Source organism: Kitasatospora sp. NPDC088779 (genome assembly GCF_040685395.1).
Taxonomy (GTDB): Bacteria; Actinomycetota; Actinomycetes; order Streptomycetales; family Streptomycetaceae; genus Kitasatospora.
In genome coordinates this window covers 1-57,671 of the sequence record NZ_JBFBHW010000039.1, presented here as the reverse complement: position 1 = coordinate 57,671, position 57,671 = coordinate 1, and the positions used below count along the sequence as shown (strand labels likewise).

General features: G+C 73.9%; 47 protein-coding genes (1 of these 47 running past the window's edge). 30 read left to right on the top strand and 17 right to left on the bottom strand.

What is annotated here, in order from left to right:
* From AB0P03_RS29520 to AB0P03_RS29510, 3 genes are all read right to left on the bottom strand, one after another.
* Positions 1-1,103, bottom strand: partial view of an Ig domain-containing protein gene (locus AB0P03_RS29520; protein WP_363631714.1) — the 5' portion only. Its footprint begins 724 nt before the window's first position; only the first 1,103 of its 1,827 coding nucleotides appear in the window; it begins with the start codon at positions 1,101-1,103; the stop codon falls past the left edge of the window.
* 489 nt (positions 1,104-1,592) lie between these two features.
* Positions 1,593-2,198: a hypothetical protein gene (locus tag AB0P03_RS29515; RefSeq protein WP_363585804.1), complete on the bottom strand. Its 606-nt coding sequence runs from the start codon at positions 2,196-2,198 to the stop codon at positions 1,593-1,595.
* Positions 2,195-2,575 carry a PadR family transcriptional regulator gene (locus AB0P03_RS29510; RefSeq protein ID WP_363585803.1) on the bottom strand — a complete coding sequence of 127 codons (381 nt, stop codon included), beginning with the start codon at positions 2,573-2,575 and terminating at the stop codon, positions 2,195-2,197. The genes AB0P03_RS29515 and AB0P03_RS29510 overlap by 4 nt, the downstream gene beginning before the upstream one ends.
* Before the next feature lie 262 nt (positions 2,576-2,837).
* Here AB0P03_RS29510 and AB0P03_RS29505 point away from each other — a divergent pair, with 262 nt between their 5' ends.
* From AB0P03_RS29505 to AB0P03_RS29485, 5 genes are all read left to right on the top strand, one after another.
* On the top strand, positions 2,838-4,433 hold the full coding sequence (locus AB0P03_RS29505; RefSeq protein ID WP_363631712.1) for an alpha/beta fold hydrolase: 1,596 nt from the start codon (positions 2,838-2,840) through the stop codon (positions 4,431-4,433).
* Between the two features lie 70 nt (positions 4,434-4,503).
* On the top strand, positions 4,504-5,109 hold the full coding sequence (locus tag AB0P03_RS29500; protein ID WP_363585801.1) for a DsbA family protein: 606 nt from the start codon (positions 4,504-4,506) through the stop codon (positions 5,107-5,109).
* A gap of 115 nt (positions 5,110-5,224) precedes the next feature.
* A complete protein-coding gene (ftsH, locus tag AB0P03_RS29495) occupies positions 5,225-7,141 on the top strand; it encodes an ATP-dependent zinc metalloprotease FtsH (RefSeq protein ID WP_363631710.1) in 1,917 nt (638 codons plus the stop codon).
* 110 nt (positions 7,142-7,251) lie between these two features.
* A complete protein-coding gene (gene nadE, locus AB0P03_RS29490) occupies positions 7,252-8,085 on the top strand; it encodes an ammonia-dependent NAD(+) synthetase (protein ID WP_363585799.1) in 834 nt (277 codons plus the stop codon).
* A 119-nt stretch (positions 8,086-8,204) separates the two neighbouring features.
* A complete protein-coding gene (locus AB0P03_RS29485) occupies positions 8,205-8,675 on the top strand; it encodes an SAM-dependent methyltransferase (RefSeq protein ID WP_363585847.1) in 471 nt (156 codons plus the stop codon).
* A gap of 121 nt (positions 8,676-8,796) precedes the next feature.
* Here the strand turns inward: AB0P03_RS29485 and AB0P03_RS29480 are convergent, their stop codons facing one another.
* Positions 8,797-9,540 carry a hypothetical protein gene (locus AB0P03_RS29480; RefSeq protein WP_363585798.1) on the bottom strand — a complete coding sequence of 248 codons (744 nt, stop codon included), beginning with the start codon at positions 9,538-9,540 and terminating at the stop codon, positions 8,797-8,799.
* A 168-nt stretch (positions 9,541-9,708) separates the two neighbouring features.
* On the opposite strand from AB0P03_RS29480, the gene AB0P03_RS29475 reads away from it, so the two are divergent.
* Positions 9,709-9,864 (top strand): hypothetical protein, encoded by a 156-nt coding sequence (locus AB0P03_RS29475; RefSeq protein ID WP_363631708.1) that lies wholly within the window; start codon positions 9,709-9,711, stop codon positions 9,862-9,864.
* Positions 9,865-9,928: 64 nt separating this feature from the next.
* Here AB0P03_RS29475 and AB0P03_RS29470 read toward each other — a convergent pair whose 3' ends face one another.
* From AB0P03_RS29470 to AB0P03_RS29460, 3 genes are all read right to left on the bottom strand, one after another.
* Positions 9,929-11,629, bottom strand: coding sequence for a DUF885 domain-containing protein (locus AB0P03_RS29470; RefSeq protein ID WP_363585796.1), 1,701 nt, complete (start codon positions 11,627-11,629; stop codon positions 9,929-9,931).
* Positions 11,630-11,782: 153 nt separating this feature from the next.
* Entirely contained in the window at positions 11,783-12,724 is a 942-nt protein-coding gene (locus tag AB0P03_RS29465; protein ID WP_363585795.1) for an SDR family oxidoreductase, read from the bottom strand.
* 121 nt (positions 12,725-12,845) lie between these two features.
* Positions 12,846-13,274 (bottom strand): DUF5997 family protein, encoded by a 429-nt coding sequence (locus AB0P03_RS29460; RefSeq protein ID WP_363631706.1) that lies wholly within the window; start codon positions 13,272-13,274, stop codon positions 12,846-12,848.
* A gap of 58 nt (positions 13,275-13,332) precedes the next feature.
* Here AB0P03_RS29460 and AB0P03_RS29455 point away from each other — a divergent pair, with 58 nt between their 5' ends.
* The 3 genes from AB0P03_RS29455 (at position 13,333) to AB0P03_RS29445 (ending at position 15,389) form a co-directional block, all read left to right on the top strand.
* Positions 13,333-14,127 (top strand): LysR family substrate-binding domain-containing protein, encoded by a 795-nt coding sequence (locus AB0P03_RS29455; RefSeq protein WP_363585793.1) that lies wholly within the window; start codon positions 13,333-13,335, stop codon positions 14,125-14,127.
* A gap of 108 nt (positions 14,128-14,235) precedes the next feature.
* Positions 14,236-14,817: a YetF domain-containing protein gene (locus AB0P03_RS29450; RefSeq protein ID WP_363585792.1), complete on the top strand. Its 582-nt coding sequence runs from the start codon at positions 14,236-14,238 to the stop codon at positions 14,815-14,817.
* A gap of 113 nt (positions 14,818-14,930) precedes the next feature.
* A complete protein-coding gene (locus AB0P03_RS29445; protein ID WP_363585791.1) occupies positions 14,931-15,389 on the top strand; it encodes a hypothetical protein in 459 nt (152 codons plus the stop codon).
* Positions 15,390-15,442: 53 nt separating this feature from the next.
* Here AB0P03_RS29445 and AB0P03_RS29440 read toward each other — a convergent pair whose 3' ends face one another.
* Positions 15,443-16,774: a cytochrome P450 gene (locus AB0P03_RS29440; RefSeq protein WP_363631704.1), complete on the bottom strand. Its 1,332-nt coding sequence runs from the start codon at positions 16,772-16,774 to the stop codon at positions 15,443-15,445.
* Positions 16,775-17,014: 240 nt separating this feature from the next.
* On the opposite strand from AB0P03_RS29440, the gene AB0P03_RS29435 reads away from it, so the two are divergent.
* Positions 17,015-18,418, top strand: a complete 1,404-nt coding sequence (locus AB0P03_RS29435; protein WP_363585789.1) for an amidase — start codon at positions 17,015-17,017, stop codon at positions 18,416-18,418.
* 70 nt (positions 18,419-18,488) lie between these two features.
* On the opposite strand, the gene AB0P03_RS29430 is transcribed toward AB0P03_RS29435, so the two are convergent.
* Entirely contained in the window at positions 18,489-20,438 is a 1,950-nt protein-coding gene (locus AB0P03_RS29430; protein WP_363585788.1) for an FUSC family protein, read from the bottom strand.
* 453 nt (positions 20,439-20,891) lie between these two features.
* Between AB0P03_RS29430 and AB0P03_RS29425 the strand changes: the two genes are divergently transcribed.
* From AB0P03_RS29425 to AB0P03_RS29405, 5 genes are all read left to right on the top strand, one after another.
* Positions 20,892-21,986: a YbiU family protein gene (locus tag AB0P03_RS29425; protein WP_363585787.1), complete on the top strand. Its 1,095-nt coding sequence runs from the start codon at positions 20,892-20,894 to the stop codon at positions 21,984-21,986.
* Positions 21,968-23,332: a DUF6271 family protein gene (locus tag AB0P03_RS29420; protein WP_363631702.1), complete on the top strand. Its 1,365-nt coding sequence runs from the start codon at positions 21,968-21,970 to the stop codon at positions 23,330-23,332. The genes AB0P03_RS29425 and AB0P03_RS29420 overlap by 19 nt, the downstream gene beginning before the upstream one ends.
* A 114-nt stretch (positions 23,333-23,446) precedes the next feature.
* Positions 23,447-24,625, top strand: a complete 1,179-nt coding sequence (locus AB0P03_RS29415) for a type III PLP-dependent enzyme (protein ID WP_363585846.1) — start codon at positions 23,447-23,449, stop codon at positions 24,623-24,625.
* Complete coding sequence (locus AB0P03_RS29410; protein ID WP_363585785.1) at positions 24,622-25,230, top strand: GNAT family N-acetyltransferase; 609 nt, start codon at positions 24,622-24,624, stop codon at positions 25,228-25,230. Before AB0P03_RS29415 ends, AB0P03_RS29410 begins: the two co-directional genes overlap by 4 nt.
* A 5-nt stretch (positions 25,231-25,235) precedes the next feature.
* A complete protein-coding gene (locus AB0P03_RS29405; protein ID WP_363631700.1) occupies positions 25,236-26,477 on the top strand; it encodes an MFS transporter in 1,242 nt (413 codons plus the stop codon).
* An 84-nt stretch (positions 26,478-26,561) separates the two neighbouring features.
* Here AB0P03_RS29405 and AB0P03_RS29400 read toward each other — a convergent pair whose 3' ends face one another.
* Together AB0P03_RS29400 and AB0P03_RS29395 are read right to left on the bottom strand one after the other, a co-directional pair.
* Entirely contained in the window at positions 26,562-26,948 is a 387-nt protein-coding gene (locus AB0P03_RS29400; RefSeq protein WP_363631698.1) for a MerR family transcriptional regulator, read from the bottom strand.
* A gap of 18 nt (positions 26,949-26,966) precedes the next feature.
* Entirely contained in the window at positions 26,967-27,989 is a 1,023-nt protein-coding gene (locus AB0P03_RS29395; protein WP_363585782.1) for an NADP-dependent oxidoreductase, read from the bottom strand.
* 200 nt (positions 27,990-28,189) lie between these two features.
* Here AB0P03_RS29395 and AB0P03_RS29390 point away from each other — a divergent pair, with 200 nt between their 5' ends.
* On the top strand, positions 28,190-28,939 hold the full coding sequence (locus AB0P03_RS29390; protein ID WP_363624503.1) for a PIG-L family deacetylase: 750 nt from the start codon (positions 28,190-28,192) through the stop codon (positions 28,937-28,939).
* 121 nt (positions 28,940-29,060) lie between these two features.
* Here the strand turns inward: AB0P03_RS29390 and AB0P03_RS29385 are convergent, their stop codons facing one another.
* The gene (locus tag AB0P03_RS29385; protein ID WP_363585780.1) at positions 29,061-29,255 is read right to left on the bottom strand and encodes a DUF1918 domain-containing protein; all 195 of its coding nucleotides are present in this window, start codon (positions 29,253-29,255) and stop codon (positions 29,061-29,063) included.
* Between the two features lie 140 nt (positions 29,256-29,395).
* Positions 29,396-30,073: a TetR/AcrR family transcriptional regulator gene (locus AB0P03_RS29380; RefSeq protein WP_363631696.1), complete on the bottom strand. Its 678-nt coding sequence runs from the start codon at positions 30,071-30,073 to the stop codon at positions 29,396-29,398.
* Between the two features lie 363 nt (positions 30,074-30,436).
* Here AB0P03_RS29380 and AB0P03_RS29375 point away from each other — a divergent pair, with 363 nt between their 5' ends.
* From AB0P03_RS29375 to AB0P03_RS29345, 7 genes are all read left to right on the top strand, one after another.
* Positions 30,437-31,234 carry a phytanoyl-CoA dioxygenase family protein gene (locus AB0P03_RS29375; protein ID WP_363631694.1) on the top strand — a complete coding sequence of 266 codons (798 nt, stop codon included), beginning with the start codon at positions 30,437-30,439 and terminating at the stop codon, positions 31,232-31,234.
* A gap of 79 nt (positions 31,235-31,313) precedes the next feature.
* On the top strand, positions 31,314-31,904 hold the full coding sequence (locus AB0P03_RS29370; protein ID WP_363585777.1) for a DUF6309 family protein: 591 nt from the start codon (positions 31,314-31,316) through the stop codon (positions 31,902-31,904).
* Complete coding sequence (locus AB0P03_RS29365; RefSeq protein ID WP_363631692.1) at positions 31,901-36,202, top strand: amino acid adenylation domain-containing protein; 4,302 nt, start codon at positions 31,901-31,903, stop codon at positions 36,200-36,202. Before AB0P03_RS29370 ends, AB0P03_RS29365 begins: the two co-directional genes overlap by 4 nt.
* 133 nt (positions 36,203-36,335) lie before the next feature.
* Complete coding sequence (locus AB0P03_RS29360; protein ID WP_363585775.1) at positions 36,336-37,610, top strand: aminotransferase class III-fold pyridoxal phosphate-dependent enzyme; 1,275 nt, start codon at positions 36,336-36,338, stop codon at positions 37,608-37,610.
* A gap of 18 nt (positions 37,611-37,628) precedes the next feature.
* Positions 37,629-38,489 (top strand): TauD/TfdA family dioxygenase, encoded by an 861-nt coding sequence (locus AB0P03_RS29355; protein WP_363585774.1) that lies wholly within the window; start codon positions 37,629-37,631, stop codon positions 38,487-38,489.
* Entirely contained in the window at positions 38,486-39,256 is a 771-nt protein-coding gene (locus AB0P03_RS29350) for an SDR family oxidoreductase (RefSeq protein ID WP_363585773.1), read from the top strand. Before AB0P03_RS29355 ends, AB0P03_RS29350 begins: the two co-directional genes overlap by 4 nt.
* A 3-nt stretch (positions 39,257-39,259) precedes the next feature.
* Positions 39,260-40,030 carry a methyltransferase domain-containing protein gene (locus tag AB0P03_RS29345; RefSeq protein ID WP_363585772.1) on the top strand — a complete coding sequence of 257 codons (771 nt, stop codon included), beginning with the start codon at positions 39,260-39,262 and terminating at the stop codon, positions 40,028-40,030.
* Between the two features lie 100 nt (positions 40,031-40,130).
* Here the strand turns inward: AB0P03_RS29345 and cpt are convergent, their stop codons facing one another.
* Positions 40,131-40,697 (bottom strand): chloramphenicol phosphotransferase CPT, encoded by a 567-nt coding sequence (cpt, locus tag AB0P03_RS29340; protein ID WP_363585771.1) that lies wholly within the window; start codon positions 40,695-40,697, stop codon positions 40,131-40,133.
* A 250-nt stretch (positions 40,698-40,947) separates the two neighbouring features.
* On the opposite strand from cpt, the gene AB0P03_RS29335 reads away from it, so the two are divergent.
* Genes AB0P03_RS29335 through AB0P03_RS29325 form a run of 3 tightly spaced genes read left to right on the top strand, consistent with a single transcriptional unit; the run spans position 40,948 to position 44,920 of the window.
* On the top strand, positions 40,948-42,114 hold the full coding sequence (locus AB0P03_RS29335) for a terpene synthase family protein (protein ID WP_363585770.1): 1,167 nt from the start codon (positions 40,948-40,950) through the stop codon (positions 42,112-42,114).
* On the top strand, positions 42,111-43,526 hold the full coding sequence (locus tag AB0P03_RS29330) for a cytochrome P450 (RefSeq protein WP_363585769.1): 1,416 nt from the start codon (positions 42,111-42,113) through the stop codon (positions 43,524-43,526). Before AB0P03_RS29335 ends, AB0P03_RS29330 begins: the two co-directional genes overlap by 4 nt.
* Entirely contained in the window at positions 43,523-44,920 is a 1,398-nt protein-coding gene (locus AB0P03_RS29325; RefSeq protein WP_363585768.1) for an FAD-binding protein, read from the top strand. The genes AB0P03_RS29330 and AB0P03_RS29325 overlap by 4 nt, the downstream gene beginning before the upstream one ends.
* Positions 44,921-45,064: 144 nt before the next feature.
* On the opposite strand, the gene AB0P03_RS29320 is transcribed toward AB0P03_RS29325, so the two are convergent.
* Entirely contained in the window at positions 45,065-45,289 is a 225-nt protein-coding gene (locus AB0P03_RS29320; protein WP_363585767.1) for a hypothetical protein, read from the bottom strand.
* Positions 45,290-45,532: 243 nt separating this feature from the next.
* Between AB0P03_RS29320 and AB0P03_RS29315 the strand changes: the two genes are divergently transcribed.
* Both AB0P03_RS29315 and AB0P03_RS29310 read left to right on the top strand, forming a co-directional pair.
* A complete protein-coding gene (locus tag AB0P03_RS29315) occupies positions 45,533-46,876 on the top strand; it encodes a GH1 family beta-glucosidase (protein WP_363631690.1) in 1,344 nt (447 codons plus the stop codon).
* 504 nt (positions 46,877-47,380) lie between these two features.
* Positions 47,381-50,038 (top strand): SpoIIE family protein phosphatase, encoded by a 2,658-nt coding sequence (locus AB0P03_RS29310; RefSeq protein WP_363631688.1) that lies wholly within the window; start codon positions 47,381-47,383, stop codon positions 50,036-50,038.
* An 81-nt stretch (positions 50,039-50,119) separates the two neighbouring features.
* Here the strand turns inward: AB0P03_RS29310 and AB0P03_RS29305 are convergent, their stop codons facing one another.
* Both AB0P03_RS29305 and AB0P03_RS29300 read right to left on the bottom strand, forming a co-directional pair.
* A complete protein-coding gene (locus AB0P03_RS29305; RefSeq protein ID WP_363588518.1) occupies positions 50,120-51,145 on the bottom strand; it encodes an alcohol dehydrogenase catalytic domain-containing protein in 1,026 nt (341 codons plus the stop codon).
* 397 nt (positions 51,146-51,542) lie between these two features.
* Positions 51,543-52,670 (bottom strand): NADH:flavin oxidoreductase, encoded by a 1,128-nt coding sequence (locus AB0P03_RS29300; protein ID WP_363588516.1) that lies wholly within the window; start codon positions 52,668-52,670, stop codon positions 51,543-51,545.
* Positions 52,671-53,113: 443 nt separating this feature from the next.
* Between AB0P03_RS29300 and AB0P03_RS29295 the strand changes: the two genes are divergently transcribed.
* Positions 53,114-54,793 (top strand): DUF885 domain-containing protein, encoded by a 1,680-nt coding sequence (locus tag AB0P03_RS29295; protein ID WP_363631686.1) that lies wholly within the window; start codon positions 53,114-53,116, stop codon positions 54,791-54,793.
* Positions 54,794-54,992: 199 nt separating this feature from the next.
* The gene (locus tag AB0P03_RS29290) at positions 54,993-57,173 is read left to right on the top strand and encodes a DEAD/DEAH box helicase (protein WP_363631684.1); all 2,181 of its coding nucleotides are present in this window, start codon (positions 54,993-54,995) and stop codon (positions 57,171-57,173) included.
* The last annotated feature ends 498 nt before the right edge of the window (positions 57,174-57,671 follow it).

Below are 57,671 nucleotides of genomic sequence, written 5' to 3'. Positions count from 1 at the left end.
ATCGGGTGGGACATCTCGCAGCCGCCCGCACCGCTGTTGAAGTCGTTCGCCCAGGTCGACTGCATGGCGAAGCTGCCGGTGGTGAAGCCGACGTTCGCCGACGCGCCCTGGCCGCTGCTGACCCAGGCGCACTTGTCGCCGTTCTCGGCGCCGCTGCTGTCGGTCCAGCCGCCGGCCGGGTTCTGGTCGGTGATGGTCTCGGCGTACTCGTGGCCCTCGACGATGGTGACGCCGTCCAGGGTGCCGGCCGTCCCCGCGTTGACGAAGCCCTGGCCGCAGCCGGAGCCCGCGTCGGTCACGTACGGCAGGTTGGTGAAGGCCAGTTCGCCGTACGGGGAGGAGACGGCGCCGCCGGTGAGCGTGGTGTCGCCGGTGTAGTCGTGCCAGGCGCAGAAGTTGCCGGACGCGGTGTTGAAGCCGTCGGGGGTGGTGCCGGTGGGGGAGACGACGACGTACTGGTCGTTCCGGTTGGCCGCGGCGGTGGTGTTGCCGAAGTGGCCGGACGCCTTGACCGCCTCGGCGCCGATCTGGTTGCCGGTCGCGGAGGCGGGCGCCGCGGCGGAGGTGTCCACCCAGACGCCGGCGAGCGCGCCGCCGGTGGGGTAGGCGACGTGCGCGGAGCTGCCCGGGCAGGTCTGGGAGCCGGTGGCGACGCCCTCGCAGTACTGCGTCATGACGCCGGACCAGAGTTCGCTGCCCGCGCCGATGCCCTTGAACAGCTGCTGGAGGCGCGGGGCCATGCCCTTGGCGTCGCCGCTGAGCGTGGTGTTGCCGTTGGCGTCGGTGCCGGAGCTGCCCCACTGGGAGCCCCAGAACACCAGGTAGACGTGCTCCGGTCCGGTGGTCACGCCGATGCTCGGACTGCCCGCCCCGCCACCGTAGTTGAGGTTGTTGGCGGAGGTGGCGTTCGGTGCGGCCTGGTGGCCGCGCAGCGGGACGGCGCCGTGCCGGTACGGGTGGTTCGCCGACGCCGTGGGGTGCGCGGCGTCGTCGGGCTGCGCCTGGGCGGGTGCCGCGGTGAAGCCGGCCGCCGCGAGGGCGAGCGCGGCGACGCCGGTGAGCGCCGTCCGTCCGGCGTGACGGAACGTGGGGGTTCGGCCCATGTGAGGGTTGCCTCTCTCATGCCGACCACCCGGGCACCGGTGGGTGGCGGGTGGTCGCGAAGGACAGGGAGAGGCCGGAGGCGGTGGAAATGCCTGGATGACCCGCCGCACAACGGATCACCGGGGGGAAACAGGCCCGCCTCGGCCGCCGAGAAGCAAAGCAGCCGCCGGAGAACTGGGTCAACGAGCCTGACGGTAAAGTGAGTTGCCTTGATTCCCGCGTAATGGAAAAGCCCCCAGATGGAGGGGGCGGCGGTTCGGATTCTCCGAGCCCGCACACTGTATGCGGGTTTCCGTTAACCGTATGAACGGCCTTGGCCAAAAACGGATTTGATGGTGAGAAACAGGTAAGACGTTAGTCGCCGGGCAGGCACGCGCGCAAGCGCGAGCCTCCGACGTGTGGAGACCGCCTCCCTTGTATGTGGGGGGCGGTCTCCAACATCACCAGGGGGGGCTGGCGAAACGTCGGTGTTGATTGATGAAGCCGGTTCAGGCCATGAGCGCGGCGTTGCGCAGCCGGGCGGCGGACCGGGCCAGGAAGAACGCCGCGAGCAGGGCGGGGCAGAAGCCCACCGCGCAGGCGGCGAGGACGGCTGCCACGGTCAGGCCGACCGGGGACACGACGGCGGCGGCGATGCCGGCCAGCGGAGTGACCAGGACGGGGGAGAGCAGCAGCAGGGCCGCCAGCCGCTTCTCCCGGCGGCTCCACTGCGTGGACCGCCAGACCCTGCTCGCGGCGATGACGGCGGCGGCCAGCGCGAGCGGGGGCCCGACGACCGGGACGAACGACAGCGGAACCGGCAGCACCGCGAAGACCAGGGTGCGGACGGTGCGGCCGCGGCTCTCCGGCTCCGGTCGGGCGCCGCCCTCCTCGTCGAGCGCGGCGTCGGCGATCTGCCGGGGGCTGCCCAGCTGCTCCAGGACCCGCCGGACGGCGGCCTCGTCGGCGGGGTCGCACTCGGCGAGCGAGACCTCGACGTGCTCGCGCAGGTCCGCGAGCAGTTCGCGGCGGCGCTCCTCGGGCAGCGGGGCGGTGTACCGGGCGACCGCGTCCAGGTGGGCGCGGACCAGGGGGTGCTCGATGGGGTTGTTCACGGGTTCTCTCCCGGGGCCAGGACGTGGTCGACGGTTTCGCGGAAGGCGGGCCACAGCGTGGTGAACTCCTCCAGTGCGCTGCGGCCGGTGTCGGTGAGGGTGTAGTACCGGCGGGACGGGCCGCTGGCCGAGTCGCGCAGGAAGGTGTCGGCGAGGCCGGCCCGGCGCAGCCGGGACAGCAGGGGGTAGATGGTGCCCTGGCTGGTCGCCAGCATCGGGAACCGGCCGAGCTCCTGCAGCAGCTCCACCCCGTACCGGGGGCCGTCCCGCAGCAGCGCCAGGACGCAGTACTCCAGTACGCCCTTGCGCAGTTGCGTCGCCACCGGTCCGTCGGCCGTACCGGCGTCGCCGTCGTGGTGTGTGATGCCAGGTACCATGCGATGCAAGATAGCATGCGACGCCAGGTAGTGGGCGATCCGGACGCTGCTCGCCGCCGAGGGCCGCGGGAGCGGGGGTCACCTCACCCGGACGGCGGGTGGCGGCCGGACCGGCGCACGCCCCTCCACCGGGCCTTCCGACGGGCGCGACCGCCCCACCGCCCCTAGGGTCTGTGGTGCGTTGACCGTGCCGAGCGCCGGGGCGCACGCCGCCCCGCCGTCCGCCGGGGCGCGCCCGGTAACCCGAGAGGTGGACCGCTCCATGCACACCGTCGTCCGCGGCGCCGGCGCTTTCGGCCTGGCCGCGCTGCTGCTCGCCTCCGCCGCCGGCTGCCAGGGCGACGCCCGCTCCGCCGTCGAGCCCGCGCCGACCTCCCCGGCCTCCCCGGCCGGTTCGCCCGGTTCGCCCGCCGCGTCCGCGACCGGACTCGCGGCCCAGCGGCTCGACTGGCAGGCCTGCCCGGCCCCCAGCCCCGCGCAGGGCAGCGGCACCGCGCCCGCCGGTGACTGGCAGTGCGCCACCCTCAAGGCGCCGCTCGACCACGGCAAGCCGGACGGCCCGACCATCGACCTGGCCATGATCCGGAGCCGGGCGAAGGACGAGAAGCACCGGATCGGCTCGCTGCTGTTCAACTTCGGCGGCCCCGGTGCCTCCGGCGTCGCCACGTTGCCCGCCCTCGCCGCCGACTACGCCTCCCTCAACGCCCGTTACGACCTGGTGAGCTTCGACCCCCGTGGGGTCGGTGCCAGCGCCGGGGTGAGCTGCCTGGACGACAAAGCGATGGACACCACCCTGGAAATCGACAACACCCCCGGGACCCCCGACGCGGTGAAGGCGCTGGACGCCAGCAACGCGCAGTTCACCGCCGCCTGCGAGCACAACTCCGGTCCGGTGCTGCCCTACGTGGACACCGAGAGCGCCGCCCGCGACCTCGACCTGATGCGGCAGGTGCTCGGCGACCAGAAGCTCTTCTACTTCGGCATCAGCTACGGCACCCAGCTCGGCGGCGTCTACGCGCACCTGTTCCCGCAGGAGGTCGGCCGGATCGTCCTGGACTCAGTCGTCGACCCGACGAAGGACCCGCAGCAGGCCGCGCTCGGCCAGGCCCAGGGCTTCCAGCTCGCGTTCGACAACTTCATGAAGGCCTGCGCCGCCGAGGAGGCCGCCGCCTGCCCGACGGGTGCCGGCGGCGTCGAGGGCACGGCGGCGGTCACGGCGCTGCTGCAGAAGCTGGAGCAGTCCCCGCTGCCCACCACCAGCGGGCGGCAGCTCACCGAGACCCTGGCCGTCACCGGGATCGCCGCGGCCCTGTACAGCGAGGAGACCTGGCCCGTCCTGGCCGCCGGGCTCACCGAGGCGATGCAGCAGGGCGCCGGCAACACACTGCTCCAGCTCTCCGACGCGATGTTCGGGCGCGACCCGCAGGGGCGCTACACCAACCTGAGCGCTGCCAACCGGGCGATCAACTGCGTGGACGCCCGGCAGCGCTACTCCGACCAGGACGTCGAACAGCAGCTGCCGCAGTTCCGCACCGCCTCCCCGGTGTTCGGTCCCTACTCCGCCTGGGGCCTGACGAGCTGCACCGGCTGGCCGGTGCCGGGCAAGGCCGACCACCCGGACGTCTCCGCCGCCGGCGCGGCCCCGATCCTGGTGGTCGGCACCACCGGCGACCCGGCCACCCCGGTCGAGGGCGCCCACGCGATGGCGCAGCAGCTCGGCCCGGGCGTCGGCGTCAACGTCACCCTCCAGGGCGAGGGCCACGGCGGCTACAACACCGGCGACCCGTGCCTGAAGCAGGCCGTGGACGCCTACCTGCTGGACGGCACCGTGCCGGCCGACGGGAAGACCTGCAGCTGAGAAGTGGCCCACCACGATGGTGATCGATTGGCCCTGGAAAGCGGTCCACTCGGCGCCTAGGCTTTTCACCGTGACCACCAAAGTCGATTTCTACTTCGATCCGATCTGCCCGTTCGCCTGGATCACCTCCCGGTGGATCCTGGAGGTCGAGCGCCACCGCGAGCTCGACCTCACGTTCCGGGTGATGAGCCTGTCCGTCCTCAACGAGGGCCGCACCGACCTGCCCGAGCGCTACCAGCGCCTGATGACCACCGGCTGGGGCCCCGTCCGGGTCTGCATCGCCGCCGCCGAACAGCACGGCGAGCACGTGCTGCGCGACCTGTACACCGAACTCGGCACCCGCCTGCACGACCAGGACCGGCCCGCCGACGACGCCGTCATCCGGGAGGCCCTGGTCGCGGCCGGACTGCCGGAGGAACTCGCCGCCGCGGCCGACAGCACGGCGTACGACCTCGCGCTGCGCAAGAGCCACCACGAGGGCATGGACCCGGTCGGCGAGGAGGTCGGCACGCCGACCATCCACGTCGACGGCGTCGCCTTCTTCGGCCCGGTGCTGAGCGCCATCCCGCGCGGCGAGGACGCCGTCCGGGTCTTCGAAGGGGTGCGGCTGCTGGCCGGCTACCCGAACTTCTTCGAGCTCAAGCGGACCCGGACCGGCTCGCTCGACTTCTCCTGACGGCGCCGCCGGCCCCCGCGCCGGGGCCGACCGGTTCGTCCTGAACCTCCCGTCCGGGCCCTTCTCCCCCCACCATGGAGAGGAGGGCCCGGCGGCGGAGAGGCGGTGAGCGTGGATGATCACCCGAATCCGGCTGCGCGCCGCCCGCCACCCCGCGACCCCGCCGCCCCCGGGCAGGGGCCCCGAGCGGCCCCGCACCCCCGGCGGCCCTCCGCCGCCCAAGCCGCCCGCGCCCGCGATGCGCCGCTGGCTGCTGCCCGTCGCCGTCCTGGTGACCCTGCTGCTGCTCATCCTGTTCTCGCGCTCCGGCTCGACCGGCGCCAGCTACGGCTACACCGACTTCCTCAACCGGGTCGGCGCCGGGCAGGTGAAGACCGTGGACATCACCGACACCGGCGGGGTCACCGGCACCCTCAAGGACGGCACGCACTTCACCAGCCAGATCCCGACCGCCCTGGACACCTCCCAGCTCAGCGGCGAGCTGGCCGGTCAGCACGTCGACGTCACCGCCAGCCGCAGCGGCGGCAGCTCGATCTGGTCCACGCTGCTGCTGTTCCTGCCGCTGCTGCTCTTCGGCGGGCTGTTCCTGTGGTCCGGCCGGATGGCCGCCCGCTCGCTCGGCGGCGGCCTGAGCGCCATCGGGCGCTCCCGCGCCAAGATCATCGAGGCCGAGCGGCCCGCCACCCGCTTCGCCGACGTCGCCGGGTACGAGGGCGTCAAGCAGGAGGTCAGCGAGGTGGTCGACTTCCTGCGCAGCCCCGAACGCTACGCCGCCGCCGGCGCCAAGGGACCGCGCGGGGTGATCATGGTCGGCCCGCCCGGCACCGGAAAGACCCTGCTCGCCCGGGCCGTCGCCGGAGAGGCCGAGGTGCCCTTCCTCTCCGTGACCGGCTCCGGCTTCGTCGAGATGTTCGTCGGCGTCGGCGCCTCCCGCGTCCGCGACCTCTTCGACGAGGCCCGCAAACGCGCGCCGTCCATCATCTTCATCGACGAGATCGACGCCGTCGGCGGGCGCCGCGCGGGCGGCACCCGGCTCGGCGGCAACGACGAGCGCGAACAGACCCTCAACCAGCTGCTCTCCGAGATGGACGGCTTCGACCCGACCACCGGCATCGTCGTCATCGCCGCCACCAACCGCCCGGACGCCCTCGACCCGGCCCTGCTGCGCCCCGGCCGGTTCGACCGCCAGGTCACCGTCCCGCTGCCCAACCAGGCGGAACGGGCCGCGATCCTCGCCGTCCACGTCCGCGGCAAGACCCTCGCCCCCGATGCCGACCTGAACCGCATCGCCCGCGGCACACCCGGCTTCTCCGGCGCCGACCTCGCCAACCTGGTCAACGAGGCCGCCATCAACGCCGTCCGCGCCGACCGCGCCACCCTCACCGCCGACGACCTCGACACCGCCCGCGACCGCGTCCTGCTCGGCCGCCGGGACTCCTCCAACGCGCTGCTGCCCGAGGAGCGCCACGCCGTCGCCGTCCACGAGTCCGGGCACGCCCTGACCGCCGCGCTGTGCGAACACGCCGACCCCGTCGCCAAGGTGACCATCCTCCCGGCCGGCGTCTCCCTCGGCGCGACCGAACAACTCCCCGAAGCGGAACGCCACCTGTACACCGAGGGCTACCTGATCGACCTGATCACCGTCCAGCTCGGCGGGCGGGCAGCCGAGCTGGTGGTCTTCGGCGAGGGCTCCACCGGCGCCGCCAACGACCTCGCCCACGCCACCGGCGTCGCCACCCGGATGGTCCGCGAATTCGGCCTCTCCCCGGAGCTCGGCCCGGTCGGCTACTCCAGCGGCTCCCCGAACTACCTCGGCGACGGCCCCGAGGACCTGTTCCGCCGCCCGTACTCCGAGCAGACCCAGCGCGCCGTCGACGAGGCGGTGGCCCGCCTGCTGCGCCGCGCCGAATGCCGCGCCGTCGACCTGCTCCGCGAACACCGCCACCACCTCGACGAACTGGCCGCCCTGCTGGTCGCCCAGGAGACCGTCGACGGCGCCGTCGTCCTCGACATCCTGCGGCACCCCGCGTAGGCGCTCGCCCCGGCCCGCCGCAGCACCGCCACCACCTCGTCGAATGCGTCGAACCCGCTGGTAGCGTCCAGGGCGGGCACCCACCGTGTCACCTTCACCCGGGAGTCGATATGACCGAAACCCTGTCCGCCGACCTCCAGCGGGAGATCGCCCGCACCCTACGGGTGGCCCCCGTCCCGAGCCCCGAGCAGGAGGCCGAGCGCCGGGCCGACTTCCTCGCCGACCAGCTCCGGGCGGCCGGCGCCCGCACGCTGGTGCTCGGCATCAGCGGCGGCGTCGACTCCACCACCGCCGGGCGGCTCTGCCAGCTCGCCGTCGACCGGCTGCGCGCCGCCGGACACCAGGCCGAGTTCTGCGCCATGCGGCTGCCCTACGGCACCCAGGCGGACGAGGCGGACGCCCGCCGCGCACTCGACTTCATCCAGCCGGACCGGACCCTGACCGTCGACATCAGGCCCGCGACCGACGCCGCCCTCGACGCGCTGGCGTCCGCCGGCCTCACCTTCGCCGACCGCTCCCACGAGGACTTCGTCCGCGGCAACGTCAAGGCCCGCCAGCGGATGGTGGCCCAGTACGCCGTCGCGGGCGCCACCGGCGGCCTGGTCGTCGGCACCGACCACGCCGCCGAGGCGGCCGTCGGCTTCTTCACCAAGTACGGTGACGGCGCCGCCGACGTGATGCCCCTGGATGGACTGACGAAGCGTCAGGTCCGCTCCCTGGCCGAGGCCTTGGGGGCTCCGGCGGACCTCGTCCACAAGACTCCCACCGCCGACCTGGAGACCCTCGCCCCCGGCCGCCCAGACGAGGACGCCCTCGGCGTCCCCTACGAGGCCCTGGACGACTTCCTGGAGGAGCGGCCGGTGAGCGAGGAGGTCTTCCGCACCGTCCTCGGCCACTACCGCCGCACCGAGCACAAGCGCCGCCCGCCCGCCACCCCGGCGTAGGGCGTGTCTTCAGGCCGGGTGGGGACACCACCGTCGGCAGCCCCGGTGACGACCCGGGCGGGGGCGTGGTTACGTACGGGGAACAGGCTTCGACATCGAAGGGGGACGGCGTGGACGAGGTGACATCGCGTCCGGTGGCATGGGTGGTCGGCGGTCGGGAGGAAGTCCGGGACGACGGCTGGGGGAGCGTCGGGGCGGTGATCCGGGTGGACGGCGCGCAGTTCGGTGAGGAGGCGCTGTACGGGCTGGCGGACTTCTCGCACCTGGAGATCGTGTACCACTTCGACCGGGTGCCGGCCGACAGGGTGGAGACCGGTGCCCGGCGCCCGCGCGGCAACCCGGACTGGCCGCTGGTCGGCATCTTCGCCCAGCGCGGCAAGAACCGCCCCAACCGGCTCGGCGTCTCGCGCTGCCGACTGGTCCGGGTGCAGGGCCTGGACCTGCACGTGACCGGGCTGGACGCGGTGGCCGGCACGCCGGTGCTCGACATCAAGCCCTACCTGGCCGAGTTCGGCCCGCGCGGAGAGGTCCGTCAGCCCGCCTGGTCGGCCGAGCTGATGCGCGCCTACTACGTCGCCGAGACGGACTGACGCACGGACGGGTCGGCGCCGGTTGGGGTGAGGAGTTCACGCCGGGGAGGTCGCGGACACCCTGGTGGGCCGTGCCGGCACCCCCGCCGACGTCGCCGAGACGGGCCCCAGGGGCGGGCGGTCAGTCCCCGTCGGTGTCGGCGGCCGCGGTGGGGGAGCCGCCGGACTTGATGCCGAGCTTGGCCTCGGCTGTGGTCCAGTCGGTGGCGATGGCCTGCTGGGCGGCGGCGAGGGTGGCCTGGCCCTTGCAGATCGCGGTGTGCAGGTGCGTCTCCACCGAGTCCTTGGGGTTGTTGGGGCCCTTGCCCGGGACATGGCCGGGGGAGGGCGGCTGCACCCACAGGTTGCGCGGGTCGTTGGGGTCGCCGCCGAGTTGCAGGCTGATCAGGTGGTCGTACTCGGCGTCGCCCATCGGGCCGGTGTAGCCGTAGGACTTGGCGTTCTCGGCCTTCTCCTTGCCGGTGATGTTCGCCGGCGGGCGGATCGTCGAGGTGTAGCCGCCCGGCTTGCAGATGGTGTCGTTGATGTTGCCCTGGTTGACCGCCGGGCTGATCGCGCCCGGGGTGCACTTCGGGTCGGGCAGCGGCTGCTTGTCCGCGGTGTAGCGGTACGTGCAGCTGCCCGGCGCGGGCTGCGGCTGGACGTCGTAGGAGCTCTTCGGGCCGGCGCCGGTGACGATCGCCGCCGGGGCGGGCGGCGCTCCGGCGGCTGCGGCGTCGGCTGCGGGCGGGGCGTCGGTGGCGGAAGAGGCCGGGCCGTGTCCGGCCGGCCGGGCAGTGTGGCCGCCGCCGGACGAGCAGCCTGAGGCTGCGGCGAGCAGGGCGGCCACGGCTATGGCCAGGGCGGCGCGGGCGGGAGCCGGCACGGGTTCCTCCAGATCGGGGCGGTGGGGCGCGGGGCGGGCCGACGGACCTGCCGGTTGCCGCGCCAGCGGACACTACCGCCTGGAGGGGCCGAAGGGGTGACGGCACGTCCGGGCGCGGGAGGACCGCTCAGGGCGTGCGGAATCGTTGACCAGTACGGTCCCTGGGCCGTGCGCCTGGGCAGCCGAGGCGGCGGGGTTCTCGGCTACGACGCCGTCCAGCGGAAGTTCGCCGGTGCGGTGACCCTGACCGGCTACGAGGTGGCCGAGGTGTACCTGGTCGGGCCCAAGGGCGACGGCTCGTCCCTCCGGGTGGTCGGCTTCTGACCGCGGTGCCGCTGCGGGGCTGAACCCGGCCCCGCAGCGGTGGGCCCCACTGCGTCGACGGGCCCTACTGCGTCGCGATCCAGTCCGTGACCAGCGTGTCCAGCACTCCCAGCGGCAGGCTGCCGTGCCCGATCAGCTGGTGGTGGAACTCCCGGATGTCGAACCGGGCGCCCAGCGACGCCTGCGCGCGCTCGCGGTGCCGGACGATCTCCCGGCGGCCGATCAGGTACGCGGTCGCCTGGCCCGGCCAGGCGAGGTAGCGGTCGATCTCGTTGCGGACGTTGGCCTCGGTGGTGGCCGTGTTGTCCCGCATGAAGGCGATCGCCCGCTCCCGGGACCAGCCGTAGTGGTGCAGTCCGGTGTCCACGACCAGGCGCACGGCCCGCAGCGCGTCGAGCGACAGCATGCCGAAGCGGGAGAGGTCCGAGCTGTACAGCCCCATCTCGTCCGCGAGCCGCTCGGTGTACAGGCCCCAGCCCTCGACGTGGGCGGTCAGCTGGCCGCTCGGCCGGCGCCGGAACTCCGGCAGGTGGTGCAGCGTCTGGGCGACGGCGATCTGCAGGTGGTGCCCGGGCACGCTCTCGTGGAAGGCGATCGCCTCGTACTCGTACCTGAACCTGGTCTGCGGGCGCAGCGTGTTGATCCAGTGGGTGCCGGGCAGGCCGCCCGGGCCCGGCGGCTGGTAGTAGGCCAGTGGCCCGGTCTCCGCCTCGATCGGGTCGATCTCCCGGGTCACGCAGTCGGCGATCGGGTAGGCCCGGAAGTAGTCGGCCGAGGCGCGGCGGGCGCGCTCCAGCGCCTCGTCGACCAGGGTGATGATCTCCTCGGCGCTGTCGAAGCGCAGCGCGCGGTCCTCCCGCAGCGCGGCCAGCACGGCGTCGGGGCCGGTGATGCCGAGCACCTTGCCGCCCAGCTCGGCGAACTCCGCGCGCAGCTGCGCCAGGGTGTCCAGGCCGATCCGGTGGACCTCCTCCGGGGTGAGCCCGGGCCGGGTGTAGCGCGTGACGGCGTCGGCGTAGCCCTCGGTGCCGCCGGGCACGTGGCAGACCCCGGCCCGGTCGTCCGGCCGGGCGTCCGCGGCCAGCCGCTGGGCCAGGCCGGCCCGGTAGCGGGCCACGGCCGGGCGCACGCCGTCGCGGACGATCACCTGGCCCCGGTCGAACTCCGGGCGGCCGTGCAGCGCGCGCAGCAGCTGGTCGTCGTCCGGGCCGGTGACCAGGTACGCGTCGAGCTGGTCGAGGGCGGCGTCGACGCCGCTGCGCAGTGGCGTGCGGCCCTCGGCCGCGGCGTCCAGGTGGAGCTGCAGGGCGGCGTCGAAGTAGCCCGGCAGGCCGGCCAGCCGCTCCAGGTACGCGTCGGCGCCCTCCTGGTCGACGGAGGTCATGGCGAGCGAGGTGAAGGCCTCGTTCTGCGGCGCGGTGATGGTCGCCGAGATGCTGAAGTCGCCCAGCCCGTGGGTGATCCGGCCGGTGCCGTTGTCGATCAGCCGCCCGAGCACGCGGTGGGTGACCAGGTCCTCGCCGGCCAGCGCGTCCACCGGGATCGCGGCCAGTCGCGCCCCGAAGCCCGCCAGCGCGTCCCGGTGGCGCAGCGCGGACGCGCGGGACGGGTCGGGCACCTCGTGGGCGTAGCCCTCGACCCCGCTCAGCGTCGCGTCGAACGGGGCGTGGGCGTTCTCGGCGGCGAAGTACTCCTCGGCCAGGGCGGCGAGTGCGGTGGGGGCGGTGAGCGCGGCGGGTCGGTCGTGGTGCGGTTGGTCGGTCATGCGCGCTCCCCGGTCCGGTGTGGTCAGAGTGACGAGGGTTGCCTGGGCGCCCCGGTGGCGCCGATTATTCGGAGTCGGCGGCGGCGCGGTCAATACGCGGCGCGGAGAAAGGGGTTCTCCCCGGCGCCCGGTGGCGCCGCCGCCGACGCCCCGTCAGCGGTAGCCCTCCGGCGCGGCCGGCTTGCCCGCGTCCTGCACCTCGACCAGGTAGCGCCAGCAGTCCGGCCGGCTGCCGTCGCGGTCGGTGAAGCCGTACTCCAGGGCCAGCTGCCCGCTGGACACCGACCCGCCGTTCCAGCGGGAGACCTCGGGGTCGGCGGCGAGGGCGGCGACCGCCCGGCCGACGAAGTACGGGCTCTCGGAGATGCCGAAGTGCGGCTCCCGGGCCACGGCGTCGCGCCAGTTCTCCTCGGTGACGCCGAAGTGGCCCAGCATGATCTCCGAGCGCATCCAGCCGGGCGTGAGCGCCAGGGCGGTGGCGCCGCGCGGACCCAGCTCGTGGCCGAGAGCGAAGGCCATCCGCAGCACGGAGGCCTTGGCGAGGTCGTAGAAGAACGAGTTGCGGTAGGTGTCGCGGTTGTACTCGGCGGTGCCGTCGGTCATCTCGACGACCAGGCCGCCCGGGCGGCGCAGCAGCAGCGGGAGGGCGTGGTGGCTGGTGACGGCGTGCGTCTCCACCGCGAGGCGGAGCAGCCGCAGGCCGTCGTCCAGGTCGTGCTCCCAGACCGGGACGTTCCAGCCGAACAGGTTCTCGCCGCCCCAGATGTCGTTCACCAGGACGTCCAGCCGGCCCTGCTCGGCGTCGATCCGCTGCACCAGGGCGGCCACCTGGGACGGGACCAGGTGGTCGGTCGGCACCGCGATGCCCCGGCCGCCGGCAGCGGTGACCAGGTCCGCGGTGTCCTCGATGGTCTCCGGCCGGTCGTACTCCGAGCGCTTCTCGCGGGTGCTGCGCCCGGTCACGTACACCGTCGCCCCGGCGGCGCCCAGCTCCACCGCGATGCCCCGCCCGGCTCCTCGGGTCGCCCCCGCGACCAGGGCGATCCGACCGTCCAGCACTCCCGCCGCCCCTGTTGCCCCTGCTGTCTGTGCCATCCGCAAGCTCCCTGTCCGCATGTCCGCCGACGACTGTGCCGACGCCCGTGGAACGGACGTCGGCACCAGCCTTGCGCAGGGGTCTGACAATCGGGCCCGGCCGGCGGCCGGAGCGCGCGGGTCAGCCGGCCTTGGCGGCCTTGGCAGCCTTGACGGCAAGCGCCGCGGCGTCCTTCTCCTGCTTCTCCTTGATTCGGGCGGCCTCCTTGCGGACGTCCACCTGGTTGGCGCGCTCGTGCTGCAGCCAGAGCGGGTTCTCGGCCTTGACGGCCTCGATCTGCTCGGTGGTGAGCGCCTCGGTCACGCCGCCGCGGGCCAGGCCGGCGATGGAGACGCCGAGCTTGGCGGCGACCACCGGGCGAGGGTGCGGGCCGTTCTGGCGCAGCTCCTGGAGCCACTGCGGCGGGTCGGCCTGAAGCGCGTTGAGCTCCTCGCGGGAGACCACACCCTCCTGGAAGCCGGTCGGCGCCGCGTCGAGGTAGATCCCCAGCTTCTTGGCGGCGGTGGCCGGCTTCATGGTCTGGCTGGTCTTCTGCTTGAGCGATGTCATGGTGACAAGGGTAAGGGAGTGCGCGGGCGCTCCCGGTCACGGTCGGTAGCCTTGCCCTGTGACAGACATGCAGGTGAACCCGTCCTTCCGGCTCGCGTACGTCCCGGGCGTGACCCCCGGCAAATGGGTCCGGGTGTGGTCCGAGCGGCTCCCGGACGTGCCGCTCGACCTCCTCGCCGTCCCGGCCGGGGACGGCGAGGCGACCCTGCGCGAGGGCACCGCGGACGCCGGGCTCGTCCGGCTGCCCGTCGACCGGGACGTGCTCAGCGCGATCCCGCTCTACGCCGAGACCACCGTCGTGGTCTTCCCCAAGGACCACTGGCTCGCGGCCGCCGAGGAGGTCGCGCTCGGCGACCTCGCGGAGGAGGTGGTGTTCCACCCGCTCGACGACACCCTCGGCTGGCCGGGCGGGCTGCCCGGCCGCCCGGCGATCGAGCGCCCGGCGAGCACCGCCGACGCCGTCGAGCTGGTCGCGGCCAACGTCGGCGTGCTGCTGGTGCCGCAGTCGCTGGCCCGGCTGCACCACCGCAAGGACCTCACCTTCCGGCCGGTCGCCGAGGCGCCGCAGTCCCAGGTGGCGCTCGCCTGGCTGGAGGAGCGCACGACGGACCTGGTCGAGGAGTTCATCGGCATCGTCCGGGGCCGCACGGTCAACAGCTCGCGCGGGCGCGGCGCCCAGCCGGCGGCCGAGCCCCAGAAGGCCGCGGCGCCGCGCAAGTCCCAGCCGCAGAAGTCCGGCCAGCAGAAGGCGGGTCAGCACAAGGGCGGCCAGCAGAAGGGCCGGCCGAAGCCCGCGGCGGGCGGCCGGGGTGCGGCCGCCGCCAAGCGCGGCAAGCCGAAGCGCCGCTCCTAGTCGGAAGCCCGGGTTCGTCCGGGTGCTGGCCGGGGCCCGGCGGGGCGCGTACCGTCGGGCCCGGGCGCTGCCCGCCCCGTCCGGCCGAGGGGTTGAAGGAGCGGGGCCATGTGGCACGACCTGGTGATCGTCCAGATTCCGATCGTGGAGAAGATCCTCCGCACGATCGCGGTCTACGCCCTGATCCTGATCCTGTTCCGGATCGCGGGAAAGCGCGGGCTGGCGGGCCTGAACACCTTCGACATGGTGGTCATCTTCCTGCTGTCCAACGTGGTGCAGAACGCGATCATCGGCAATGACAACAGCCTGCTCGGCGGCGCCATCGGCGCGGTCACCCTGATCGCGGTGAACGCCGCCGTCACCCGCTGGCTGGCCCACGACCCGCGTGCCGCCCGGCTGTTGGAGGGCACCCCGACCACCGTGGTGCGCGACGGCAAGCTCGTCCCGGGCGCGCTGCGCGGGCTGGCGCTGCGCGCGTCCGAGATCGAGCACGCCGTCCGCGTCCAGAACGGCGACACCATCCGCGACGTCGCGGTCGGGCGGCTGGAGCCCGACGGCCAGCTGGTGATCAGCCTCAAGCCCGCCGAGCAGAGCGCCACCCGCGGCGACGTCGAGGACCTGCACCGACGGTTGGAGGCCATCGAGCGGCTGCTCACCACCCTGGCGGCCGACCGGCGCAGCGAAGACTGACCCGGCGGCCACCCCAGAGGTCTGGGATGGGAACGGCCGCACCCGGCCCGGCAAAATTGGCGTAGACCACTTCCGTCCACGCTCGCCGGACCGCCGTCCGGCCGGAGGAACGCATGCTGCGCAGACTCTCCTGGATCCCGGCCCTGACGGCCGTCCTGCTCGCCCTGGTGGCCGGGCCGACGGCCGGTACGGCATCCGCCGCGACCGAACGTGAATTCCTCCAGGGCTACGGGCAGTTGGTGCCGCTGCCGGCCCCGGTGACGCCGGCGCAGCAATGCGTCGAGCGGCGGCTGTTCCTGGACGCCGGCACGTACGCCTGGAGCTTCGGCACGCCGGGCGGCAACGTGCCGTCCCAGGACGTCCAGCTCTCCTCGGGCTGGTTCCGCTGGACGATCTGCGTGTACCCGCGGGCGTCCGTCTACGGCGCGACCACCTGGCTCGACCCGGAGACCCCCGGCCAGCCGCACCTGGAGCGGACCACCAGCTTCGACGTCACCTTCGCCTACACCTACACGTGGGACTCCATGCTCTACCGCTGGCAGGGCGTCCCCCGCCCGCCGCGCACCATGTGACGCATCGTCGGGCAAGGCTCCCGTCCGCCGCCCGCGCGGGGCGGGAGCCCCGGTCACCACGGCCGGCGGGCGAGGGTGGCCGTGAAGGGGCGGGGGGACAGCGAGGAGCTGCGGGTCGGGCGGACCGGGCGGCCGGGGGTGGGGGTGACGGTCCAGCGGGCCGCGATGGTGGCGATGGCGAGGGCGGCCTCGGTGGTGCCGAACACGTCGCCGATGCAGCGGCGGGGGCCGAGGCCGAAGGGGGCGTAGGTGCCGGGGGAGGGGCGGGTGTTGGTGAGCCAGCGGTCGGGGTCGAAGCGGGCGGGGCAGGCGAAGACGTCGGCGCGGCGGTGCAGCAGGTACGGGCTGAACAGGATGGTCGCGCCGGCCGGGACGCGGTGGCCGCCGAGTTCGGCGTCGGCGGCGACGACGCGGCTGAGGATCCACACCGGCGGGTAGAGCCGCAGCGTCTCGGTGACCACCCGGGCGGTGAGCGGCAGGGCGGGCAGGTCCTCGTGGCGGGCGGGGCGGCCGTCGAGCACGGTGTCCAGCTCGGCGTGCAGGCGGTCGCGGATGGCCGGGTGGGCGGCGAGCAGGGTCCAGGCCCAGGAGAGGGTGGCGGCGGTGGTCTCCATGCCGGCGAGCAGGAAGGTGACCACCTGGTCGTGGATCTCGGCGTCGGTGAGCCCCCGCCCGTCCTCGTCGCGGGCGCTGAGCAGCATGGACAGCAGGTCGTCGTGGTCGGTGCCGGCGGCGCGGTAGTCGGCGATCAGCCGCCGGGTGACCTCCTTCAGGTCCTGCCGGGCGCGGCGGAAGCGGCGGTTGCCCGGGGTGGGGATGCGGTCGGCGCCGGGCAGCGGCATCATGACGCGCCGGCCGACGCCGCGGGTGATGACGTCCATGCTGTCGTGGACGGGCAGCGCGCCGGCCCGCTCGTGGGCGGCGAACAGGCAGCGGGCGGTCACCGCGGTGGTGAGGCGGTACATCGCGGCGGGGACGTCGACCACGTCGCCGTCGCTCCAGGAGGCGGTGGTGCCGGCGATCTCCTCGGCCATCATCGCGGCGTAGCCGGGCAGTCGGTCGCGGTGGAACGCGGGTTGCAGCATGCGGCGTTGGCGCCGGTGCGCCGCGGCCGGGCAGGTGGCCAGGCCGTCACCGAAGACCTCGCGGGCCTTGTCGAGGACGAGCCCGCCCTTGTCGTAGGTGCGGTCCTCGGTGAGCAGTTGGCGGACCAGCTCGGGGTGGCAGGCGACGTACGCGTCCAGCGGGCCGAGCCGCAGCCGGACGAGGTCGCCGTGGGTGGGCAGGCCGGCGACGAACTCCAGCGGCCGGCGGACGAAGGCGGGGGCGTGGCCGAGCAGGGGGAGGGCGCCAGGAGCGGTGGCCGAGGTGTACTGGGTGGGCACGGGCGTCACCTTGGGGTGGGGGGTGGACCGGATCGGTTCGTGATCCGGCCTTTCCCCGGGGCCGTCGGCGAAACGATCTCCGACCGGCGGGTGGGGTGAACACGGGGGCGCATGCCGAACGCCCGTGCGCCGTCAGGGTTCGGCGGCGGGAGCCGGGGGTGGGGTATCCCTCGGCGCGGCCCCGCGCCTACACTGCGAACTCTTGCGCGACTACCGGTCAGTAGGGATTGGGGAGTTCGGATGACCGACGAGCGGGCCCACGGGTTCACCGACGACGCCCTCGGCGCGCACGACGCCGTGGCCCTGGCCGCCCTCGTCCGCGCCGGCGAGGTGGCCCCCGCCGAACTGGCCGCGGCCGCCGCCGCCCGCGCCGCCCGGGTCGACCGGACGCTCACCCCCGTCGCCCACCCGTCCTACGACCGGCCCCGGCTCGGCCCGGACGGCACCGACGGCCCGCTGTACGGCGTCCCCACCTTCCTCAAGGACAACGTCGACCTGCGCGGCCTGCCGACCGGTATGGGCAGCGAGGCCTTCCAGGCCCGCCCGGCCCGGCGCAACTCCCGCTTCACCGACCAGTTCCTCGCCACCGGCCTGGCCGTCCTCGGCAAGACCCGGCTGCCCGAGTTCGGCCTCAACGCCTCCACCGAGTTCGCCACCGCCCAGCCGGTGCGCAACCCGTGGAAGCCCTCGCACTCGGCCGGCGCCTCCTCCGGCGGCTCGGCCGCGCTGGTCGCCGCCGGAGTGGTGCCGATCGCGCACGCCAACGACGGCGGCGGATCGATCCGGATCCCGGCCGCCTGCTGCGGACTGGTCGGACTCAAGCCCACCCGGGGCCGCCTGGTCACCAACGCCCAGGGCGGCAAGCTGCCGATCGACCTCGTCACCGACGGCGTGCTCACCCGCTCCGTCCGCGACACCGCCGCCTTCTACGCCGCCGCCGAGCGCCACCACCGCAACCCCGCGCTGCCCCTGCTCGGCCTGGTCGAAGGCCCGGGGCAGCGCCGGCTGCGGATCGGACTGGTCGTGGACTCGCCGCTCGCCACCACCGACGGACCCACCCGCACCGCCGTCGAGCAGACCGCCGCCCGGCTGGAGGCACTGGGCCACCACGTCGAGGAGACCACCCTGCCGTTCGGCGAGGAGTTCTCCCGCGACTTCGTCCTCTACTGGGGCTACATCGCCTTCGCCATCGCGGTCAGCGGCCGGCTGATGCTGGACCGCAGCTTCCGGATCAACCGGCTCGACGGCCTGACCACCGGGCTGCGCAGGCTCTACCAGCGGGAGTTCCTGCACACCCCGGCCGTGCTGCGCCGACTGCGCGGCGCCGAAGCCGCGTACGCGGGCCTCTTCCGCACCCACGACGTGATCCTCTCGCCGGTCCTCGCGCACGCCGCCCCGCCGATCGGCCACCTCAGCCCGAACGTGGCCTTCGACGAGCTGATCGAGCGCCTCCAGCGCTACGTGGCCTTCACCCCGGTCAACAACGTGACCGGCGGCCCCGGCATCGCCCTGCCCACCGGCGCCGCGCCGAGCGGCCTGCCGATCGGTGTGCACATCTCGGCCGCGCACGGGCAGGAGCGGCTGCTGCTGGAGCTGGCCTTCGAACTGGAGGCGGACCGGCCCTGGCGGCGGATCCAGGACTGACCGGGCCTTCGCGGGGCGGACGCCAGGGCGGGCGCTCCAGGACTGACCCGGCCCCCGGCCGGCCCGGCCCTCAGACGGGCACCACCGCCCGCGCCGCCTGCACCTCGCGGTGCAGCCGGCCCAGCGCGCAGTCGGGCGGGAGGGCGTCCGGCCCGGCCTCGGGCAGCGGCCCGCCGCCGCGCAGCGCCCCGGCCAGGTCGCCCAGCTCCCGGACGACGGCGCCGACCTCGGCCGGGGACGGCGCCGGAGCGCCGTGCTCGACCCGGACCCGGGTGGCGGTCGTGGTGTCCACGATCCGCTCGACCGCGATCACCAGCGGCCACCAGGCCTCGGCCCGGGCCCCGACCGGTGGCGGTTCGGTGAGCGCCCGCTGGAACTCGCTGCGCACGGCGGACAGGTCCCGGTAGAGCCGCCGCCGGTACCGGGCGCGGGCCGGCTGGTCGGCCCCGGGCGCGGTGGTGAAGGCCAGCGAGACGTACGCGGCGGTGTCCGCGACGGCGTCGGCCAGCCGCTCCCCGATCCGGGTGTGCCAGGAATCCGGCCACAGCAGGTAGCCGGTCAGCAGCGCGATGCCGCAGCCGATCAGCGAGTCGTACAGCCGGGGCAGCACCAGGTGGAAGCCCCGGTGGTTGAGCAGGTCGGAGAGCAGCAGGATCACCGGGGTGATCGCCGCGGTCTGGAACGCGTACCCCTTCGCCGACAGCACCGGGATCAGGGTTGCCAGCGCCGCCATCACCGGCACGTCCCACCAGCCGTGCGGCACCTCGGCCAGCACCGGAATGGCGATCAGCAGCCCGGCGGCGGTGCCGAGCGCGCGCAGCACCGCCCGGGAGAACACCGAGCCGAAGTCGGGCTTCAGCACGAAGGTGACGGTCAGCGACACCCAGTACGAGCGGGGCACCGCGATCACCGACACCAGGATCTGGGCGAGGCCGATGCACAGCGCCAGCCGCAGCCCGTACCGCCAGGACGCCCGGGACAGCAGCAGCGCGTGGGCGGCCCGGCGGGCGCGGACCTGCAGTGCGGCGGGCCGGCCGAGCGGGTCGTCGCCGGCGTACGGGTCGGGTGCGGGCTCGTGCGCGACGGCCCGGGCGTGGCCGATCGCGGCAACCAGGGCGCGGGTGGACGGTCCGGCCGGATCGGGCAGTCCGGGCGGCGGGGTCGACCCGACGCGGCCCCGCTCGACGGCCGCGGCCAGCTCGCGCACCGCCGCCGGGTAGGCGGGTGGCAGCGGACCGTACTCGCGCGGGCGCAGCTGTGCCGCCGAGGCGGCCTCCACCACCGGGATGGCAGCGTTGAGCTGGGCGAGCAGCCGGACCAGGGTGGGGGAGCGGCCGTGCCGGCGGGCCCGCCGGGCGAGCAGCAGATCGTAGGACTGGTTCAGCGACTGGGTGAGCGCCTGCCGCGCGTCGTCGGCTCCGGGGGTGCCGGCGGCCTCCAGGAAGTCGGCGACCGACCGGTAGGTGCCGGCCACGGCGAAGCGCTCCGGCGCGCCGCCGCGCAGCGGCCAGGCGAGCAGGGTGAGGCCGAGCACCAACAGGCCGCCGAGCAGCAGCAGTCCGGGCGGCAGCCACCAGGGGGAGGGCAGCGGCAGCCCGGCACCGACCACCGCGTTGAGCAGCAGGAGCAGTCCGGACACCGAGGCGACCGCGCCGATCGAGGAGATCATGCCGGAGACCAGGGCGACGGTGGTCAGTACGGCGACGGCCGTCCAGCCCGCACCGTACACCAGGGTGCCGAGCAGGATCCCGAGGGCGCCGAAGAGCTGCGGCACGGCGATGTTGAACACCCGCATCCGGTAGGCGTCCGCGGTGTCCCCGATGACCCCGGACAGCGCACCCATCGACACCAGCGCGCCGTACCCGGGCCGGTCGGTGGCCGTGCCGACCGCGAGCGGCGCGGCCAGCGCCACCGAGGCCCGGGCGGCGGCGGCCCAGGGGACCGGCGCGGCCTTGGGGCGCAGGCTCGCGGTCAGCCAGCCGGGCGGGGTGAGCCGGGTGGCGGCGGGGCGGTGTGCCATAGGCCCAACGTACGGCGCGAAGGGCGGGGCGCAACGCTGGGGAACTCGTTTCGGTTCACGTCCGGGTATGTCAATTCCCGAAACATACTCCGGCTTATGTCACTCTCCGAAACATAAAGCGAACCCCGAGGGGTCATCTGAACTGCGCGGATTTCCCTATTGGTAACCAGCCGTCGAGGGTTGACACCATTAGTTGGTCTAGTCCAACGTATGAGGGGCGCGGTTCGGCCGGGGCTGAGGCAGGGTGAGAGGCCGTGCCGGACGGACGAGTTGGCCCCCTGACGTGGCGGAACCTTGCACGGTCGGGGCCCGGGCGAGGCGGAGCGTATGCGGACGGCATGCGGTCCACGGGCTGAATTCCACGCACGGCCGGTGACGGGCCGTCGGCTCGCCGTGCCCGCACTGTGCGTCCAGGAAGCGCTGCGTTGACTACGAACCATGGAGTGACTGCCCATGCCGAGCCCTGACGGATATCTGCACCGAGCCGCCTCGGCGCGCCCCTACTTCAGCGAGGACGGGGAGAGCTACCTCGCGCGCACGGCGCTGCGCGAGGTCCGCAAGGAGCGCCCACTGCGGGTGCTCTCCGAGGAGGACTTCGCGTTCTGGCAGACCTACGGCTACATCGTGGTCAAGGAGGCCATCCCGGCCGAGGCCGCACGGCGCCTGCTCGACTTCGCCTGGGACTTCCAGGGCCTCTCGCCCGACCGCCCCGAGGACTGGTACCGCGAACGCGACTACCGCGACGAACTCGACCGGGAACTGCACATCTACGGCTTCGTCGAGGCCTACCACCACCAGCTGATCTGGGACAGCAGACAGGCCCGGAGGGTCTACGACGCCTTCGTCGACGTCTGGGACTGCGAGGAGCTCTGGGTCACCCTCGACCGGCTCAACCTCAACCCACCGAACATCCGCAACCGCGACCGCGCGCTGATCGAGCCCACCGACCGGGGCTTCGACATCGAACTGCACTGGGACGTCGACACCACCCAGGGCATGCTGCCCCAGCGCGTCCAGGGCATCATCGCGCTCGACGACACCCGGCCCGACCACGGCGGCTTCCAGTGCGACCCGGAGCTGTTCCGCCGCTTCAACGAGTGGCAGGCCGCCCAGGCCGCCGACCGCGACCCGATCCGCCCGGACGTCGACCGCACCGAGTTCCCGGTGGTGCGGCCCGAGTTGAAGGCCGGTGACCTGCTGATCTGGAACGGCCTGCTCGCCCACGGCGTCGCCCGCAACACCTCCGAGAACGGCGTCCGCGCCGTGCAGTACCTGTCGATGATGCCCGCGCTGGAGGAGGCCGCGCAGATGCGCCGCTCCCGGGTGGAATCCTGGCGCACCCTCGCCACCCCGGACTGGAACCGCACCCTGGTCGGCGACGCAACCCGCCATGAGTCGCTGCGCTACGGGCCCGCCGAACTCACCGAACTCGGTGAGCGGCTGCTCGGACTGCGCTCCTGGCACGACCCGGATTCCACGGGCGACCGGCCCGCCCCGCAGCAGCCCGCCGAGTCCGCGGGGGAGCCGGCATGCGCGCCGTCTGCCTGACCCTGCCCACCAACCGCGAGTGCGCGGCCACCATCGCCGCGATCGGCGCCGAAGCCGCCTACGCCGCACGGCGGTTCGGCGTCCGGGTGCACCTGCTGATCCTGGACTCCGCCGACCCGGCCACCTACCGGCGGCACGCCGAGGCCGTCGCCGCGCTGCCCGCCGTCGGGTCCGGTGCCGCTTCCGGCACCGCGTTCGGGGCCGGGGAGGTGGTCGTCCACCACCTCGACGAGGCCGCCCAACGCGGCTTCCTGCGCGACGTGATCGAGCGCTCCGGCGCCGCCGGCCCGGACGGGCCGCTCGGCGACCAGCTGCTCGACCTGATGCTCCCCGACGCCGTCTCCTACGGCGCCTGCACCAACCGGGCGTTCCTGCTCGCCGGCGCGCTCGGCTGCGCCTCCGTGCACCGCCGCGACTCCGACAGCGCGTACCAACTGCTCGACGGCGAACCGGTGTTCCCGATCGAGCACGAGCTCGCCACGCTCGGCCTCAAGGCGGCCGACGCGGCCGCCGCCGTCACCGAGGTCACCCTCGACCCGGTGCACACCGACAAGCCCGTCGCCCTGGTCGGCGGCTCCTTCGTCGGTGAACTCTCCGTCGACATCGGCGAGATCCGCGAACTCGACCCGGACGCCTACCACCAGGTCGTCGCGCTCTGGGCGCCCACCGGCGCGAGCGAGCAGGAACGCCGCGAACTCGTCGCCGACTCCTTCACCGGCGGCGGCACCGACCCGTTCCGCCACGACCGCGCCGTGCTCGACCTGCCCGACATCTGGCGGATCGACATGTGCAACGTCGCCCTCGACCACGAGGTCTACGACCGCGTCCCGTTGCCGCCCGCCACCGCCACCATCGGCAGCGACTACTTCCTGCTGCACCTCGTCCGCGATGCCACCCTGCCCGGCGTCGTCCACAACCGGCACATCGTCAACTACTACACCCCGGAACGGCGTACCGGCGCGGGCTTCACCGCCTACCAGCTGCGCTACGCCAAGTTCCTGCTCTCCATGCTCTACCTGTACCCGGTCTACTCCGAGATGGAGGCGGCCGGCGGGGCCCTCCTCGACGAGGCGAACCACATCCGCGCCGACGTCATCGCCGACTCCGCCCGCCGCAGCGCCGCGACGGACCGCGCGGAGAACCACCGACGGCTCGATGCGCTGGACCACTGCTACCGGCGACTCGGCGGGAAGTACGCCGAGTTCGCCGACCACCTGGCGCCCCAGCGGGCGCGTCTGCTCGACGAAGCGCAGGCGGACATCGAGGACTTCGCGCTGCTGATCGACGCGTGGGGCCCGCTCATGCGGGCGAGCAAGGCCACGCCCGCCGACCGGCTGCCGCGGTAGCCGCACCGGGAGCCATTCGTGATACGTCAGACCATCGCCCACCGCGCCCCGGCGCACCACACCACCGCCCACACCGGCGTCGCGCCCGACCCGGCCGCGCACGACCGGACGGCGATCCGCGCCGCCCTCGCCGCCGCCACCGACGACCGGATCATCTACGACCTCGACGGCATCGAGCGCCAGTACACCGACCTGATCGGCGAACTGCCCGACGTCGCCGTCCGGTTCGCCATGAAGGCCTGCCCGGTGGACGAGGTGCTCGGGCGCCTCGCCGCCCTCGGCTCCGGCTTCGACGCGGCCAGCCCCCAGGAGATCGCCCAGGCCCTGCGCACCGGGGTGAGCCCCGACCGCATCCACTACGGCAACACCATCAAGTCCGACCGCAACATCGCCGAGGCCTACCGACTGGGCGTGCGCGACTTCGCCACCGACAGCCTGGAGGACGTCGCCGCCATCGCCGAACATGCCCCCGGCTCCCGGGTGTTCTGCCGGGTCGCCACCTCGGGCGACGGCGCCCTGTGGGGCCTGAGCCGCAAGTTCGGCTGCTCGCCCGAGGACGCCCTGCGCGTCCTGGACGCCGCCCGCTCGGCCGGCCTCACCCCGTCCGGACTCTCCGTGCACGTCGGGTCCCAGCAGATGACCGCCGAAGCCTGGGGCGCCGCCGTGGACTCGCTCGCCGCCGTCCTGGAGGCGCTCAACTGGCGCGGCATCACCCCGCAGCGGATCAACCTCGGCGGCGGCCTGCCCGCCCTCGGCGTCCTGGACCGGCACGGCCGCCCGCTCGACCCGCCGCTGGACAAGATGTTCGCGGTCATCCGCGAGGGCATGGACCGGCTGCGCACCGTCAACGCCGCGCCGCTGGAGTTCCTGCTGGAGCCCGGCCGGCACCTGGTCGCCGACCACGGCGCCATCCGCGCCCACGTCGCCCGGCTCTCCTCCCGGCACCAGCTCGACGGCACCCGCGAGGACTGGCTCTTCCTGAGCTGCGGCAAGTTCAACGGCCTGTACGAGATGGACGAGCTCCAGTACCGGCTCGAATTCCCCACCCACCCCGGCGGCCAGTTCGTCAACGCCGTCGTCGCCGGCCCGACCTGCGACAGCGACGACGCGTACGCCCAGGAGGACGGCCTGGTCCGCGTCCCGCGCGCGATCGCCTCCGGCGAACCGGTCTGGATCCTTTCCTGCGGCGCCTACGCCACCGCCTACACCACCCAGGGGTTCAACGGCTTCGAGCCGCTGCCCTACACCTGCATCGGCGGGACCGGCGGCCCGGACGGAGACACCGGCAGATGACCGACCTCCGCATCCGGCTGCTCCAGGAGGACGACTGGGACGGCGTCGTCGCGCTGGAGGAGCGCGCCTACGCCGCCAGCGGCCTGTCCGAAGGCCGCGAGGCGCTGCGCTCCCGCCACCGCGCCTCGCCCGACACCTGCTTCGTCCTGGAGCACGCCGACGGCCTCGGCGGCTACCTGCTGGCCCTGCCCTACCCGCTGTTCCGGTGCCCGGACCTCAGCCGGGCCGAGGCCGGCGGGGTCCGCGCGACCAACATGCACCTCCACGACCTGGTCGTCGCCGAGGAGCTGCGCGGCCGCGGCCTGGCCCACCGGATGCTGCGCGGCCTGGAGGAGACCGCCCGGGCCCGCGGCTACCGCACCATGTCCCTGGTCGCCGTCCGCGGCTCGCAGGTGGTGTGGGCCCCACTGGGCTACCGCGCCCGCCCCGAGATCGGACTGCCCGGGAGCTACGGCCCCGAGGCGCTCTACATGGCGATGCCGCTGGGCCCGGCCGCTGCTTCTGTCGCCGTCCAGGCCCCGGCCGCCGTCCCGGCCGCCGTCCAGGCGTTGACCTCCTCCACCGACCCGTCCCCCGGGTTCCCACCCAGAGCCGAAGTGGGCTGATGCACATGTCCCCCGTTCGCGACGACTTCCGCCGGTCCCAACTGGCCATCGCCGCACTGTTCTTCCTGCTCGGATTCCAGTACGCGACCTGGGTCTCCCGGATCCCCGCGCTGAAGACCAGGCTCGACCTCGGCGAGGCCCAGATCGGCCTGCTGCTGATGACCTGCGGGGTCGGCGCCGCGGTGTCCTTCCCGCTGGTCGCGGTGCTGATGCGGCGGTTCGGCTCCCGCCTGCTGTCCGTGCTCTCCGCGCTCGCCCTCGGCGTCGTCCTGGTCGCCCTGTCCGTGGTGCCCGACTACCCGCTCACCCTGCTGGTGCTGTTCTGCGACGGCGTCGCCGTGGGCTGCCTGAACGTCGCGATGAACGCCCAGGGCGCGGCGCTGGAGGCCCGCTACGCGCGGACCACCATGTCCCGCCTGCACGCCACCTTCAGCGCCGGCTCGCTGCTCGCCGCGCTGCTCGCCTCCGGCGTCACCGCCTTCACCGGCACGCTCGCCGTGCACTTCGGGGTCGCCGCCGCGCTGCTCGCGGTGCTGGTCGTGGCCGCCCGGCCCGGACTGCTCACGGACGACGCGCCGGCCGCGGCGCAGGACGGGTCGGACCAGGAGCAGGCACCGGCCGCGAAGAAGGACCGCCGCCGCTTCGTCCTCCCGGCCGCGGCGACCCTCTGGATGGGCCTGGCGATGGTGTTCGGCACCGTCACCGAGGGCGCCATGAACGACTGGTCCGCGCTCTACCTCAAGGACGTCGTGAACGCCGGTGCCGGGCTCGCCCCGCTGGGCATCGCCGTCGTCTCGGTGATGATGGTGCTCGCCCGGATCTTCGCGGACGGCTGGCGCACCCGCTTCGGCGACGGCCGGATCGTGCGGACCGGCAGCCTGCTGGCCGGCGCCGGACTGGCCCTCGCGCTGCTCGTCGGCGGCGTCGTGCCGACCCTGATCGGCTTCGCCTGCGTCGGCCTCGGCGTCGCGGCGGTCACCCCGTGCGTCTACGTCGCCGCGGCCCGCCAGGGCTCGGACGCGCTCTCCCTGGTCGCCGCGATGGGCACCACCGGGCTGCTCGCCGGGCCCGCCGTGATCGGCTTCATCGCCGACGCCACCAGCCTGGTGTGGGGCATGGCCGCCGTCGCCGTCTCCGCCGCGGTCGTCTCGCTCTGCGCCACCCGGATCGGCTGGCCCGCCCCGGAGCCCCGCCCCGAGCCCCGCCCCGAGCCCCTCGACGGCCGACTCGCCCCGGACGCCAGCTAGCTCCCCCCGCAGACCTCGCCCGGAACGCCGCGCCTGCCCCGTCGCGGCGTTCCGGGCGAGCCGCGTTCCGGACGGTGGACCGGGTCAGCCCGGCAGGTCCGAGCCCCCGGCGGCGACGTGCCGGGCGAGGCGCTCGCGCAGGGCGGTCAGCCGGGCGATCTCGGCGTCCAGGGCGGCGAGCCGGGCGGTGACCACGGGGGCGAAGGTCTCCAGGCCGGGGGAGTCCGAGCAGCGGCGCGGCGGCTCCTCGGTGAGCAGGTCCAGGCGGTGCGGGCGGCTGGCCAGGTCGTCGACGGTCAGCCCGACGGCCAGCAGCCGGCGGATCGCCCGCACCCGGGCGACCTCGATCGGCCCGTACTCGCGCTGGCCCGAGGCGGACCGGGCCGGCGGCGGCAGCAGCCCCCGCTGCTCGTAGAAGCGCAGTGCCCTGGGCGTGGTGCCCGCCGCTGCCGCCGCGTCCCCGATCCGCATGGCCGTTCCTCCTCGGTGCTATGCGAGGTCGACGATCGTCGCCCCGAAGGTGTCCCCGTCGAACAACCTCCGCAACGCCTGCGGCGCCTGGTCGATGCCCGCCACCCGCGTCGACGGGAAGACGATCTCGCCGGTGCGCAGCCAGCCGCCGAACCGCTGCCGCCACTCGGCCTCCAGGTCCGGTTGGTCCACGCCGGTGAAGCCGCGCAGGGTCAGGCCCAGCATGATCACCCGGAAGCTGTCCACGAGAGCCGGCGAACTGCCGCCCCGCCGCTCCGGCGCCAACTGCCCGGACAGCGCGCCGACCAGGGCGAACCGGGCCCCCGGCCGGGCCGCGTCGACGGCGGCCGTCAGCTGCTCCCCGCCGACCAGGTCCAGCAGCACGTCGACGCCCTCCGGCGCGGCCTCGGCCAGCTGCGCGGCGAACGGCCGCTCGCCGCGCACCAGTACCGCGTCGTAGCCGAGTTCGGCGGTGAGCCGCTTCGCCTTGGCGGGGGAGCCGGTGGTGCCGATCACCCGGGAGGCGCCCAGCAGCCGGGCGACCTGCCCGGCCAGCGTGCCGACCGCGCCCGCCGCGCCGGTCACCAGCACCACGTCCCCCGGGCGCACCCCGGCGCAGCGGGTCAGCCCGCCGTAGCCAGCCGTGCCGGGGGAGAGCAGCGCCACCGGGTCCGGGAACCCCGGGTCGACCGGAGTGAACCCTGCGGCGTCCGCGACCACGAGGTCCCGCCACCCCCGCAGGTGGGTGACCAGGTCGCCCGGCCGAAGGGGCCCGCCCGCCGGAGCGGCCAGCACCTCCCCGAGGGCCGGCCCGTACAGCGCGTCCCCGGGCCCGATCGCCGGCAACGGCGCCCCCGTGAGCTCGCCCCCGATCAGCGTGCGCAGGCCCGGGAAGACCAGGAAGGCCCGATTGCGGACGACCACCTCGCCCGTCCCCGGCGCCGGCAACGGCTCCTCCACCACCGCGAAGTCCCCGGGCCCGGGCAACCCGCCCGGCTCGGTGACCAACCGGACGACCCGGGCCGTCGTGGGCAGCGTCATCGCAGCACTCCTCCGGAACCGACGCGGCGGCCGATCCACCGCGGGTGCCCGGACGCTAACCCCTGACCCGTGCGTCAGGGGCAACCCCGCCGGCCCGGGAGGGTGTCCGACGGGGTGTGGGTGTGGGGGTCTTCTAGAGTCGCCTGCGGAACGACCGTAGGACCAGGCGACTGTGAGCCGAGCCGAGAGGGACGAGCACCATGAGTGAGCAGGCCGTCGAGCCCTACCAGCCCGTCGACGAGGACTGGCGGACCGCGCTGGCCGTCGTCGCGCACCCGGACGACATGGAGTACGGCGCCGCCGCGGCCGTCGCACGGTGGACGTCGCAGGGCAAGAAGGTCGTCTACGTGATGGTCACCAGCGGCGAGGCCGGGATCGACTCGATGGACCCCGAGGAGTGCGGGCCGCTGCGGGAGGCGGAACAGATCGCCTCGGCGCGGGTGGTCGGCGTCGACGTGGTCGAGTTCCTCGGGTACCCGGACGGGATGGTGGAGTACGGGCTGCCGCTGCGCCGCGACATCGCCCGGGCGGTGCGCCGGCACCGGCCGGACATCGTGATCACCAGCAACTTCCGGGAGACGTACGGCGGGACCGCCCCCAACCAGGCCGACCACATCGCGGTCGGGCGGGCCGCCCTGGACGCGGCTCGGGACGCCGGTAACCGGTGGGTGTTCCGGGAGTTGCTGGCCGAGGGCCACGAGCCGTGGAACGGCGTCCGGCAGGTGTGGGCGGCGGCCTCGCCGGAGTCGGGCCACGCGGTGGACACCACCGAGCACTTCGACCTGGGCGTGGCCTCGCTGGAGGAGCACAAGGCGTACCTGGCCGGGCTGGGCGGGCTGGGCGGGGCGATGGCGGACGCGCGCGAGTTCCTGGAGGGTGCCGGGCGGGGAGCGGGCGGCCGGCTCGGGGTGCGGTTCGCGGCGCCGTTCGAGGTGTTCCCGCTGCGCTGAGCCACCTGGCCACCCGGATGGGCCGGCTGCCCCCACGGCCCCGCTGCCCGGAACGCTCGCCGGGCTCGCGCCGCTGCTCACCACCCCGCCCGGGTGGGGTGCGGGGCGGCGGGGGAGTCGGTCAGCGGTCCGCCGGGCGGTGCTCGATGGCGCAGTCGGGGCCGGGGTAGATCAGACCTTCGTGGCCGTCCTCGAAGCGGACCATGTACGGCGGTTCGCCGTCGACGCCGCGCACCTCGACGATCTCTCCCTTCTGGTCCGTCATGCCCACCGACCTGCTGTGGATGTGGAGCTGGTCACCTACCGCTGCGTGCATGGTCTGCTCCTCGGGTCGTGGCGGCCGCCTCCGCGGCCGTTCCGCTTTCCACTGTGCTGCTGCGGCGACGGGCTCGCAACGGCGCGGGCGGGCGGGACACGGGGGCGGGGCGGGACCCGAGGGGCGGGCGGGGACCGGTCTCAGCCAACGGGCGGCTGCTCCGCGAGGTAGGCGCGGACCAGCCGCTTGCACTCGGCGATCAGCGCCGGATCGCCCTGCGGATCGCCGCGGAAGGCCAGCTTGAGCACCGCGTCGGCGGCCTCCAGGGCGACCCGCAGGGCGAGGGTGAGCGCCGCCGGGTCGCCGGTGGCGAACACCTCGCCGCCGAGCGCCTGGAGGCGCAGCGCGACGGCGGTGTTGTTGTCCACGCCCGGGTCGAGCAGGTGCCGGTCGTCCCGCAGCCCGGCGGGGGCGGTCGCGTCGGCGAGGCCGAAGTCGAGCTGGCCGAATCCGGGCACCGCGCGCTTCATCGCGACGAACTCCTCCACCGCGAGGTCGGTGAACCCGGCCGCGTCGAGGGGCGCGGCGGTCGCCAGCCGGTGGTCGAGCCGCTGGAGGTAGCGGTCGAGGTTGCGGCCGGCGAGGGCGGCCAGCAGGTCCTCCTTGCCGGCGAAGAACTGGTACAGGGTGCCGATCGGCACCTGGGCGCGCTGGGCGACCTGCTTCGTGGTGAGCGCGGTGGCGCCGACCTCGTCGAGCAGCCCGGCGCAGGCGTCGAGGATCCGGCCGTACCGCTCCTGGCTGCGCTGCTGGACCGGACGGCGCCTGGTCACGGGGCCCCGCCCGGCGCTCTCGTGACTCCTGGTGTCGCCGCTCATGACGTCACTGTGCCGCATCCGCTGTGCCAGCGGCGAATCACCGGGGCTCAATGGGTCCGGAGTTTCGGGTGGGGAACGAGTAGATCGGTGGCTGGAGCTGAACGTCACGGTGGCGGGAAGATGTCCAGGAGTCGGCGATGGTCTTGTGGTGGACACGAACAACGGTTCATACTCCTCAGCGGACTACCTTGCGTGATCAACTCGTGCCCTTTCGTGGTGAACGTGTGTCAGCTGTGGCGACGACGGACGAACCCGGCGCCACCCGAGGTCTGGATGATCCCGTGCGTTTCATAGAACCCGTTCAGGTCCCATCCGCCGTGCCCGACTGTGCGACCCGTCATCCGGAAGGAGGGGGCCGGTTCGGTGACGCAGACTTCCGGAGGGCGTGAAGCCCTAGACACCGAGCAACACCGCCAGTTCCTGGAATCCGGATACCTGGTCCTGCCCGGCCTGGTGCCGGAGCCGCTCGGGGCCAGGCTGGCCCCCGAGGTCGACCGCTGGGTGGACGAGGGCCTACGGGCCCGCTCGATCGCCGCCTGCACCGACCCCGCCCGGCACGGCCCGCCCCCGGTGCTGGAACTGGAACTGCCGGCCCACGGCGAACTCCTCACCCACCCACCGCTGTTACGCGCGCTGTCCGGTCTGATGGGGCCGTCCTTCGTCTTCCACCACCTGCACAGCGACCGCCAGGCCCCGGGGATCCCCGGCAAGGCCTGGCACCACGACTGCGAGCCCAACGACCGCGCCGACCCGTCGCTGCTGATGGTCCACGCGCTGCACTACCTCGGCGGCCTCGACGAGAAGGTCGGCAGCCTGGCCGTCCTGCCCGGCTCGCACCGGCGTACCGTCGGGAAGACGGCGTACGCCCACCACGGCACCGCCGAACTGCCCGGCGAGGTGGTCATCGACCGGCTGCCGCCCGGCTCCACGGTGCTTCTCAACTCGGCGCTGTTCCACACCCGCAGACCGGCGCCGGACGGCCCGGGCAGGCCCCGGTACTTCATCGACGCGTCCTACTGCCAGGTGGGGGCGCGCTGGCGCCCGGTGAAGCCGCACTGGCGGCTGATGCTCGCCCGGGCCCGTGAACTCGGCCTGGCGGAGGGCCGGTGGCCGGAGCTGTTCGCGGAACGGCACTTCACCGAGTACGTCGGAACCGCCTGACGGAACTGTTCGATCGGAACCGCCTGACCGGAACGCCCTGGCCGGAACAGCATGATCGGAACTGTCTGAGGAGCACCGCGTGGAGATCGTCACCGCCGTCGCCTACGCCGAGGTCCACCACGCCTACCTGCGGGACCACCCGGTGGAGCGCGCCCACGAGGCGAACAGCAACCGGGACGGCGAGGAGAACGTCGAACGCGCCGGCCGGATCCCCGGCGGCTGGTGGCGCATCCGGCTCTCGCGCTCGGACGTCCTCGGCGTCGTCCTGCCCTGGCACCTGAGCGAGGGCGGCGCGCGCGAACTCGTGCCCCGCTCCGGCCTGACGGTGGCCGAGGCGGCCGAGCGCATCCGCTCCGACGAGGCCGCCTGGTCGGCCGCGAACCCGGTCTGCGCCGCCAAGCTCCGGCTGCTGCGGTGGGCCCCGTTCACCCCGGTCTACCTGAGCACCGGCGCGGTCGACCACCCCGACTACACGGACCTGCTGGTCCGGGAGGGACTGATCCACATCGACGGCCTGCACCGCATGCTGGCCTGGGAGCTGGCCGGACGCCTGCCCGACCGGCCGCGCCTGGACGCGTTCCTCGCGGGCGACCCCCTGGTCGTGGACCCGCACGCGACGGGGCCGGTCCGCGCCGGGCGGGCGGCCCGGACGGGAGGCGAGCCGGAGTGACCTTCGCGACGCAGCACGTCCGGTCCACGCCGTCCGCACCGTCCACGCCGTCCAACCGGGCCGCGTCGTCCGCCCGGTCGCTGTCCGGGTTCCTGTTACGGCTCGCCCGGGAGCACCCGGACCGGACCGCCCTGACCGACGGCGACCGCACCCTCGACTACCGCACCCTCGACGCCGCGGCCGGCCGGATCGCGGCCCGGCTGGCCGCGTCCGGCACCGGCCCGGGCGACCGGGTCGCCCTGCTCGGGCCCCGGGACGCCCGCATGCTGGTGCTGCTGTACGGCGTGCTGCGCTCGGGCGCGGCGGCGGTGATGGCCGACCCGGACTGGTCGGCGGCCGACCTCGCCCGGAGGCTGGCGGCCGTCCGGATCGGCCGGGTGCTCAGCACCGAGGCGGCCTTCCCCGGGCCGGAGGGCCATCCGGCCGAGGTGGTGGACGTCGACCGGCTGGCCGGGCCCGAGGGCCTGCCCGACGCGCCGGGCAGCGTGCCCGCCACGACCGGTGACCTCATGCCCGGCGGGGCCGGTGACCTCATGCTCTGCGGGGCCGAGGAGCTGATGCTCGGTGCGGCCGAGGACCCCGCGTACCTGTCCTTCACCTCGGGGTCGAGCGGCGAGCCCAAGGCGGTGGCCGTCACCCACGCCAACGCGGTGCACTACGCGCGGGCGCTGGCCGACCGGCTGGGCTTCACCGAGGCCGACGCCCCGTGCGTCGCGCACGTCACCACGCTGGCCGCCGACCTCGGCCACACCGCCTGGCTGCTGGCCCTCGCGGTCGGCGGTTCGGTGCACGTGGTGCCGGACGGCGAGGTGCGCGACCCGGAGGCGTTCTGGGCGTCGCTGCGGCGCGCCGGGGTGTCCGTGCTGAAGACCACCCCCTCGCACCTGACCGTCCTGCTGGAGGGTCGGCCCGGCGACGCCCCGCCCCTGCACACCGTGCTGCTCGGCGGTGAGGCGCTGCCGCGCCCGTTCGCGGCCGCCCTGCTCGACACCGGCGTCACCGCCCGGCTGGTCAACCACTACGGCCCGACCGAGACGACCGTCGGCGCCACCTGCTTCCTCGCCGCCACCGCCCGCCAGCTGCCGGCCGAGGAGCCGACCGTCCCGATCGGCACCGGGATCGGCGAGGTGCGGCTCGCCCTGCTGGACGGCGACGGGCGGCCGGTGCCCGACGGCGCGGTGGGGGAGCTGCTGATCGGCGGCCGGGGCGTCAGTGCCGGTTACTTCGGCCGGCCCGCCGAGACGGCGCGCGGCTTCGTCCGCCACGACGGTGAACGCATGTACCGCACGGGCGACTTGTGTCGACGCCGGGCGGACGGGAGCCTGGTCTTCCTCGGCCGGGTGGACCGCCAGGTCAAGATCCGGGGCTACCGGGTCGACCTCGCCGAGATCGAGCGGGCGATGGACGACTTCCCGGGCGTCGCCCGGTCCGCGGTGCTGGTCCGGGAGACCGCCGTGGGGAACCAACTCCTGGCCGCCGTACGGTTGTCGGCCGACGGCGCCGGGCTGGCCGGGATCGGCTCCTACCTGCGCGACCGATTGCCCGGCTACTCCGTGCCGCAGCCGATCCTGACCCTGCCGGAGTTCCCGGTCGGGCCGAACGGCAAGCTCGACCGGGATCGGCTGGCCGAGCTGGTCGCCGAACTGGTCGAGGCCCGGGCGGAGTCGGGGCCGTCCTCGGACGGGGACGCGCTGGCCCGGTCGATCGCCGGGTTCTGGGCGGCCGCGCTGGGCCTGCCCGGGGTCGGGCCGCACACCGACGTGCTGGACCTCGGCGGGGACTCCATCCTCGCCATGCGCACCGTCGCCTTCCTGCGCCGGTCGGGCCTGCGCGTCCACTACGACGACTTCTACCGGCACCCGACCGCGCACGGCCTGGCCGCAGCCGCCGCAGCCGTACCGGTTCCGGCCTCCGCTCCGGCCGGGCGGACCGGAAGCGGCGACCGGGGGAGTCAACTCGCCCCCGCGCAGCGGTGGCTGTACCTCCAGCGGTCCGTCGACGACCTGCGGCACTGGAACCAGTCCGTCCTGCTGCGCTGCCGGACGGCCGTCGACCCGGCCGCGCTCTCGGCCGCGCTCGCGGCCGTCCTGGAACGCCACCCGGCGCTGCGGCGGCCCGTCTCGCCGGAGGGCTACGACGCACCCCGGCCGGTGGCCGACCTCGACCCGCTGTCGTTCTCCCGGATCCCGCGCGGGACGGCCCCGATCGCCGAGACCGTCGCCGGGGTCTGCACCGAACTCCACCGCAGCCTGGACCCGTTGGCCGGCCGGCTGCTGCGCGCCCACCTGTTCACCGGCCCGCCCGGCACCGACGACCGGCTCGCCCTGATCGCGCACCACCTGGTGGTCGACGGGCTGTCGTGGCGCATCCTGCTGGACGACCTCGCCCACGCCTACCGGGCGGTGCTCGACCAGAAGCCGGCCGACCTGCCGCCGACCCCCGACTTCTACCAGTGGGCCGCTGCCGCGCCGCCGCCCCCGGCACCGGCGTCGCCTTCTCCGGAGTCCGCGCCGGAGTCCGTGGTCCGCGCGCAGCCGGCGGCCGTCGGCTGGACGCTCGACGAGGACGGCACCGCTCGGCTGGTCGGCCGCCACGGCGGCGGGACCGGCCTGGAGGCCTTCCTGCTGGCGGCCTTCGCCGACGCCGTGACCGGCTGGAGCGGCCACCCGCGGCTGCCCGTCGAGGTGGAGACCCACGGCCGGGACACCGCCGGCGATCCGGGCGAATTCCTGGACACCGTCGGCTGGTTCACCGCCGTCAAGCGGCTGGTGGTCGAGGCGTCGGCCGGCCCCGAGGGGGCCGCGCAGCGCCTGCGCGAGGCCCCCGTCCAGGCGATGGACGCACCCGGCACCCGCTCCGCCGTCGGGTTCAACTTCCTCGGCACCTTCCGGCTGCCCGACGAGCCCGCACTGGACTGGACCGTCGCGGACGAGCAGGCCGGAGTGGCCCGCTGCACCGGCGGAGACCCGCTGTACGACCTGCGGCTCACCGCCCGCATCGTGGAGAACCGGCTGGTCGCCGACCTGGTGTACGGGTGGCCCGGTCTGCCGCACCCAGCCGCCGAGCGGATCGTCGCCGCGTTCGCCGGGACGGTGGCCGCCGAGGCCGGTACCGGTGCCGGTACCGCCACCCGTCCCGTCCGGGCGCCGCTGTCGACCTCCGGCCAGCTGCTCCACCCCGGCACCCGGGCACCCGCCGTACCGGCGGCCCGCACCACGGTGCGCGAACCCGCCCGGGTACTGCTCACCGGCGCCACCGGCTACCTGGGGCGGCACCTGCTCGACGCCTTCGTCCAGCGGGGCGCCCACGTCACCTGCTTGGTCCGGGCCGAGCACGACGCCGGCGCCGTCCGGCGGTTGGGCGCGGGCGCCGACGACGGCCGGATCCAGGTCGTCGCCGGGGACATCGACCGGGAGGGGCTGGGCCTGTCCCCGGCCGGACTGGCGTGGGCCCGGGGCGCGCAGCTCGTCGTGCACGCCGCCGCGGACGTCCGGCTGGTGGCCTCGCCCGACGACCTGGAGCGGACCAACCACACCGCGGTGCGGCGGCTGCTCGGCTGGATCGACGAGCACGCCCCGGCGGCCCGCGTCCACCACGTCTCCACGCTCGCCGTCGCGGGCGGCGTGGACGGCCCGCCCCGCCGCTTCAGCGAGGCCGACCTGCGGATCGGCCAGCACTTCCGCACCCCGTACGAGCGGACCAAGTTCGCCGCCGAGCAGACCGTCCGCGCCTGGGCGGCCACCGGGCGGGCCGCCTACCTGTACCGCAGCGGCCACATCGCGGCGCACAGCCGGACCGGCGCCTTCCAGGCCAACATCGGCGACAACCGGATCTACCAGCTGATCCGCGGCTACCTGCTGGCCGGCGCCGCCCCGCGTCGGCCGCGCACCACCTACGCGTTCTCCTACGTCGACACCGTGGCCGCCGGGATCGCCGCGATCGCGCTGGACCCGTACGCCGCGCCCGGCGCCTACCACGTCGAGAGCCCGCACGAGACGCCGCACGACGAGCTCGTCCGCTGGCTCGCCGGCCACGGCCACCCCGTCCGGCTCACCGACGACGAGGCCTTCGCGGCGGCGATCGCCCGGGCCGAACGCGACCACCCGACGGCGGCGGGGCTGGCCGCCGCGTGGTCCCTCCAGGAGGAGCGCAACGTCCTCGTGGACCGCGCGTACACCACCTCCGTGCTGGACCGGCTGGGCGTCCGGTTCGCCGAGCCCACCTCGCAGTGGTGGTCGGCCGCGCTCACCCGGGCCGCCGAGGCCGGCTACCTGCCGCCCGTCGCACCGCCGCACTGACTCCCGTCCGCCGCACTGACTCCCGTGCGTAGGACCGACCCCCGTCCGCCGTACCGACCCGTCCGCCGCGCCGGCGCCCCGTGAGCCGCGCCCCCACCGACCCGTACCCCCAGACCCATGGAAGGCGGACCTCGTGTCCCAGCTCTCCCCGGTGCTCAAGCAGGCCACCCCCGTCGTCGCCACCCGCGGCGAAGGACTCCACCTCTTCGACGCCGACGGCCGCCGCTACCTCGACTTCACCTCCGGCGTGGGGGTGACCAGCACCGGCCACTGCCACCCGCGCGTGGTGGAGGCGGTGCGCGAGCAGGCCGGCCGGCTGATCCACGGCCAGTACACCACCGTGCTGCACGACCCCCTGCTCACCCTCACCGAGCGGCTCGGCGAGGTGCTGCCGCCAGGCCTGGACTCGCTGTTCTACGCCACCGCCGGCACCGAGGCGGTGGAGGCGGCGCTGCGGCTCGCCCGGCACGCCACCGGCCGGCAGAACGTGATCGTCTTCGAGGGCTCCTTCCACGGCCGCACCATGGGCGCGGCCGCGCTCACCACGGCCGGCAGCCGCTTCCGCGCGGGCATCGGCCCGGTGATGCCCGGTGTCGCGGTGGCGCCGTTCCCCGACGCCTTCCGGCTCGGTCTGAGCCTCGGGCTGAGCGAGGCGCAGGCCGTGGAGCACGCCCTGCGCGGACTCGACCAGGTGCTCGCGACCGTCAGCGCCCCCTCCGAGACCGCCGCGATGTTCGTCGAACCGGTGCTCGGCGAGGGAGGCTACGTGCCCGCGCCCGCCGGGTTCCTCGCCGGGCTGCGCGAGCGCGCGGACCGGCACGGCATCCTGCTGGTCGTCGACGAGATCCAGACGGGCTTCGGCCGCACCGGCCGGTTCTGGGCCCACCTGCACCACGAGGGCGTGGTGCCCGACGTCCTGATCACGGCCAAGGGCCTGGCCAGTGGCTTCCCGCTGTCCGCGATCGCCGCGCCGACCGACCTGATGCGGCGGGCCCGGCCCGGCTCGCAGGGCGGCACCTACGGCGGCAACCCGGTGGCCTGCGCCGCCGCGCTGGCCACGCTGGACGTCATCCGGGACGAGCAGCTGGTCGACAACGCCGCCGAACAGGGATCGCGGCTGCTGGACGGCCTGCGGGCGGTCGCCGCCGGAGCGCCGGGCGTCGCCGACGTCCGGGGCCTCGGGCTGATGATCGGCAACGAGTTCTGCCACCCGGACGGCTCTCCGGACCCGGACACCGCCAAGCGCGCCCAGCAGGCGGCGGCTGACCTCGGCCTGCTGCTGCTGATCTGCGGTATCCACCTGAACGTGGTCAGGATGATCCCGGCCCTGACCGTCACGGCCGGGCAGGTCGACGAGGCGCTGGCGCTCTGGTCCAAGGCGGTGGCGGCGGCCGCCGCCCAGCGGTAGAGAGGAGTGGTTCCGCACATGTACGACGACACGGTGTCCGAAATCGGCTGGAGCAGCGAGGAGTTGGAGGCGCGGCGGGAGCAGTGGTCGCTCCCGCTCGACGAGGGTGAGCGACAACTGCTCTGGGCGGACGCGCGGGCCGGACGGTGGGGCGCGGCCGAGCCGGTCCGGGCGAAGCTGCGCGCGCTCGTCCAGGGCGGTGCCCGTTCCGTCGGCGTCGCCCACGTCACCGGGCTGATGGATCCGACCGCCCCGGAGGAGGAGGTCGCGGCGGCCCTGTCGTTCCTGCTGCGGGACTTCGGCGAGATCGTCCCGCAGAACGGGCGCGGCGACCTCACCCAGGTGCTGCACGACCAGGACGGCGACGGCAACACCGAGCTCGGATTCCACTGCGACACCTGCGACCTGCTCGTCCTGCTCTGCATCCAACCCGCCTACAACGGTGGAGGGTTGACCAAGCTGGCGAGTGCGCGGCACGTCTACGACCTGATCAAGCGGGAGCGGCCGGACGCCCTCGCCACCCTCACCGAGGACTGGACCTTCGACCGGACCGGTCGGGCCGGGCCCCAGGTCGTGGTCTCCCCGATCCTCTACACCCAGAAGGACGGGACCATCGCCTGCTACTACCAGACCCGCACCGTCCGCTCGTCCCCCGACCGCGGCGGCCCGCCGCTGACGGACCGCCAGTGGGACGCGCTCGGTGTGCTCGACGAGGTGCTCTACCGGCCCGAGATCGCCTTCGGCCTCCCGATGGCCGCCGGAGACCTGCTGATCATCCGCAACAGCCGGGTCCTGCACGGGCGTTCGGCCTACGTGGACGAGCCTGCGCCGAACTCCCGGCGGATGCTGCGGATCTGGATGAACACGGAGGACATGTGACCGGGAGCGTACAGGCGCCGCACGGGCGGACGGCCGTCGTCACGGGCGGCGGCAGCGGGCTCGGCCGGGCCGTGTCCCTGGCCCTGCTGGGCGCAGGCTGGTCCGTCGCGCTGGCCGGGCGACGCAAGGACGCCCTCCAGGAGACCATCGCCCTCGCGGAGGTCGACCCCGCCCGGGTGCTGGCCGTCCCGACCGACATCCGCCAACCGGAGGAGGTCGCGGCCCTGTTCGACGCCGTCCGCGACCGCTTCGGCCGGGTCGACCTGCTGTTCAACAACGCCGGCGCCGCCGCCCCGCGCCGACCCATCACCGAGACCCCGTTCGAGGACTGGAACCGCGTCCTGGACACCATCGTCACCGGGGGCTTCCTCTGCGCTCGTGAGGCCTTCCGGGTGATGAGCACCCAGTCCCCGCAGGGCGGGCGCATCATCAACAACGGCGCGCCCTCCGCCCACGTCCCGCGGCCCAACTCCATCGCCTACACGGCCGCCAAGCACGCCGTCCTCGGCCTCACCAAGGTGCTCTCCCTGGACGGCCGCGCGCACGGCATCGCGGTCGGCCAGATCGACGTCGGCAACGTCACCCCGGTCGACGGCGGCCCGCAGCCCGCCGCCATGCAGGCGGACGGCACGATGGCGGTCGAGGCGACCATCCCGGTGGAACGCTTCACCGAGGCCGTCCTGCTGATGGCCTCGATGCCGCCGGACACCAACGTCCAGTCCCTGACCGTCCTGCCCACCACCATGCCGTACATCGGGAGGGGCTGAACCGTGCTGGTCAGCGCACGCTGCTTCGACGAGTACCGCGCGATGTTCGCGCTCACCGACGGCGACCTCGCCCCCGGCCGGCGCATCCTGGACTGCCCGGGCGGCGCGGCCAGCTTCACGGCCGAGGCCGGCCGGCGCGGCATCGACGCGGTGGCCGTCGACCGCGAGTACGCCCGCCACCGGGAGGACCTCGGCGTCCTCGTCGAACGGGAGACCCGGCACAAGCGCGACCAACTGGTCCGAGAGGCATCGGACTTCGTCTGGACGTGGTACGGCGACCCCGACCGCCTCACCCGGCAGTGGATCGCCAACGCCCGCGACTTCCAGGCCGACATCGCCGCCCGCCCGGACCGCTACGTCGCCGGCTCACTGCCCGAACTCCCGTTCGCCGACGACTCCTTCGACCTGGTCCTCAGCTCGCACCTGCTCTTCTCGTACGGCAACCGGCTGGACGGGGACTTCCACCTGGCGGCCCTCCTGGAACTCGCCCGGATCGCCCGCCGCGAAGTCCGGCTCTTCCCCGTCATGGTGTACGACACCGGTGTCCGCTACGGGGAGCTGGACGGGTTGCGCCAACACCTGGACGTCCTCGGGATCACGAGCCGCGTGGAGCGGGTGGACTACGAATTCCAGCCCGGTGACAACGAGTTGCTCGTGCTGTCGTGCGCCGACTACCGGCCGCTGGCGCGGACCGGGGCCGGAGCGCCGGGAGCCGACGCGTCGGTGCCGAGCGCCGCCGACCCGGTGCGGTGGCGGCACCGGGAGAACCCCTGACCTCAGGCCTGAGCCCTGCCCGTGCCCCTGGCCCTGACCGACGCCGACTCCGCGTCGGTCAGGGCCAGGGGCCTGACCTGGGCCTGGGCCCAGGCCCAGGTCACCCGCCCACGGGGGCGGATCCGGCGGCGCCGCCCCCGAGGTGGGCGGCAATCCTCCGCGCGCACTCCAGCGACTCGGTGCGCGAGGTGTCCACCTCCAGGTCGTAGCGCACGCCCTGGTGGACCAGCTCCGCCTGCGAAGCGGCCATCCCCAGGATCCGGTTCCCCCGGGCAAGCTCCCGGCCGGTGGCCACCGCCGCCTCGCAGCGGACCCCGACCCACAGCACGTCCAGGCCCACGAGTGCCTTCTCCCAGCGGAGTTGGGACTCCGACCGGCCGAGGAAGACCTCGTCGACGATCACCCGCGCGCCCGCCCCCGCCATGGCCGCGACCCCCGCGATCCACGCCGCCTCCAAGGCCCGGAACGCAGCCCCGACGCTCACCCCGCCATCGGCCGCGAAGCCGATGCCCCCGTCCGTATCGTGCAGGGACGCGGGCGCCGCCTCGATCAGGGTGTCGACCCCGACCGTCAGCCAGGGCTCCGGCAGCACCGCCTGCAGGCACCGGGCGATCCCGGACTTGCCCGAGCTGGAACCGCCGTTCAGCACAATCACCTGAGTCGCCATCCCGCCACCGTAGCCACTCCGGCACCACGTCCCAACCGGTTATCGGACGCCCGGCGAGAGCCTGGCCGCCGAGGGGTGGGGCGCGTCGGGAGGGGGTGGGACTGGTCACGGTCCGTGTCGACGTGGTGACGGCGCGATCACTCGTGCGGGGGAAAAGCGATGGTTGCGCTTTGAACAGTCGCGGTGGCTGGCCAGACTGGTCCTTCTCCGACCGGCCGGTCGGAGGTGGTGAGCGAGGGGGAGCACGGGCATGGGCATTTCGCCGTACCGCGGCATGTGCGGCCTCGCCGCCGAGCACCCCGGAGGCCCGGACCTCCTCGCGGGAGTCGCCAGACCGGCGCCGCACGGCGAGGCCGACGCCCTCCGCCGGGACGTCGGGGCGTGGCTGGTGGCGAGCGGCGTGCTCGGCGGTGACGTCCAAGGGTTCCTGGCACAGGGCCACCTGGACCTGGTGGCGGAGGCGTGGGGCGACGTTCCCCGGGGTCCGCGGCTGGTCGCGGCGGCGAAGTGGCTGGTGCTCACCTGGATCCTCGACGACCGCTTCGACGACCAGTGGATCGGCGGGCCCGTCACGGCGGCCCGGCGGACCGTCCGGGCACTCACGGACGTCCTGGGCGGTGGTTCGGGCGGCGGTTCGGACGGCGTTCTGGGTAGCGTTCCGGGCGGCGGCTCGGGTGGCGGCTTGGGTGGTGCTTCGGACGGCGGTTCGGATGGCATCGAGCCGCCCGGCGACGCACTCGTCGAGGCGTTCGCGGTGCTGTGGCGGGAGACGGCCGAGCTGACGCCGCCGCAGTGGCGGTCGCGCTACGCGGCGTACTTCCGCGCGTACCTGGACACCTCGCTCGGCTACCTCGACGAGACCCCGCTCCGCGACACCGCCTTCCGCGACACCGCCTTCCGCGACACCGCCTTCCGTGACACCCCCTTCCAGGACCTCGGGGCCGCCGCCCCGGCCGGCGCCGTGCAGACCGTCCCCGAGTACCTCCGCCGACGGGACCAGGACGGCGCCGTGTCGTGCGCGGCGGGCTGGATCGAGCTCGCCCACGGCCTGGACCTCGCCGACGAGGTGTTCCGGCACCCGAGGGTGGCGGACCTGCTGATGCGCTTCAACCACGTCGTCTGCTGGGTCAACGACCTCTACTCCGCAGAGGGGGAGTCCGCCGCCGGGAACGGCAAGAACCTGCTGCGCTCGTTCACCGTCCACGAGGGCCTGGCCCCCGAAGAGGCGTCGGCCCGGCTCGGGGCGCTGTGCGAGGCCGAGTCGACGACGCTGGAGTTCCTGGCGGACGGCATCGCCCGCGACCCTTCGTCGCCCGGCGAGGTGCGGGCCTTCGCCCTCGGACTGGTCCGCTTCACCCGCGCGCTCATCCACTGGACGGCGACGGCCGCCCGCTACCATACGGAGTCACCGCGATGATCCCCCGTCCGCCCGGCGGCCTGCCGCTGCTCGGGCACCTGGTGCCGTTCCTGCGCGACCCGCTGGCGTTCCTGCGTTCCCTGCCCCGGTACGGCGGCCTCGTCCAGATCAGACTGGGGCCGGTCTCCGCGGTGGTGGTCTGCGACCTGGAGCTGACCCGGCACGTCCTGCGCGAGGACCGGGTCTTCGACAAGGGCGGGTTCCTGTTCGAACGGGTCCGCGACTTCGCCGGCAACGGCCTGGTGACCTGCCCCCACGCTGACCACCGCCGCCAGCGCCGCTACGTCCAGCCCGCCTTCCGCGCCGACCGGATCGCGCGGTACACGGAGGTGATGGCCCGGGAGGCCCGGCGGCTGGCCGGGTCCTGGAGCGACGGGCAGGAGGTCGACATCACCGCCGAGTTGAGCCTGGCCGCCGGGCGCAGCCTGGTCTCGACCCTGTTCACCCGGCTGCCGTTCACCGGCCTCCAGGAGACCGTCGACGACTTCGTGCTGCTGATCGGCGGCTCCTACCGGCGCATGCTGCTGCCCCACCGGCTCAACCGGATCCCGCTGCCGGCCAACCGCCGCTACGACGCCGCCCGCAGCCGGCTGGTGCGCCTGGTCGACGAGGTCGTCACCGCCTACCGCGCGGATCCGGAGGACCGGGGCGACCTGGTGTCGACGCTGGTGGCCGCTGACGCGGGCGGGCAGGCGCTCTCCAACGCGGAGGTCACCGACCAGGTGATGACGATCTTCGCCGCCGGCTTCGACACCATCGCCAACTCCACCGTGTGGGCCCTGCACCTGCTCGCCCAGCACCCGGACATCGCCGATCGGGTCCGGGCCGAGGTGGACGCGGCCCACGTGGACGCGACCGGGGTGACCGTGCTCGGGGTGAACGCGCCCGAGGCGGACGCGCTCGGTGTGGACGCGGCCGAGACCGACGCCACCCCGGCGGCCGGCACGTCGGCGAGCGTGGACGGGCTGGAGCTCACCACCCGGGTCGTCCGCGAGGCCGTCCGGCTGTACTCCCCGGGCTGGCTGCTCACCCGCGTCACGGCCACCGACACCGAACTCGGCGCGCACCGCCTGCGCGAGGGCACGACGGTCGTCTACAGCCCCTACCTCCTGCACCGCCAGTCCGCCCTGTTCCCCGACCCCGACCGCTTCGACCCCGAGCGGTGGGTGGGCGTCCACCCGCAGCGCGGCCCGTTCATCGGCTTCGGCGCGGGACCGCGCCGCTGCGTCGGCGAGCAGTTCGGCATGACCGAGTCCGTCCTGCTGCTCGCCACGATCATGCGGGCCTGGCGGCTGGAGCACGTCCCCGGCCGGACCGTCCGCGAGCTGCCGCTCGCCACGCTGCGCCCCGGCCCGGTGTGGATGCGCGCGACCCGCCGGGACGGCCTCGCCTCCACCGGAGCCGCCGGGTGAGCACGGCCCTCGTCCTCGGCGGCGGCCTGGCCGGCACGCTGGCCGCCGCCGCCCTGGCGCCGCACGCCCGGACCGTCACCGTTCTCGAACAGGACGTCCTGCCCGTCCTGCCCGGCCCGCGCCGGGGCCTGCCGCAGGGCGAGTTCAGCCACATCCTGCTCGGCGGCGGCGCGGACGCCGTCGAGGAGGTCCTGCCCGGAACGCTCGACGCCCTGCTCGCCGCCGGCGCCCACTACCGCTCGATCCCCGCCGGCCTGCTGATGCGCCTCGGGCCGGGCTGGCTCCAGGGCTTCGACTCGCCGGCCTACCTGATCGCGTGCAGCCGCCACCTGCTCGACCACGTCGTGCGGCGGCGGCTGCGCGAGCAGGCGAACGTGACGGTCCGCGAACGCACCTCCGTCCTCGGCCTGGTGGGCGGCCCGGGCCGGATCGTCGGGGTCCACATCGAGAACCCGGACGGCTCGCGGGAGACCCTGCGGGCCGACCTGGTCGTGGACGCGACCGGCCGCCGCTCCCGCGCCCCGGAGTGGCTGCGCGCGCTGGGGGTCAAGGGCCTGTGCGAGGAGACGGTGGACGCCGGACTCGCCTACGCCGCCCGGGTGTTCGAGACGCCGGGCGGAAACGAGGGCTTCCCGGTGGTGAGCATCGTGCCCGTCCCGGGGCGTGGCCGGCCCGGTCGGGGCGCCACCATCATCCCGATCGAGGACGGGCGCTGGATCGTCACGCTCTCCGGCACCCGGGGCGGCGAACCCGCCAGGGGCGAGCGCGAGTTCCACGACTTCCTGAAGGCGCTGGACCACCCGGTCGTCCACGACCTCGCCCGTGCCGCCCGCCCGCTCGGCCCGATCCGCACCTGCCACGGGACACTGAACCGCCGGCGCCGCTACGAATGCTACGAGGGCGGCCCGCTGGCCGGGTTCGCCGCCACCGGCGACGCGGTGGCGGCGCTGAACCCGGTGTACGGGCACGGCATGACGGTCGCCGCCCAGTGCGCCGCCGCCATCCGCGCCGCCGTCGACAGCGAAGGCCTGCACCCGGGGGTGAGCGCACTGATCCAGCGGCGGATCGCCAGGGTCGTCGACACGCCCTGGGACATGGCCAAGGACCAGGACGAGGGCTTCCCGGACGCGCTGTCGAGCCACCCCGCCACCGCCGCCGGGCCCGCCGCCGTGTTCACCCGCTGGTACACCCGCCGGGTGCTGGGCGCGGCCCTCACCGACCCCGCCGTCTCGGCCGCCTACTTCGAGGTGTTCTCCCTCGCCGCCAGACCCGCCCGGCTGGCCAGGCCCGCGGTGGCCCTCGGCGCACTGCGACCCCGGCGCGCCCACCCGCCGACCGCCGGCCAGGCGATCGCCCGCTTCCCGGGGGTGGCCGCACTGGCCGGGCCGTACTGACCGGCCCGGACGGTCGGAACCGCCCTACCTCCCGCTCAGGTGCTCCTGTTCACGCCGTCGCCGTTGCCGTCGCCGCCCTCGGACGCCCAGGTCCCGTCCCGCCAAGATCGGTCGGACGGACCCGGGGCGACCTGACGGCGTCGGTCACCGAGCCGCCGCGGCCATGGCCTCGCGAACGGTGATCAGGCATGGATCGCAGTAGCGGTCCGGGCCCGCCGACTCCCCGCCGCCCGCGGCCGGCGCGACGCGCTGGGCGGGTTCGAGGAAACGTCCGCACAGGGACGTCGACGAGTCGTTCTTCGTCACCACGTGCCACACCACGGCCGGCGGTGACACCGCCGGGTCGTGCTCGGCCCACATCTCGTACACGGCAGCCTCCCGAATCGCTGGGGCCCGGTCACCCCATGCAACCTCCCTCCCCGGCGGTCGGCCACCGGACGGGGCCCGGTGGGATGGCGCGCGGGCGGTCGGGGCCCGTCCGGCCACTCCCGCCGGGGCGCGCGCCGCGCTCCTCCGGCCGGGTTTCCCTTGTCGTGGTGGCCGGTTGCCCCTGGCGTTTCGGTGTCGCGTCAGTAACATGAGTTCCCCTCACGTTCACGTCAGGAGGCAGTCATGCCGGACCGCTACGACCTGCCGACGGGGTTCCGCTGGGGCGCCGCCACCGCCGCCTACCAGATCGAGGGGGCGGTGACCGAGGACGGCCGCGGGCCCTCCGTCTGGGACGTCTTCGCGGCCCGCCCCGGCACCGTCCGCGACGGCCACACGGGCGCGGTGGCCTGCGACCACTACCACCGGTACCCCGAGGACATCGCGCTGATGAAGAACCTCGGACTCGACGGCTACCGCTTCTCCATCGCCTGGCCCCGTGTGCTCCCCACAGGCAGCGGTCCCGTGAACCCCGCCGGACTCGCCTTCTACGACCGCCTGGTGGACGCCCTCCTCGACGCCGGCATCACCCCGCTCCCCACCCTCTTCCACTGGGACCTCCCGCAGGCCCTGGAAGACGGCGGCGGCTGGCTGAACCGCGACACCGCCCACCACTTCGCCGACTACGCCGCGATCGTGACCGACCGCCTCGGCGACCGCGTCCCCGCCTGGATCACCCTCAACGAGCCCTTCGTCCACACCGTCTTCGGCTACGCCCTCGGCACCCACGCCCCCGGCCGCACCCTGATGCTGGAGGCCCTCCCGGCCGCCCACCACCAGCTCCTCGCCCACGGTCTGGCCGCCTCGATCCTCCACGACCGCGGCCTGGAGGTGATGCTCTCCAACAACCTCACCCCGGTCGAGCCGGCCACCCCCTCCGACGCCGACCTCGCCGCCGCCCAGGCCTACGACGCCCTCCACAACCGCCTGTTCACCGACCCCGTCCTCCTCGGCCGCTACCCCGACCTCTCCGCCCTGGGCGTCCCCGACGACCTGTACGGCGCCATCCACCCCGGCGACACCGACCTCATCGCCGCCCCCGGCCTCGACGGCCTCGGCCTCAACTTCTACAACCCCACCCGCATCGCCGCCCCCACCGAGCCGGGCCTCCCCTTCGACTTCGTCGACATCCCCGACGTCCCCCACACCGCCTTCGGCTGGCCCGTCGTCCCCGACGCCCTCCGCCAACTCCTCCTCAACCTCCGCGACACCTACGGCAAATCCCTCCCACCCATCACCATCACCGAGAACGGCTGCTCCGTCACCGAGTCCACCACCCCCGACCAACCCCGCATCGACTTCATGTCCGCCCACCTCGACGCCCTCGCCGCCGCCATCGCCGAAGGCGTCGACATCCGCGGCTACTACACCTGGTCCCTCCTCGACAACTACGAGTGGGCCGAGGGCTACCACCAGCGCTTCGGCCTCATCCACGTCGACTTCGCGACCCAACAGCGCACCCCGAAGGCCTCCTACACCTGGTACCGCGACCTGATCGCCGCCCACCGGACCCACCGATCGAGGTCGTAGCAGCCGTTGCGGCCGGAGCCGTCGGCGAGCCGGCGCAGCGATCGACCCCGCCTTCCGGCCGTGGTCGCTGTCCGCCGACTCCTGAACCTGGGTCCAGTCGGCCCGGACAGGTTGGCGGCTCACTCGGCACCGACCGGGTGTGCCTCCCCGCACTGCCGCGGCGACTCCTGCGAACCGCGGACCTTCGGCGTCGGTTCGAGCTGATCGGAGCCGCTCCTGCCCACCGGCCGGCTCCGGGTCCGGTCCCTTCGACGGCGTGCGCCCGGCTGGTCGCGGGGCGGGTGAGCCGTTCGGTGTTGCGGCGGGACATGCTGCCACCTGCGCTTCGCCCCCATCAGCGTAGTGTGGCCCGCTCGTGCCCGGGGCGCGGTGGATCATGGGTGTATGGCCAGAGACACGGGCCGCTCCTCCTGGCTGCCCCTGCGCCGATCGGGTAGCCGTCGTGAGCGGCGACACCCACGCTCAGCCCCGCGGGAGCAGTCGGCGCATCGCCTGTGGTCGGTGATGAGCATCCGGAGTGTCGCCGGTCAGATGTTCGTCCTACAGGTGCTCATCGTGCTGTTGCTCGTGGTGACGGCCGTCGTCGTGCTGCTGGTCCAGTCCCGCAGCGACCGGTTCGACGCGGCGCGCGGTCGCACGCTCGCCGCGGCCCAGGCGTTCGCCCACGGGCCCGGCCTGGTGGCGACGATGCAGGGCCCCGACCCCAGCGCGGTGCTCCAGCCGCTGACCGAAGAGGCCCGCACGGCTGCCGGGGTCGACTTCATCGTGGTGACCGACCGCAACGGCATCCGGTACACCCACCCCGATCCGGAGCTGATCGGCAAGATGTTCATCGGCACCATCGGGCCGTCGCTGCACGGCCAGGTCACCGTCGAGGACGTGCACGGCCCACTCGGCTCCGAGTACCAGGTGGTCGTCCCGGTGGAGGACTCCCACGGGGCGGTCGTGGGCATCGTGTCGTCCGGGATGAAGGTCTCCAACGTGAGCAGCGCGTTCAACCGCCAGCTGCCGGTCGTCCTGGGCGTCGGCGCCTTGGCGCTCGGCCTGGCCACGGCCGGTACGGCGCTGGTGGGCAGGCGTCTGCTGCGGCAGACCCGCGGCCTGGGGCCGGAAGAGATGACCCGGATGTACGAGCACCACGACGCGGTGCTGCACGCGGTGCGCGAGGGCGTGGCCATCGTCGGCGGCGACGGCCGGGTCCTGCTCGCCAACGACGAGGCGCGCCGCCTGCTCGACCTGCCCCCCGACGTGGAGGGGCTTCCCGTCGCCGACCTCGGCCTCGCCCCCCGCACGGCCGAACTGCTGATCTCCGACCGCGCGGTCACCGACGAGGTGCTCCCCGTCGGAGACCGCCTGCTGGCCGTCAACAGCCGCCCCACCGACAGCGGGGGAGGCCCGGCGGGCAGCGTCACCACCCTGCGCGACTCCACCGAACTGCGCGCCCTCGCGGGGAAGGCCGAGGTCGCCCGCAGCCGGCTCAGGCTGCTGTACGAAGCGAGCCTGGCCATCGGCACGACCCTGGACGTCCGGCGCACCGCGGAGGAGCTCGTCCGGACGGCCGCCCACGAATTCTGCGACTACGCCACCGTCGACCTCGCCGAGGCGGTCCTGGACGGCGAGGAGCCGCGGGCCCTGGTGGTCGATGCCCCGGTGGAGCTGCGGCGGGTGGCGCTCGCGGGCGTCCGGGACGATTCGCCGCTGTACCCCCAAGAGGAGCTGGTCAGGTGGGATCGGGGCACCCCGCAGGCGGCGGGTTTCGTCAGGGGGCGCCCCACGCTGGTCGCCGAGCTGGCGACCGACGCCGGCTGGCGCATGCAGGACACCGAGCGCACGCAGGCGGTGCTGGAGTTCGGCCTGGCATCGCTGATCGCCGTTCCGCTGTCGGCACGGGGCGTGCTGATGGGCATCGCCTGCTTCTGGCGCAGCCGTGACCGAGGTCCCTTCGAGGACGAGGACCTGTCCCTGGCCGAGGAGCTGGCCGCCCGGGCCGCCGTGTCCATCGACAACGCCCGCCGCTACACGCGCGAGCACACGATGGCCGTCACCCTCCAGCACAGCCTGTTGCCGCGCGCGTTGCCCGAGCAGAGCGCCCTCGACATCGCCTACCGCTACCTCCCCGCCCAGGCGGGGGTCGGCGGCGACTGGTTCGACGTCATCCCGTTGTCGGGCACCCGGGTCGCGCTCGTCGTCGGGGACGTGGTCGGCCACGGCCTGCACGCGGCCGCGACCATGGGCCGCCTGCGCACCGCGGTCCAGAACTTCTCCACCCTCGACCTGCCGCCGGACGAGCTCCTCGGACACCTGGACGAACTGGTCGCCCACATCGACCAGGAGACGGCGGCAGCCGAGGGCGAGCTCGCGATCACCGGCGCCACCTGCCTCTACGCCATCTACGACCCCACCACCGGCATCTGCGCCCTGGCCCGGGCGGGCCACCCGCCGCCCGCCCTCGTCCACCCGGACGGCACGGTGGAGGTCCTCACCCTTCCCGCCGGTCCGCCGCTCGGCCTGGGCGGGATGCCCTTCGAAGCCACGGAGGTGCGGGTGCCGCAGGGCAGCAACCTGGTCCTCTACACCGACGGCCTCATCGAGGACCGCACCCGCGACATCGGTGTCGGCCTGGACGTCCTCACCGCCACCCTGGCCCGCGCCGACCGATCGCCCCAGGAGGTCTGCGACGCCGTGCTCGACGCCCTGCTGCCCGTCCGCCAGACCGACGACATCGCCCTGCTCGTCGCCCGTACCCGGGTGCTGGCGCCCGATCGGACCAGCGAGTGGGACGTGGCCGCGACCCCCGAGGCCGTGGGCAGGGCGCGGGCCGAGGCGACCCGGCAGCTCACCGAGTGGGGCCTTGAGGAGGCCGTGTTCGTCACCGAGCTGGTGCTCAGCGAGCTGGTGACCAATGCCATCCGCCACGGGACCGAACCGATCAGGGTGCGGCTGCTGTACGACCGCACGCTGATCTGCGAGGTCGCCGACACCAGCAGCACCGCCCCGCACCTGCGCTACGCGGCCGCCGAGGACGAGGGCGGTCGCGGCCTGTTCCTCGTCGCCCGGCTCGCCGAGCGCTGGGGCGTGCGCTACACCCCCTGGGGCAAGATCATCTGGGCCGAGCAGTCGCTGCAGCCGAGCGCCTCGATGGCCTGGCCCGTGATCGAGTAGCCCGTGATCGAGTAGCCCGAGTAGCCGGGGGAGGCCTGTGGTGGTCGAGTAGCCGGGGGAAGCCCGTGTGGTCGAGCCGGATCAGCCGGTGGTGAGCACCATCCGGAAGCGGGCCTTCCCGGCGAGCATCTTCTGGTACGCCTCCTCGGCGTGGTCCAGCGGCACGGTCTCGGTCATCGGGCGGATGCCGTGCAGGGCGCTGAACGCCATCGTGTCCTCCACGTCCTGCGCCGTGCCGGACGGGTGGCCCCGGACGACGTTGGCACCCATGAGCAGTCCGGCCGGACTGATCGCCATCGGAGCGGTGTCCGCCCCGATCACCACCAGTTCCCCGCGGGGGGCCAGCCCGTCCAGGGTGGACGCGATGGCCTCGGAGTTGCCGGCGGTGGCCAGCACGGCCCTGGCGCCGCCGAAGGACTGCAGCGCCTCGGCGACCGGGGTGCCGGCGGTGCTGTCGACGTAGTGGTGGGCGCCCAGTTGCTCGGCGAAGCCGGCCTTCTCGGCGCCCCGGGCGATCGCCACGGTCTCGAAGCCCATCGCGACCGCGTACTGGACCCCGAGGTGCCCGAGGCCGCCGAGCCCGAGCACCGCGACCAGGTCGCCGGGCCGGGCGCTGCTGCGCCGCAGCCCGTTGTACGTGGTCACGCCCGCGCAGGCCATCGGCCCGGCATCGCCCGCCGCCAGTTCGTCGGGGATCCGGGCCAGCGCGTCGGCGGGCGCGACCACCTTCTCGGCGAAGCCTCCGTCGTACGCCCATCCCGGGACCTTCAAGTTCCGGCACACGATGAAGTCGCCCTGGCGGCACGGCTTGCAGTGGCCACAGCTGCCGCCGAACCAGCCGACCGCCACCCGGTCACCGATCTGCCATCCACGGTCCCGAGTGCCTTCGCCGAACTCCTCGATGTGCCCGGCGATCTCGTGTCCGGGTACCTCGGGGAACGACACGCCCGGTAGCGCGGCGTTCACGAAGAGTGTGTCGGAGTGGCAGACGCCGCACGCCTCCACGGCGATCCTCACGTGGCCGGGTCCCGGCTGCGGCACCTCTCGCTCGGCCGGTCGGAGCGCACCGCCCGGGGCGGTCGCCTGTGCCACTCGATAGGTACTCATTGTCAGCGCTCCTCCGGGAAGATGATCAGCGCTCCTCCGGGAAGTCGCCGCCGTGCGTCGGCAGGCTGCTCAGGGGTCCGTCCGGGAGGTCTTTTCTTCACCATAAGGCCGCACGGGACACTGCGCAGGGCAGTGGGAGCAGCAGACCGAGGAGGCATTCGGCCGGGTCGGCGGGGTGAGTTGGCGGTGTCGGCTTTGATGACGGCCTGTTCGGCGGACCGAGGGCCACCACCGGCGCCACGGCCTCGTCCGTGTCGACTTCGTCCGAAAACACGGCTCGCGCAAGCTTGTTGACATCTCGTACGGCCGGCGCGATCCTGCGGGACTCCGAAGGGACCCGGCCCCGCTGTACTTGCCGCTGTACCTGCCGCGCGGCCGGGTCCTCGGGGGCTGGTGGTCAGCTGAGGGTGCGGAGCGCGTCGGCGTCGTACGGGCGCAGCTCGGCATGGCGGCCGGAGAGGACCTTGGCGGCCCACTGCGGGTCCTGGAGGAGGGCACGGCCGACGGCGACCAGGTCGAACTCGTCGCGCTCCAGCCGGTCGAGCAGGTTGTCGATGGCCTGGACCGGGGAGCCCTCGCCCCTGAAGGCACCGACGAAGTCGCCGTCGAGGCCGACCGAGCCGACGGTGATGGCGGGGCGGCCGGTGAGCTTCTTGGTCCAGCCGGCCAGGTTGAGGTCCGAGCCGTCGAACTCGGGGACCCAGTAGCGGCGGGTCGAGGCGTGGAAGGCGTCGACGCCGGCCTCGGCGAGCGGGGTGAGGACCGCCTCCAGCTCCTGGGGGGTCTCGGCGAGGCGGGCCTCGTAGTTCTCGGACTTCCACTGCGAGTAGCGGAAGATCACCGGGAATTCCGGGGAGACGGCCGCTCGCACCGAGGCGACGAGCTCGGCCGTGAACTTCGTCCGGGCCACCGGGTCGCCGCCGTAGGCGTCGGTGCGGCGGTTGGTGCCCGCCCACAGGAACTGGTCGAGCAGGTAGCCGTGGGCGCCGTGCAGCTCGACGCCGTCGAAGCCGATCCGCTCGGCGGCCGCGGCGGCCTCGGCGAACGCGCCGATGACGGCGTCCAGATCGGCCCGGGTCATCGCCCGGCCCGTTCCCTCGGTGCCGTCCAGCCGGATCCCGGACGGGCCGACGGCGGGAGCGTCGGCGAACGGCGGGTCGCCCTGCCGGCGCACCATGCCGATGTGCCAGAGCTGCGGCACGATGGTGCCGCCCGCCGCGTGGACGTCCTCGGCGACGCGAGCCCACCCGGCCAGCTGCTCCTCGCCGTGGAAGCGCGGGATGTCGTCACTCTGGCCGGCGGACTCGTGGCCGACGTACGTCCCCTCGGTGATGATCAGGCCGACGCCCGAGGCGGCGCGGCGGGCGTAGTACGAGCGCACGTCCTCGCCGGGCACGCCGCCAGGGGAGAACCTGCGGGTCATCGGCGCCATCGCGATGCGGTTGGGAACGGTCAGCCCGTTGAGCGTGACGGGCCGGGACAGGATTTCGGCCGCGCGGGAGGCTGCGGGCTCGGTGACGGTCATGGGATCCCTCGTGGGTGCCGGTGGAGTGCGCCGGGGCGGAATTGGTTGCCTGTGCAAACAACCCGGGCGGCCCCTGCATTTCGCCGACGGCGCGAAACCCGCTGTGATCAGCGCCACTGCGCGCCGGAGGGGGCGGCCGTCTCGTCCGGCCCGGCCGTCTCGTCGGGCCCGGCCGTTCGTGCCCGGCCGTGGCCCAACCCGTCTGCTGCGGTGCGGACTTGGCGGCCGTCCGGGGCGGGCGGGCGGAGCCTGGCTACAATCACGACGTGTTCGACGGCCTGAGGGCTTCCGCCGGCGCTCCGGACTCGTCCACGTCGGCTTCGCGGCGCAGCGATTTTGCGGCGCACCGACTTTGCGGCGCAGCGACTTCGCGGCGCAGTGGCGCACCCCGAAGGCCTCCTACGCCTGGTACCGCGACCGATCGCCGACCGAAGGAGCTGACGATGACTCCACGACAGATCGCCGACGACTACGTGGCCCGGGTCGCCGCACACGATCCCGTCACCTCCACGTCCCTGGGCCTGGCCCCGGGCGACGACCGGATGCCCGACCTGTCGCCGGACGGCGTCGAGGAGACGGTCCGGCTCGCGCGGGAGGCGCTGGTGCGCCTGGACGCCGTCCCCGAGACCGGGCCCGACGGGGATCCGGCGGAGCTCGTGTGCGCGCGGCTGCTGCGCGAGCGGCTCGACGCCGAGGTGCGGGTGCACGAGGCCGGCGAGAACTTCCGCGCCGTGCGGAACCTGCACACTCCGGTGCACCAGCTCCGGGGCATCTTCACGATGATGCCCACCGCCACCGACGACGACTGGGCCCCGGTCCTGGGCCGGCTGCGCAACCTGCCCGCCGCGCTGGACGGCTACCGGGCCACGCTGGCGGAGGGCGTCGCCCGCAAGCTGCTCGCCGCGCCCCGCCAGGCCGACGTGCTGTGCGCGCAGCTCACCGCGTGGACCGGCGAGACGGCCGGGGGGCCCGGCTGGTTCGCCGAGTTCGTCGCCCCCGCGCCGCAGCGGCTCCGCCCCGAACTGGACACTGCCGCGAACGAGGCGACCGCCGCCGTGGCCGCGTTCCGGGACTGGCTCCGCGACAGCTACCGGTCCGCTGCGGAAGGCACGCCCGACGCCGTCGGCCGCGAGCGCTACCTGCTCGGGGCCCGCCGGTACACCGGCGCCGACCTGGACCTGGACGAGACCTACGACTGGGCCTGGGAGGAGTTCCACCGGGTCTGGGCCGAGCTGCGCACGGAGGCCGAACGGGTGCTGCCCGGCGCCACCGTCCGGGAAGCCCGGGCCCACCTGGACCAGCACGGACACACCGTGCGCGGCGCCGAGCAGATGCGCGGCTGGCTGCAGCAGCTCACGGACGACGCGATCGAGGCACTCGACGGGCGCCACTTCGACATCACCGGCCCGCTGCGCCGGGTCGAGACCAGGATCGCCCCGGCCGGCAGCGCCGCCGCGCCGTACTACAGCGGGCCGAGCCTCGACTTCGCCCGCCCGGGCCGGACCTTCCTCCCGCTGGCCAACGGCGACGCGCAGGAGCGGTTCCGCACCTGGCGCCTGGTCAGCACCTGGTACCACGAGGGCGTCCCCGGGCACCACCTGCAGCTCGCCTCCTGGACCGCGGCGGCGGAGCAGCTGTCCCGCTACCAGGTCACCCTCGGCAAGATCAGCGCCAACGTGGAGGGCTGGGCCCTGTACGCGGAGCGGCTGATGGACGAACTCGGCTTCCTCACCGATCCCGGATGCCGCCTCGGCTACCTCGGCAAGCAGATGATGCGCGTCGCCCGCGTCATCGTCGACCTCGGCATGCACCTGGAGAGCGTCATTCCGGCGGGCTCCCCGTTCCACCCGGGCGAGCGCTGGACTCCGGAGCTGGCCACCGCCTTCATGGCCGACTACGTCGGTCTGGCGCCCGTCCACCTGCACAGTGAGATCGTCCGCTACCTCGGCCGGCCCGGCCAGGCCATCGGTTACAAACTCGGCGAGCGCGCCTGGCTGGCCGGCCGCGAGGCGGCCCGCCGCCGGCTGGGCGCCGACTTCGACCTCAAGCGCTGGCACATGAAGGCCCTGCGGCAGGGCTCCCTGGGCCTGGACGACCTGGAGGCAGGCCTGGCAGCGCTGTGACCGCCGGCTGACGGCCGTGTGCCCGCCGTCGATCGAGACGGACGCACGGACGCACGGACGCACCCGGCCCGGAGACTCCGCCGGGGCAGTCGGTGGCCGGGGTGTGGTCCGGAATCCGGGGCGGTCGGCGGTGCCTGGATGGAATCATGTGGACGCCCGGAGAGGGTGCCGCATGGTCGAGTCGGGACAGGAGCCGTAGGTGGGAGAGAGGCAGCGGGCCGTCCGGAAGCCCAAGGTCGTGCTCGCGGACGGGGAGCGGCTCCATGCGGTCGCCCGCGCGGTCGTCGACGATCACCAGGGTGCTGTCGAGCACGTGCGCCGGGCCGCGGCCGGTCTGCGGGGCCAGTTGGTCCGCGACGAACTGGACGGCATTCCCGTGGCCCGGCTGAAAGACGTCACCGAGGGGCGTCTGCGCGTCGGAGCGTTGGAGGCCGCCGGAATCAGGACCGTGCGGCAGGTGGTGGACGCCACGCCCTACATGCTCCAACTGCTGCCCGGAATCGGAGCCCAGAGCGCTCTCCAGGCCATCGCCGCCGCCGGGCAGATCGCCCGGGCCGCCGAGCAGGCCGTGGCGATCCGGCTGGACGTCGACCACCAGGACGCGGCCGGCACCGCGCTGGTCGTCGCACTCCAACGGCTGGTCGCCGCCGGGCCCGAGGCGAGACGGGCCAGGGAACTGGCGGAGCGTGTCGCAGGCGAGGCCGCCGCCCTGATCGCCGCCGCCCAGCCGGCCCGGGGCGTTGTGAGAGGCCTGTTCGCCGGGCGGCAGCGCCGACAGGAGGCGTTCGCCGCGGTCGATCGGTTGGACGCCCTGCTCGCGGAGACGGAGGACCGAGGAGCGTCCATGCTCTTCGCCCAGGCCTCGGTGGACCTCCTCCGCCCACTGGCCACGGACATCGAGGCCTGGGCGGAGTTCGAGGTCCGCTCGGCCGACTTCTACAGCATTCTGGGCGAGTTCGCGGGATCCGGCTCCGACGGGCTCACCGCCTCCGAAGGCTTCCTCCCGGAGAGCCTGTCGGACCGGGTCCGGGCCGAGCCGCTGGACGACACCCGGTGCACGGTCTCGCTCCGTGGCTACCAGGCATTCGGTGCCCGCTTCGCCCTCGCACAGAAGCGGGTGATCATCGGCGATGAGATGGGCCTCGGGAAGACGATCCAGGCGATCGCCGCGCTCGCGCATCTCCGGGCGCACGGGAGCGCACACTTCCTCGTCGTCTGCCCGGCCAGCGTCCTCATCAACTGGATCAGGGAGATCGAGTCGCGCAGCACGCTGAGGGCGTTCCGATTCCACGGCCAGGAGCGGGAAGCGGCGCGCACCGAATGGCTCGGCAGCGGAGGTGTCGCCGTCGTGACCTTCGACGGACTGCGTCGCCTGGAGGTCCCGGAGGACGTCACGGTCGGCATGGTCGTGGTGGACGAGGCCCACTACGTCAAGAACCACAGCACGAAGCGCTCGCAGGCGGTGGCCGAGTGGACCGACCGCGTCGACCGCGTCCTGTTCCTCACCGGCACCCCGATGGAGAACCGGGTGGAGGAGTTCCGGAACCTGGTCCGCTATCTGCAGCCTGATCTTCTGCCCGGAATCCACAGCAGCTCGGGCGCCGCAGGGCCGACGTCGTTTCGCAAGGCCGTTGCACCGGCCTACCTGCGCCGCAACCAGCGGGACGTCCTGACGGAGCTCCCCGACGTCGTTCACGTCGACGAATGGGAGGAACTGTCGGCGTCCGATCTCGTCGCCTACCGCTCGGCGGTCGCCGAGGGGAACTTCATGGCCATGCGCCGTGCCGCGTACGCGGACCCGGCAGGGTCGGCGAAGCTGCTGCGGCTGATGGAGGTCGTCGACGAGGCTGCGGAGAACGGGTTGAAGGTCGTTGTCTTCTCGTTCTTCCGGGATGTCCTGCGGGTCGTCCAGGACGCTCTGGGGCAGCGTGCTTTCGGCCCGCTCGACGGAGGCCTGGACGCTGTCCGACGACAGGACGTGGTGGACGAGTTCGCCGCCGTGCAGGGCCATGCGGTGCTGCTGAGCCAGATCCAGGCCGGCGGCGTGGGACTGAACATCCAGGCGGCGTCGGTCGTCATTCTCTGCGAACCCCAGGTGAAGCCCACCATGGAGAGCCAGGCGATAGCCAGAGCCCATCGAATGGGCCAGGTCCGGCGTGTACAGGTGCACCGCCTGCTGGCCGCGGACAGCGTCGACCAGCGGATGGTGGAGATTCTTCGCGCGAAGAGCCAACTGTTCGACGACTACGCGCGCCGCAGTGACGTGGCCGAATCGACTCCTGAAGCGGTCGACATCTCGGAGCAGTCGCTGGCTGCGCTGATCGTGGAGGAGGAACAACTGCGCCTCGCCCGGACGGCTGCCAACGGTGCTGCGACCTGACGCCGTGACCGGGGCGGTCGCACGTCCATCTCTCGACGTTGTGGCGGGGTCGGCAGGGGCCGGCAGGGGTAGACCTGTGTGGTCCCGGGCTGGGCGTTTGTTTCGGGGCGCTGAACAGGGGTACTGTCTCCCAGTCGCTCGGCAGGGAGCACCGGACACGCAACGGCGCGGACGGTCCCGGGGCGGCCAATCCTCTTGAAACACCACCTCCTGGTTCGGGCCGGGCCGCGTCTTGTCGCGGCTTGGTTCCTATTCGGCGTGCTTGTTTTATCGGATTGCGGCCGATTCGCTTTACGGAGCGGGGCTCGGCTAGAGTTTGAAACGTCGGACGGGGCATAAAGCCGCAGAAGACACCAGTGAGTTGGATGAACGAAGCGCCGGAAACGGAGCGGAAAACATCTGATAAGCTGGGAACACGAAAGAACGAAGCGCCCGGAGGGCCCGCTGGAAGGCGGTCCGAAGGAAGTGTCCGTTCCTTGAGAACTCAACAGCGTGCCA

Bases quoted from the DNA above. Each gene is read 5' to 3' on its own strand.
- AB0P03_RS29315 (WP_363631690.1), top strand. From the start codon at position 45,533: ATGCCGGACCGCTACGACCTGCCGACGGGGTTCCGCTGGGGCGCCGCC.
- AB0P03_RS29355 (WP_363585774.1), top strand. From the start codon at position 37,629: ATGTACGACGACACGGTGTCCGAAATCGGCTGGAGCAGCGAGGAGTTG.
- AB0P03_RS29425 (WP_363585787.1), top strand. From the start codon at position 20,892: ATGCCGAGCCCTGACGGATATCTGCACCGAGCCGCCTCGGCGCGCCCC.
- AB0P03_RS29465 (WP_363585795.1), bottom strand. From the start codon at position 12,724: ATGGCACAGACAGCAGGGGCAACAGGGGCGGCGGGAGTGCTGGACGGT.
- ftsH (WP_363631710.1), top strand. From the start codon at position 5,225: ATGATCACCCGAATCCGGCTGCGCGCCGCCCGCCACCCCGCGACCCCG.
- AB0P03_RS29460 (WP_363631706.1), bottom strand. From the start codon at position 13,274: ATGACATCGCTCAAGCAGAAGACCAGCCAGACCATGAAGCCGGCCACC.
- AB0P03_RS29435 (WP_363585789.1), top strand. From the start codon at position 17,015: ATGACCGACGAGCGGGCCCACGGGTTCACCGACGACGCCCTCGGCGCG.
- AB0P03_RS29505 (WP_363631712.1), top strand. From the start codon at position 2,838: ATGCACACCGTCGTCCGCGGCGCCGGCGCTTTCGGCCTGGCCGCGCTG.
- AB0P03_RS29335 (WP_363585770.1), top strand. From the start codon at position 40,948: ATGGGCATTTCGCCGTACCGCGGCATGTGCGGCCTCGCCGCCGAGCAC.
- AB0P03_RS29420 (WP_363631702.1), top strand. From the start codon at position 21,968: ATGCGCGCCGTCTGCCTGACCCTGCCCACCAACCGCGAGTGCGCGGCC.
- AB0P03_RS29430 (WP_363585788.1), bottom strand. From the start codon at position 20,438: ATGGCACACCGCCCCGCCGCCACCCGGCTCACCCCGCCCGGCTGGCTG.
- AB0P03_RS29310 (WP_363631688.1), top strand. From the start codon at position 47,381: ATGAGCATCCGGAGTGTCGCCGGTCAGATGTTCGTCCTACAGGTGCTC.
- nadE (WP_363585799.1), top strand. From the start codon at position 7,252: ATGACCGAAACCCTGTCCGCCGACCTCCAGCGGGAGATCGCCCGCACC.
- AB0P03_RS29385 (WP_363585780.1), bottom strand. From the start codon at position 29,255: ATGCACGCAGCGGTAGGTGACCAGCTCCACATCCACAGCAGGTCGGTG.
- AB0P03_RS29390 (WP_363624503.1), top strand. From the start codon at position 28,190: ATGAGTGAGCAGGCCGTCGAGCCCTACCAGCCCGTCGACGAGGACTGG.
- AB0P03_RS29300 (WP_363588516.1), bottom strand. From the start codon at position 52,670: ATGACCGTCACCGAGCCCGCAGCCTCCCGCGCGGCCGAAATCCTGTCC.
- AB0P03_RS29450 (WP_363585792.1), top strand. From the start codon at position 14,236: ATGTGGCACGACCTGGTGATCGTCCAGATTCCGATCGTGGAGAAGATC.
- AB0P03_RS29380 (WP_363631696.1), bottom strand. From the start codon at position 30,073: ATGAGCGGCGACACCAGGAGTCACGAGAGCGCCGGGCGGGGCCCCGTG.
- cpt (WP_363585771.1), bottom strand. From the start codon at position 40,697: ATGGCGACTCAGGTGATTGTGCTGAACGGCGGTTCCAGCTCGGGCAAG.
- AB0P03_RS29295 (WP_363631686.1), top strand. From the start codon at position 53,114: ATGACTCCACGACAGATCGCCGACGACTACGTGGCCCGGGTCGCCGCA.
- AB0P03_RS29400 (WP_363631698.1), bottom strand. From the start codon at position 26,948: ATGCGGATCGGGGACGCGGCGGCAGCGGCGGGCACCACGCCCAGGGCA.
- AB0P03_RS29395 (WP_363585782.1), bottom strand. From the start codon at position 27,989: ATGACGCTGCCCACGACGGCCCGGGTCGTCCGGTTGGTCACCGAGCCG.
- AB0P03_RS29410 (WP_363585785.1), top strand. From the start codon at position 24,622: ATGACCGACCTCCGCATCCGGCTGCTCCAGGAGGACGACTGGGACGGC.
- AB0P03_RS29305 (WP_363588518.1), bottom strand. From the start codon at position 51,145: ATGAGTACCTATCGAGTGGCACAGGCGACCGCCCCGGGCGGTGCGCTC.
- AB0P03_RS29510 (WP_363585803.1), bottom strand. From the start codon at position 2,575: ATGGTACCTGGCATCACACACCACGACGGCGACGCCGGTACGGCCGAC.
- AB0P03_RS29470 (WP_363585796.1), bottom strand. From the start codon at position 11,629: ATGACCGACCAACCGCACCACGACCGACCCGCCGCGCTCACCGCCCCC.
- AB0P03_RS29405 (WP_363631700.1), top strand. From the start codon at position 25,236: ATGTCCCCCGTTCGCGACGACTTCCGCCGGTCCCAACTGGCCATCGCC.
- AB0P03_RS29445 (WP_363585791.1), top strand. From the start codon at position 14,931: ATGCTGCGCAGACTCTCCTGGATCCCGGCCCTGACGGCCGTCCTGCTC.
- AB0P03_RS29330 (WP_363585769.1), top strand. From the start codon at position 42,111: ATGATCCCCCGTCCGCCCGGCGGCCTGCCGCTGCTCGGGCACCTGGTG.